General features: G+C 54.2%; 53 protein-coding genes and 1 pseudogene (2 of these 54 cut by a window edge). 29 read left to right on the forward strand and 25 right to left on the reverse strand.

The genetic code is table 11. The features are described 5' to 3' along the window. The 3 genes from AADJ11_RS17040 to AADJ11_RS17050 form a co-directional block, all read right to left on the reverse strand. Nucleotides 1–1,903, reverse strand: the 5' portion of a protein-coding gene (locus AADJ11_RS17040) for an NEW3 domain-containing protein (protein ID WP_341235636.1). The gene continues 737 nt to the left of window position 1, outside the view; 1,903 of the gene's 2,640 nt are visible here — the first part of the coding sequence; it begins with the start codon at nt 1,901–1,903; its stop codon lies off the left edge, out of view. A 53-nt stretch (nt 1,904–1,956) separates the two neighbouring features. Further along, on the reverse strand, nt 1,957–2,469 hold the full coding sequence (locus tag AADJ11_RS17045) for a hypothetical protein (protein ID WP_341235637.1): 513 nt from the start codon (nt 2,467–2,469) through the stop codon (nt 1,957–1,959). Nucleotides 2,470–3,017: 548 nt separating this feature from the next. Further along, the gene (locus tag AADJ11_RS17050) at nt 3,018–3,632 is read right to left on the reverse strand and encodes a response regulator transcription factor (RefSeq protein ID WP_341235638.1); all 615 of its coding nucleotides are present in this window, start codon (nt 3,630–3,632) and stop codon (nt 3,018–3,020) included. Nucleotides 3,633–3,852: 220 nt separating this feature from the next. On the opposite strand from AADJ11_RS17050, the gene AADJ11_RS17055 reads away from it, so the two are divergent. Both AADJ11_RS17055 and AADJ11_RS17060 read left to right on the forward strand, forming a co-directional pair. Next, complete coding sequence (locus tag AADJ11_RS17055) at nt 3,853–4,272, forward strand: Hpt domain-containing protein (protein ID WP_341235639.1); 420 nt, start codon at nt 3,853–3,855, stop codon at nt 4,270–4,272. A gap of 594 nt (nt 4,273–4,866) precedes the next feature. Beyond that, nucleotides 4,867–10,740, forward strand: coding sequence for a GEVED domain-containing protein (locus AADJ11_RS17060; protein WP_341235640.1), 5,874 nt, complete (start codon nt 4,867–4,869; stop codon nt 10,738–10,740). Nucleotides 10,741–10,823: 83 nt separating this feature from the next. Here AADJ11_RS17060 and rlmF read toward each other — a convergent pair whose 3' ends face one another. After that, on the reverse strand, nt 10,824–11,753 hold the full coding sequence (gene rlmF / locus AADJ11_RS17065; RefSeq protein WP_341235641.1) for a 23S rRNA (adenine(1618)-N(6))-methyltransferase RlmF: 930 nt from the start codon (nt 11,751–11,753) through the stop codon (nt 10,824–10,826). Nucleotides 11,754–12,179: 426 nt separating this feature from the next. Here rlmF and AADJ11_RS17070 point away from each other — a divergent pair, with 426 nt between their 5' ends. The 5 genes from AADJ11_RS17070 to AADJ11_RS17090 all read left to right on the forward strand — a co-directional run bounded on the left by AADJ11_RS17070 (nt 12,180) and on the right by AADJ11_RS17090 (nt 16,983). After that, nucleotides 12,180–13,292, forward strand: coding sequence for a PQQ-dependent sugar dehydrogenase (locus AADJ11_RS17070; RefSeq protein ID WP_341235642.1), 1,113 nt, complete (start codon nt 12,180–12,182; stop codon nt 13,290–13,292). After that, nucleotides 13,282–13,611, forward strand: a complete 330-nt coding sequence (locus AADJ11_RS17075) for a cytochrome c (RefSeq protein ID WP_341235643.1) — start codon at nt 13,282–13,284, stop codon at nt 13,609–13,611. Before AADJ11_RS17070 ends, AADJ11_RS17075 begins: the two co-directional genes overlap by 11 nt. 247 nt (nt 13,612–13,858) lie before the next feature. Beyond that, complete coding sequence (locus tag AADJ11_RS17080) at nt 13,859–14,053, forward strand: hypothetical protein (RefSeq protein WP_341235644.1); 195 nt, start codon at nt 13,859–13,861, stop codon at nt 14,051–14,053. Nucleotides 14,054–14,474: 421 nt separating this feature from the next. Further along, a complete protein-coding gene (locus tag AADJ11_RS17085; RefSeq protein WP_341235645.1) occupies nt 14,475–15,203 on the forward strand; it encodes a FadR/GntR family transcriptional regulator in 729 nt (242 codons plus the stop codon). Between the two features lie 1,228 nt (nt 15,204–16,431). Then, complete coding sequence (locus AADJ11_RS17090; RefSeq protein WP_341235646.1) at nt 16,432–16,983, forward strand: YaeQ family protein; 552 nt, start codon at nt 16,432–16,434, stop codon at nt 16,981–16,983. A 136-nt stretch (nt 16,984–17,119) separates the two neighbouring features. Here AADJ11_RS17090 and AADJ11_RS17095 read toward each other — a convergent pair whose 3' ends face one another. The 3 genes from AADJ11_RS17095 to AADJ11_RS17105 are packed head-to-tail and all read right to left on the reverse strand — an operon-like array spanning nt 17,120 to nt 19,680. Then, a complete protein-coding gene (locus AADJ11_RS17095; protein ID WP_341235647.1) occupies nt 17,120–17,971 on the reverse strand; it encodes an alpha/beta hydrolase in 852 nt (283 codons plus the stop codon). Between the two features lie 28 nt (nt 17,972–17,999). Further along, on the reverse strand, nt 18,000–19,151 hold the full coding sequence (locus AADJ11_RS17100) for an MFS transporter (protein WP_341235648.1): 1,152 nt from the start codon (nt 19,149–19,151) through the stop codon (nt 18,000–18,002). 4 nt (nt 19,152–19,155) lie between these two features. Then, nucleotides 19,156–19,680, reverse strand: a complete 525-nt coding sequence (locus AADJ11_RS17105; protein ID WP_341235649.1) for a PaaI family thioesterase — start codon at nt 19,678–19,680, stop codon at nt 19,156–19,158. A 208-nt stretch (nt 19,681–19,888) separates the two neighbouring features. On the opposite strand from AADJ11_RS17105, the gene AADJ11_RS17110 reads away from it, so the two are divergent. Next, nucleotides 19,889–20,458 (forward strand): TetR/AcrR family transcriptional regulator, encoded by a 570-nt coding sequence (locus tag AADJ11_RS17110; protein ID WP_341235650.1) that lies wholly within the window; start codon nt 19,889–19,891, stop codon nt 20,456–20,458. 100 nt (nt 20,459–20,558) lie between these two features. On the opposite strand, the gene AADJ11_RS17115 is transcribed toward AADJ11_RS17110, so the two are convergent. The 3 genes from AADJ11_RS17115 to AADJ11_RS17125 are packed head-to-tail and all read right to left on the reverse strand — an operon-like array spanning nt 20,559 to nt 23,587. Continuing rightward, nucleotides 20,559–21,329, reverse strand: a complete 771-nt coding sequence (locus AADJ11_RS17115) for an ABC transporter ATP-binding protein (RefSeq protein ID WP_341235651.1) — start codon at nt 21,327–21,329, stop codon at nt 20,559–20,561. Then, nucleotides 21,323–22,390 carry an iron ABC transporter permease gene (locus AADJ11_RS17120; protein ID WP_341235652.1) on the reverse strand — a complete coding sequence of 356 codons (1,068 nt, stop codon included), beginning with the start codon at nt 22,388–22,390 and terminating at the stop codon, nt 21,323–21,325. Before AADJ11_RS17120 ends, AADJ11_RS17115 begins: the two co-directional genes overlap by 7 nt. A gap of 60 nt (nt 22,391–22,450) precedes the next feature. Next, nucleotides 22,451–23,587 carry an ABC transporter substrate-binding protein gene (locus AADJ11_RS17125; RefSeq protein WP_341235653.1) on the reverse strand — a complete coding sequence of 379 codons (1,137 nt, stop codon included), beginning with the start codon at nt 23,585–23,587 and terminating at the stop codon, nt 22,451–22,453. A 122-nt stretch (nt 23,588–23,709) separates the two neighbouring features. On the opposite strand from AADJ11_RS17125, the gene AADJ11_RS17130 reads away from it, so the two are divergent. Continuing rightward, a complete protein-coding gene (locus tag AADJ11_RS17130) occupies nt 23,710–24,477 on the forward strand; it encodes a methyltransferase domain-containing protein (RefSeq protein ID WP_341235654.1) in 768 nt (255 codons plus the stop codon). 267 nt (nt 24,478–24,744) lie between these two features. Here the strand turns inward: AADJ11_RS17130 and AADJ11_RS17135 are convergent, their stop codons facing one another. Beyond that, a complete protein-coding gene (locus AADJ11_RS17135; protein ID WP_341235655.1) occupies nt 24,745–25,065 on the reverse strand; it encodes a helix-turn-helix domain-containing protein in 321 nt (106 codons plus the stop codon). 109 nt (nt 25,066–25,174) lie between these two features. Here AADJ11_RS17135 and AADJ11_RS17140 point away from each other — a divergent pair, with 109 nt between their 5' ends. Then, nucleotides 25,175–25,645: an SRPBCC domain-containing protein gene (locus AADJ11_RS17140; RefSeq protein ID WP_341235656.1), complete on the forward strand. Its 471-nt coding sequence runs from the start codon at nt 25,175–25,177 to the stop codon at nt 25,643–25,645. Between the two features lie 41 nt (nt 25,646–25,686). On the opposite strand, the pseudogene AADJ11_RS17145 reads toward AADJ11_RS17140, so the two are convergent. The 3 genes and pseudogenes from AADJ11_RS17145 to AADJ11_RS17155 all read right to left on the reverse strand — a co-directional run. Beyond that, nucleotides 25,687–26,319, reverse strand: a pseudogene (locus AADJ11_RS17145) (deiodinase-like protein); the annotation flags it as partial. A gap of 77 nt (nt 26,320–26,396) precedes the next feature. Further along, nucleotides 26,397–26,630 carry a hypothetical protein gene (locus tag AADJ11_RS17150; RefSeq protein WP_341235657.1) on the reverse strand — a complete coding sequence of 78 codons (234 nt, stop codon included), beginning with the start codon at nt 26,628–26,630 and terminating at the stop codon, nt 26,397–26,399. 49 nt (nt 26,631–26,679) lie between these two features. Continuing rightward, nucleotides 26,680–27,621 carry a LysR family transcriptional regulator gene (locus AADJ11_RS17155; RefSeq protein ID WP_341235658.1) on the reverse strand — a complete coding sequence of 314 codons (942 nt, stop codon included), beginning with the start codon at nt 27,619–27,621 and terminating at the stop codon, nt 26,680–26,682. A 108-nt stretch (nt 27,622–27,729) separates the two neighbouring features. Between AADJ11_RS17155 and AADJ11_RS17160 the strand changes: the two genes are divergently transcribed. From AADJ11_RS17160 to rpsU, 6 genes are all read left to right on the forward strand, one after another. Then, nucleotides 27,730–28,740 (forward strand): zinc-binding alcohol dehydrogenase family protein, encoded by a 1,011-nt coding sequence (locus tag AADJ11_RS17160; RefSeq protein ID WP_341235659.1) that lies wholly within the window; start codon nt 27,730–27,732, stop codon nt 28,738–28,740. Nucleotides 28,741–28,763: 23 nt separating this feature from the next. After that, nucleotides 28,764–29,066, forward strand: coding sequence for a DUF1330 domain-containing protein (locus AADJ11_RS17165; RefSeq protein ID WP_341235660.1), 303 nt, complete (start codon nt 28,764–28,766; stop codon nt 29,064–29,066). Nucleotides 29,067–29,118: 52 nt separating this feature from the next. Then, the gene (locus AADJ11_RS17170) at nt 29,119–30,081 is read left to right on the forward strand and encodes an LLM class oxidoreductase (protein ID WP_341235661.1); all 963 of its coding nucleotides are present in this window, start codon (nt 29,119–29,121) and stop codon (nt 30,079–30,081) included. A 10-nt stretch (nt 30,082–30,091) separates the two neighbouring features. After that, on the forward strand, nt 30,092–30,883 hold the full coding sequence (locus AADJ11_RS17175; protein WP_341235662.1) for an SDR family NAD(P)-dependent oxidoreductase: 792 nt from the start codon (nt 30,092–30,094) through the stop codon (nt 30,881–30,883). A gap of 318 nt (nt 30,884–31,201) precedes the next feature. Continuing rightward, a complete protein-coding gene (locus AADJ11_RS17180; protein ID WP_341235663.1) occupies nt 31,202–32,047 on the forward strand; it encodes an NAD(P)H-binding protein in 846 nt (281 codons plus the stop codon). Between the two features lie 304 nt (nt 32,048–32,351). Then, complete coding sequence (gene rpsU, locus AADJ11_RS17185; RefSeq protein WP_341235664.1) at nt 32,352–32,552, forward strand: 30S ribosomal protein S21; 201 nt, start codon at nt 32,352–32,354, stop codon at nt 32,550–32,552. A gap of 76 nt (nt 32,553–32,628) precedes the next feature. Here rpsU and AADJ11_RS17190 read toward each other — a convergent pair whose 3' ends face one another. The 3 genes from AADJ11_RS17190 to AADJ11_RS17200 all read right to left on the reverse strand — a co-directional run bounded on the left by AADJ11_RS17190 (nt 32,629) and on the right by AADJ11_RS17200 (nt 37,437). Continuing rightward, on the reverse strand, nt 32,629–34,371 hold the full coding sequence (locus tag AADJ11_RS17190; protein ID WP_341235665.1) for a sulfotransferase: 1,743 nt from the start codon (nt 34,369–34,371) through the stop codon (nt 32,629–32,631). A gap of 1,289 nt (nt 34,372–35,660) precedes the next feature. Then, entirely contained in the window at nt 35,661–36,746 is a 1,086-nt protein-coding gene (locus AADJ11_RS17195) for an SMP-30/gluconolactonase/LRE family protein (protein WP_341235666.1), read from the reverse strand. Between the two features lie 247 nt (nt 36,747–36,993). Continuing rightward, entirely contained in the window at nt 36,994–37,437 is a 444-nt protein-coding gene (locus AADJ11_RS17200; RefSeq protein ID WP_341235667.1) for a GFA family protein, read from the reverse strand. Between the two features lie 609 nt (nt 37,438–38,046). On the opposite strand from AADJ11_RS17200, the gene AADJ11_RS17205 reads away from it, so the two are divergent. From AADJ11_RS17205 to AADJ11_RS17230, 6 genes are all read left to right on the forward strand, one after another. Continuing rightward, complete coding sequence (locus AADJ11_RS17205) at nt 38,047–38,940, forward strand: LysR family transcriptional regulator (RefSeq protein WP_341235668.1); 894 nt, start codon at nt 38,047–38,049, stop codon at nt 38,938–38,940. A 40-nt stretch (nt 38,941–38,980) separates the two neighbouring features. After that, on the forward strand, nt 38,981–39,166 hold the full coding sequence (locus tag AADJ11_RS17210) for a hypothetical protein (protein ID WP_341235669.1): 186 nt from the start codon (nt 38,981–38,983) through the stop codon (nt 39,164–39,166). Between the two features lie 63 nt (nt 39,167–39,229). After that, nucleotides 39,230–39,814: a class I SAM-dependent methyltransferase gene (locus AADJ11_RS17215; RefSeq protein ID WP_341235670.1), complete on the forward strand. Its 585-nt coding sequence runs from the start codon at nt 39,230–39,232 to the stop codon at nt 39,812–39,814. A 630-nt stretch (nt 39,815–40,444) separates the two neighbouring features. Continuing rightward, entirely contained in the window at nt 40,445–41,395 is a 951-nt protein-coding gene (locus AADJ11_RS17220; RefSeq protein WP_341235730.1) for an aminotransferase class V-fold PLP-dependent enzyme, read from the forward strand. A 233-nt stretch (nt 41,396–41,628) separates the two neighbouring features. Beyond that, complete coding sequence (locus AADJ11_RS17225; RefSeq protein WP_341235671.1) at nt 41,629–42,450, forward strand: phosphocholine cytidylyltransferase family protein; 822 nt, start codon at nt 41,629–41,631, stop codon at nt 42,448–42,450. A 107-nt stretch (nt 42,451–42,557) separates the two neighbouring features. Continuing rightward, a complete protein-coding gene (locus tag AADJ11_RS17230; protein WP_341235672.1) occupies nt 42,558–42,686 on the forward strand; it encodes a hypothetical protein in 129 nt (42 codons plus the stop codon). 230 nt (nt 42,687–42,916) lie between these two features. Here the strand turns inward: AADJ11_RS17230 and AADJ11_RS17235 are convergent, their stop codons facing one another. Then, on the reverse strand, nt 42,917–43,813 hold the full coding sequence (locus AADJ11_RS17235; RefSeq protein WP_341235673.1) for a LysR family transcriptional regulator: 897 nt from the start codon (nt 43,811–43,813) through the stop codon (nt 42,917–42,919). A gap of 82 nt (nt 43,814–43,895) precedes the next feature. Between AADJ11_RS17235 and AADJ11_RS17240 the strand changes: the two genes are divergently transcribed. After that, the gene (locus tag AADJ11_RS17240) at nt 43,896–45,077 is read left to right on the forward strand and encodes an MFS transporter (RefSeq protein WP_341235674.1); all 1,182 of its coding nucleotides are present in this window, start codon (nt 43,896–43,898) and stop codon (nt 45,075–45,077) included. 112 nt (nt 45,078–45,189) lie between these two features. Here the strand turns inward: AADJ11_RS17240 and AADJ11_RS17245 are convergent, their stop codons facing one another. The 6 genes from AADJ11_RS17245 to AADJ11_RS17270 all read right to left on the reverse strand — a co-directional run bounded on the left by AADJ11_RS17245 (nt 45,190) and on the right by AADJ11_RS17270 (nt 52,288). Continuing rightward, entirely contained in the window at nt 45,190–46,779 is a 1,590-nt protein-coding gene (locus AADJ11_RS17245; protein WP_341235675.1) for a gamma-glutamyltransferase family protein, read from the reverse strand. A 77-nt stretch (nt 46,780–46,856) separates the two neighbouring features. Continuing rightward, on the reverse strand, nt 46,857–47,870 hold the full coding sequence (locus AADJ11_RS17250; protein WP_341235676.1) for an ABC transporter ATP-binding protein: 1,014 nt from the start codon (nt 47,868–47,870) through the stop codon (nt 46,857–46,859). Next, nucleotides 47,867–48,841 (reverse strand): ABC transporter ATP-binding protein, encoded by a 975-nt coding sequence (locus AADJ11_RS17255; protein ID WP_341235677.1) that lies wholly within the window; start codon nt 48,839–48,841, stop codon nt 47,867–47,869. The genes AADJ11_RS17250 and AADJ11_RS17255 overlap by 4 nt, the downstream gene beginning before the upstream one ends. Further along, nucleotides 48,838–49,737, reverse strand: a complete 900-nt coding sequence (locus AADJ11_RS17260) for an ABC transporter permease (RefSeq protein ID WP_341235678.1) — start codon at nt 49,735–49,737, stop codon at nt 48,838–48,840. The genes AADJ11_RS17255 and AADJ11_RS17260 overlap by 4 nt, the downstream gene beginning before the upstream one ends. Next, nucleotides 49,734–50,684, reverse strand: coding sequence for an ABC transporter permease (locus tag AADJ11_RS17265; protein ID WP_341235679.1), 951 nt, complete (start codon nt 50,682–50,684; stop codon nt 49,734–49,736). Before AADJ11_RS17265 ends, AADJ11_RS17260 begins: the two co-directional genes overlap by 4 nt. Beyond that, nucleotides 50,684–52,288: an ABC transporter substrate-binding protein gene (locus tag AADJ11_RS17270; RefSeq protein ID WP_341235680.1), complete on the reverse strand. Its 1,605-nt coding sequence runs from the start codon at nt 52,286–52,288 to the stop codon at nt 50,684–50,686. Before AADJ11_RS17270 ends, AADJ11_RS17265 begins: the two co-directional genes overlap by 1 nt. A 216-nt stretch (nt 52,289–52,504) precedes the next feature. Here AADJ11_RS17270 and AADJ11_RS17275 point away from each other — a divergent pair, with 216 nt between their 5' ends. Together AADJ11_RS17275 and AADJ11_RS17280 are read left to right on the forward strand one after the other, a co-directional pair. Further along, nucleotides 52,505–53,146: a GntR family transcriptional regulator gene (locus AADJ11_RS17275; RefSeq protein WP_341235681.1), complete on the forward strand. Its 642-nt coding sequence runs from the start codon at nt 52,505–52,507 to the stop codon at nt 53,144–53,146. Between the two features lie 103 nt (nt 53,147–53,249). Further along, on the forward strand, nt 53,250–53,396 hold the full coding sequence (locus AADJ11_RS17280) for a hypothetical protein (protein WP_341235682.1): 147 nt from the start codon (nt 53,250–53,252) through the stop codon (nt 53,394–53,396). Between the two features lie 81 nt (nt 53,397–53,477). Here the strand turns inward: AADJ11_RS17280 and AADJ11_RS17285 are convergent, their stop codons facing one another. After that, entirely contained in the window at nt 53,478–53,873 is a 396-nt protein-coding gene (locus tag AADJ11_RS17285) for a RidA family protein (protein WP_341235683.1), read from the reverse strand. Nucleotides 53,874–54,123: 250 nt separating this feature from the next. Between AADJ11_RS17285 and AADJ11_RS17290 the strand changes: the two genes are divergently transcribed. From AADJ11_RS17290 to AADJ11_RS17305, 4 genes are all read left to right on the forward strand, one after another. Further along, entirely contained in the window at nt 54,124–55,119 is a 996-nt protein-coding gene (locus AADJ11_RS17290; RefSeq protein ID WP_341235684.1) for an ABC transporter substrate-binding protein, read from the forward strand. Nucleotides 55,120–55,185: 66 nt separating this feature from the next. Next, on the forward strand, nt 55,186–55,992 hold the full coding sequence (locus AADJ11_RS17295; protein ID WP_341235685.1) for an ABC transporter ATP-binding protein: 807 nt from the start codon (nt 55,186–55,188) through the stop codon (nt 55,990–55,992). Continuing rightward, entirely contained in the window at nt 55,989–56,840 is an 852-nt protein-coding gene (locus tag AADJ11_RS17300) for an ABC transporter permease (protein ID WP_341235686.1), read from the forward strand. Before AADJ11_RS17295 ends, AADJ11_RS17300 begins: the two co-directional genes overlap by 4 nt. Next, nucleotides 56,840–57,671, forward strand: the 5' portion of a protein-coding gene (locus AADJ11_RS17305; protein ID WP_341235687.1) for a cytosine deaminase. 449 nt of this gene lie beyond the right edge of the window; only the first 832 of its 1,281 coding nucleotides appear in the window; the start codon lies at nt 56,840–56,842; its stop codon lies beyond the right edge, outside the window. The genes AADJ11_RS17300 and AADJ11_RS17305 overlap by 1 nt, the downstream gene beginning before the upstream one ends.

Genomic DNA, 57,671 nt, shown 5'->3' on the forward strand with positions numbered 1-57,671 from the left:
GATCATCAATGATCCTAACGTCGTAAATTTCGTTGACGGCCACCTGATTGACGATACGGTCGCCCTGTCCTGAAACCGAGGAGACAAGTGCGATATCGACTAGCGTGTTACCTGGAAGCGCGTCCTCGGTAGGTGTCACGATGACTTGGAAGGTTGTGCTATCACCCGCCGGAATGGTGCCGGTGTTGGTTGCCACGCTGCCGTCGGCCGCGCGGAATTGGACTGTCCAGCCTGCAGGAAGCGGCTGCGCCAGCGACAAGTTGAAGCTGTCGGAGACCGGACCTTCGTTTTGAACCAGCATATCGAAGGTGACGGGCTGACCCGGGTCGGTTGGTTCGGTAATCCAAGCTGCACCGGCATTGGTCGGGGCCGCACCATCGCCTTCGACGCCAACTACTGCGTTTTCAAGATCGACCGAAGCTGCAAGAATAGCGCCTGTGAACTCGGCAGTAGACACATCCGAGACGCCAGAGCCATCCGAAGTGGTGGTAATTGTCGCAGTATAGTTTGTGGTGGTCGTGGGTGTCAGAGCAGTTGGCAAGGTCGCAACTAGGATTACTTTTGCGCTGTCGCCGATGGCCAGCGGGCCAACAGAGCCAACAATTGGGGTTACACCATCAGCACCGACAAAGCGAAAGGTCGTACCATCAGGGAAGTCGACGTTATCGACCTGCAAAGATAAGCTGTCCGCTTTATTGGACCGGTTAGTCAGGACGAATTCTTGCTTGATCACGCCACCTTGATAGACATCGCCGGATTCGGTGACGACGTCGTCGTTTGCCGCATCATCGTCGGTTGCTGAAGCGATTGCGGTGTTTGGGGAACCGTCTGCGTTGATGGCCGTGTCGGCGATGGAAATAGCGTATTTGTTGTCAACAACGATGGAAGCAGTGTTCGACGGTGGGAAGGCAGTGCCATCTACCTCCTGCGAGGCCACGTTGGTAATAGTCCCAGCATTGGCTGTGTCAGCGACAACCGCTTGGAAGGTTACGCTGCCTGACCGGCCTGAACCGACCGATGACAAGTTGAAGTTTATTGTTTGGGCATCGTCGTAGTCCCAAGCGATGGTTTCGCCCGATCCATTTGTGCCATCAGTCAATGTCGAAGCGTTGTCGTCATCAAGCGGAGCAGTTGCGTCTGACCAGCGTGCCGAACCCGGCACATAAGACAGATTGTTGTCCAAAACATCCTGTACCACATAGTTATTTGCGGCGGCGAGTCCGGTGCTCGAGTAAGTTAATGTGATCGTGACAGTGTCACCAGCATCGACGATGTTTGGATTGCCGGCCGAAGCTGCGTCAGCAACCATCGATTTGACCAATTCCACAATGGCATCGTTCGATATGGTCAGCGTGTCGGTGTTTGTGCTTAGCTCGGATCCGTCTAGCGCTGAAACCGCAGTAACGGTGATCGTGTCGGAACCAGCAGCATTTGATGGAACGGAGGCTTCGATTACAACGCCAAACTGTTCGCCTGGTGCCAAGACTGGGGTTTCCGTCAAAGGTGTCGCGCTGTCGGCAACGCCATCCATGTTAGCATCCGGGTAAAAAACCAACTGTGAGGTATTCAGTGTACCAGAATCGTCCTCAACGGCAGTCAGCAAGAAATTATCTGAACCGTTGCCTTCGTTGGTGATGATGTGTGGCAGGAAGGCTTTGCCACCTGGTGCGATGGTCTCGGTGTTATCAGAGGTCAATGTGACACCAGCCACCTGCTGAACGATTGTTTCGACTGTGTTGGAGGTGACGGTGATCGTATCACCGGCCGAGTTTGTATAGGTTGCCACGGCTTGGTTGCCGATGACCGAACCTGCTTCGGGGGTTGCGCCGAAAGCACCGGAGCCGAGGACGGAGCATAAGGCCGCCGCACTTGCTGAGCGCATAAAACGAGAATGATAGGCCACTTTTAAAGTTCCTTGATATGATTGATGTAAGAGTAAGGGGTAGGGGTGACTGATCAGTCGACCCGGACGCGGTAGGTGTTAAGGGCAGTTTCACCGGCCTTTAACGGTTCTGAGAATGTCCAGCGAACCGAGGCGATCTCAGTTTCGGGCAGGGGCTCTTTGTCCAGGGTGCCATCAGCGTTAGCGACCAAACGCATCGCGGGCAGTGTGGACCACTCAAGACCTTCTTGCTCTGGATCGAGTTCAGCTTGGACTTCGAATACCGCTGCGATCGAGGCGGTTTCGCCGCCCAGCGTGAGCGACACGCCCTCGGGCACAGGAGCCGCGATCACGATGCCTGCCATTGCGTCGGCAGAAGTATTTTCGTGCCGCAGCTGGTATTGGATAATTTCACCCGGCCGGACACTGGTGCGCTCGACAAGTTTTTGCTGACCGTCGTCGTTCGTTTCAACTACGAGGAAGGAGAAGCTACTAGATAGGGCTTCTGCGGCGGCTGGAAGAACCATCATCGACAGGGCCATTCCGGTGACGATCGCTCTTGGTATATTGGGGAGATAAATATGCATTTGGGTTTCCCATTCAGGCCAAATCGAAATCCGGCTGTTACAATCAACGGACCCACAAAGAGCGCCGTAGTTGTTATATTTCCGGAACGGGATTCAAATGCATCTGAGCAAAAAGGTAGAAACAAGCACCTTTAGATTTCGAGCTATACTTTCGAATATGGATGACCACCAAACGTGCCAACTTTCGTGGGTTTATGTTTGAAATTGCGCTCGGTTGGAAAATTTTCGGGTGTTCAACACATCAGAAACAAACAAATTTCGACGCCAGCATGATGGAGTTTTGAAGCCATTATCCATCAGTTTTGACTTTTGAAATTCTGAAGCGATTGAGTGCGTGTTCGTCCAAATTTAAATTTGGGAGCAGTGAACGAAGTGGTGTGGTATGCCGGGGTGTGAGCCTTATCCACCTATTGATCCTGCCGGTGTGCGGGCAATGGTTGAACTTGGCCCTTCCACATTCGCAGGAGATCGCGATCTCCTGCGTGGTGATGCTGATGCTACTTTATGGGCGGCAAATAAAAATGCCCGCCAGCAGCCATCAATGTCGTTCAGATAAATCCGGCGCTTCGAGCAATCATTGCGGCATCCGTGCGGTTTCTTGCATCCAGTTTTTTGCACAATGTCTTAACATGCAATTTGATGGTCACTTCTTGAAGGTCTAGCTCACGGGCAATTTCCTTATTGGATCTTGCGTTCATCAAACCTCGTAGAACTTGCCTTTCACGTTCCGAAAGCGCTTTTTCAAAATCGGTCTCTTCAGGGTCGTCCTTGCCTGACATGAAATTAACCGGCGCGTAGATTTCTCCGGCAACCATGAAACGTACAGCATTGACCAATGATTTCGCCGGAAGCGTCTTCGGCAGGAAACCAATCGCTCCCATAGCTAGCGCCTGCTCGGCGATCAGACGTGTCGCTGTGCCGGAAATAAGCCCGACAGGTTTTCCGTCATTAGCATCCAGCACCGTCTGTAGACCGTCCAGCCCGTTCATTCCGGGCATGGTGTAGTCAAGTAGAACGAGATCAAACGGGCCTTCTGATTTAACTTTTGCAAGGGCTTCTTGCAGATTTGATGCGGCGGTTGTTTCAGACGTGCCATCTGCATCAAGAAACATGGCGATAGTCTCACGAACCATGTCGTGATCATCGGCGATCAGAATTTTCATAGTGAAAAAAAGCCCTCCTCCTAGCCACCACCAGTTAAATCACGAACACCTATACTGCAAAACGTCCGTCAATAACACAGGGTATTGTTCGTTGAAGCAAACCGTTCCCATGGTTTGGTAGACCAACAAATAAGTGTCTAGGATACACAAAAGTGGTTTGGGGCTAAATAGTCAATGCCGCTTTGGTGTTGAGTTGCAACGCGCCGTTTGACATGATGAAGTGGCTTTAGAGACCGTTTATACCGAAACCGCCAACCAACAAATAGGTACTGAAACAATAGAAGACGCTGAGATTTCCAATAACTCCGTTCTGCACGGCCCCAAGTACTCAGACCTGCTTGAATTGCTTGGCCACGATAGGCTGTCGGAACGGGTTGTGGCGCTAATTCAACGTATTGAGGCAGATTTGCCTGCACTGTTAGCGGCATCGACGGTTTCGGATCTACAGACGCGGGCGCATGCCATGGCGGGACTGTGCGGTATATTCGGCATAGATCGCCTGTACGCTTTGCTTGGCGAAGTTGAATCCGCCTGCAAGGATGACGATTGGCTAAAAGCGCAAGATATTGTCGAGCTTCTTCCGAGAATTTGGCAGCAGACCCGCACTGCTTTGCGTCAGAAAATTGCTGGCCCAGCGTAGGGCCACTTCCAGCAGCTGGCCTTCGGCCCTGATAAACGGCGCACTCTGCAGATTAGCTGCACTCCTTGCCCTGCGGCGCACGTATGGGAACTATGCTTCAGGATAGTCAAATTATACACAAGTACGGGCGCGCGCTTGTTCAGGGTAAGCTATCATTAATGCACGCCCTCCGCGACTGAGTGTCAGACGCAAGAGAACGGAACATACCGACCTAGCGCTACGGCCACGGGTCAAAGCGCCGATTGAAAGGGTCTCGTGAGACTTGAGACCTGTCTTTATCTTGCAACCTGACATGCCGCTCCCCATGCCCCCCAGGGGGGCGGCATTTTCTTTTGTAAAAATACTCTTGTCGTATTCGCCTCCGCTGGGGGTCCGACATCGGCGAATGATCGATCCCACGCAAATTCTTGAATTTTCTACCCCAAAGCATAGCCAGCTATGCGCCTTGGTATGGGAGTTGGCCGTCTGATCCTTAGCCTTAAACCCTGCAAGCTGCGACATAGGGCAACATAAGAGGATCATGGCAAAATTTCGTAGCGGGGGCCTCATGCGCGAGCCCTAAGTTCGCCGAATGCCGTGATCCGCAAGTACTGAATGTATGTCAAACTTAAGGTGGATGAAGTGTTTAAGGCCGTGACTAACCGATTTATGAACGTACTGTTTAGCAGCACAGCTGCTATTACAGCACTGTCGGCACCAGTGTTCGCTGAAACCTGTTCTGTGTCTCCTGACTTTGTCAACTGGGTTACATCTGGCACAGTACAGGGTCAAAACATAAACCAATCGGCCAGCCTGCAGTGGGGCTCAGCCTCTACTGACATTTCCATTTCCGGGCCGTTGTTTATTTTCGGGTCCGAGACATCAGTTACCCGCATTTCTGAATATGCTGATTCACGTGGTACATATTCGGTAACGTTCAATTCGCCTGTTGTGCATGACCTCAACATCTTTTTGGGTAGTGTCGGGCGGAACGGTTTGCAGCCTCTTGAGTCCGGTATCATTGGCGATTTCAATATGCAGCTTTCCGGGGGCGGAACTGCCAGCAACTTGTTTGGGTCGGTCACGCCGCTCGACAATCAGGGGTATTTCCAGACTTTCGGGTCTGACACAGAAGGCATCGCGCCCACGGCGTTGACAGGGAACGGTGCCGACGGATTGCCGTTGGATGGCCGGTTCTGGGTGCATGACCCGAATCTTGCTGTCGGCGACCCAAGCAATGGTGGCGAAGATCAGGCCTATGGTATGATCGATCTCGCATATTCTACCCCAACTGCGGTATCTGGAAGCTCCGATACAATTTCACAACTGACCATGCGACAGGTGGGAACCGGCGTTGGGCCTACTGTAACCTTGGGGGTGCAGGCGCGCTTGCGGACATGCATCAACGCATCAGATGATGACTTTTCGGCCACCCCAATTGATAGCGCTTCCGGAGGTACCACTGGTAGCGTTCTGACAGGTGACGCGCTGAACGGTGGTGCCGTGGATACAACTCCGATACTTGGTAACGTTGACCTAGCAGTGATTTCCGTACCAACGCCTACGGCGGGCGCAATTACTCTTGCGCCTGATACAGGCGACATCACAGTCGCGGCGGGCACGACGCCCGGTACATACTTTGTTGAATACAGCCTGACTGATCGACCAGCGGACGGGGCCCCGGCAAATACCGATACCGCAACAGCAACTGTTGTTGTGACGGGGGAGCCACCAGTGGCGGAACCGCTCGTATGCACACCTGTGTCGGTTTTTGACCAGCCGAGCACTCAGCTGGCCGGATCAGGATCGGCGACGTCATTGACACCGTCCGATATATTTCTGTTCGAAGATGTCACAACCGATATAACTGGCGCGCCTATTGACGTGGTGTTTCAGTTAGAGAGTGTCTCCAATGCGACCGCTATCGCGCTCTCTACACAGATTGAGGCGCGGATGACGCCGACCGACAACGGGTATCTGACTTACCGCTTACGGTTGGTAGAAGACGGCACCGCAACAACCACAAATCCGCAGGGGGTAGCCATTGACCAGCGTAGGATCAAGGGAGTTGTGGTACAGCAGGTTGATGTCGACAGCAGGGGGACTGCGGACGATTCCTCGGATGTTGTAGGTCCGGTGGATCCAGTCAACGACATCTCATATTTCAACACAGCGCCTTTGTCTGGTTTCCCCGCGGCGGGCACTGTCATTGCGATGGACCCGGCCAAAGTCGGTGACCCGAACAACTGGCTAGACGAACCGAACGAAACGAATTTTGACAACTACGTAACATATGATTTCGACACCTTTGTCGAGGCGCGTTTCATCCATGGCTATACTGGATCGTCGACGCGAGCTGCTACGCGGGGATCCGCGATTCTTCTTTGTGCCAACGCAGAAGGCTCGGCCAATGTGGTCGCCGAGGACGACGACTATACCTCTACCCCAGTTAACGCCCTTTTCGGGGGCAGTGCGGGTGAAGTGCTTACGAATGATACCTTCGAAGGCCTGCCAGCCCTATTGCCCGGTGTTACACTCGAGGTTTTGACAGAGGCTGTTCCTGCAAATGCAGGTGATCCTGTTCCATATCTGGTCACCAGCGGCGTTGATGCAGGGCGTGTTGTCGTGCCAACAGGCGTACCCGCCGGAGTTTATACAATCGACTATATATTGTGTGATGGGGTCAATACGACCGATTGTGACAGCGCACGTGTTACACTAGCGGTGTTCGAAGGCGCTGGATTGGATTTCGGCGACGCGCCACTCAGCTATCTTGTTCCGTCACATACAATCCCCTCGACACCGACAGTTTATCTTGGTTCGGTTGCACCCGATCCCGAGTTGATCGCACAGTCTGATGCTACTGCTACGGCGGACGACCTTACTGCAACAGATGATGAAGACGGTGTCACTTTCCCGGTCCTTACTCAGGGCGTTGTCAGCACTCTAGACGTTGAAGTTACCGGCAGCGGTTATCTTCAGGCCTGGCTAGATTTTAATGGTGACGGTATTTTCGAAGCCCCGCTTGGAGAAAATATCGCAACCAATTTGCGTGACGACGGCACTGTATTTGACGATATCGCGGGCGATGGGGTGATACAGGTAGATGTCTCGGTACCCGCTGAAGCTACTACAACGCTAACATTTGCTCGTTTTCGTTACGGAAGCGAACCGGATCTTGGCATTACAAGCTTAGCTCTTGATGGTGAGGTCGAAGATTATTCCCTTGTCATCACCGCTGCCGACCTTGTTGACCGTGGCGATGCGCCCGCCAGCTACGGCGACCCGCGCCATGTTGTGGTACCAGAAATTTATCTTGGTGCGGCACTTCCCGATACCGAAGTCACAACACAACATAGTATCGGGGCTGACGGCGATGACCTTGGCGATCAGGATGACGAAGACGCTGTTGCAGGTTTTCCCACGCTCGTTGCGGGCACAACCATTCCCCTGACTGTCCGAACTCACGAGACTTTGAGCGTACAGTACGACCTTGGATTGCCAGTGCTAGTACCTGGCGTCACCAACCTACAAATCTGGATCGACTTTGATCAGAATGGCGTGTTTGATACTTCTGAACAAGTGGCCGTCAATTATCGTGATGGTGGAACCGGCGACACCGACGGCATCTTTAACAACCAGATTACCTTAAATATCCCTGTACCAGCCGATATAGGAAACGGCAGCACTTATGCCCGCTTGCGCTGGTCTACCAGCAGTGCTGTCACCTCCGATCCGTTCGACGGCGTAAATCTGGATGGTGAGGTAGAGGATTATTTTGTGACGCTGTCTAACCCGAACGGACCGCTGACGTGTTCATCAGACTTTTTCATGATCGCGACCGAAACCGGAACGAATTTACCGTCTATGGAGAAGCTTTCTATCAGTGAAAGTGGCGGCACCTATACCCTTAGCCAAACGGGTTTGCCGCCTGACTATACCGGGAACTACCTTGTCACAGGCTGGGGTTATAACGAGTTGGACGGCTATATCTACGGTGTCGGTCAATCGCCCCGCAACCTATATCGGATCAGCGCATCCGGAGCAGTTAGGGCGGTCGCTGACATTTCAGGCCTGAGTCTTGAATCCCCAGATGCCACATCAGACATACTGCCCAACGGAATCTTGGTCTACAAGTCTGGCACTGACAATGGTCGCTATCAGCTGCTCGACATAACCGATCCGGCCAATCCAGTGGCGCTTGGCGTGCTCAATGCTGGTGCAGGCGCGCCGTATGGTCGGGACATAGCCTATAACCCCCGCGATGGACTGATGTATTTCTTTGATCCGTCCCTAAATCTCTATTCGATGGATCCCAAAAACGGGGTGCCCGGATCAACAACGGTCAACCTAGTGAGTAATGTGCCGCTGCCGTCGGGGAAATTCTCGATGGATATTGATTCAGTTTGGTTCGACGGCAGCGGTTTTATGTATGCCTTTGACAACCAGTCCCGGCAGGTATTCGCGATCGAAGTTGGTGCCGAGGGTAACCGCCCCGCAAGCTATCAGTTTATCGAAGTGCAAGGCAGCGTCGACAATATCACTTACCAAGGCAACGATGGTGCCTCCTGTCGCGCGCCGGGTCCATTCGTGTCGAGCATCTTTCAAGAAGGCGCTATCTCAGGCACGCTATATTATGATGAAAATGCCTCTGGTCTACGCGATGTTTCAGAACCTCCTGCGCCTGCGGGTATTACAGTCACCGTGTATGACGACAATGGAACGCCCGACGATCCGGGCGATGACAACTTGTCCTTCACGACAGAAACAGCCGCTGACGGCAGCTATGCATTCACTTCGATAAACTCCACTTTAACCTATCGGATCGAAGTCGATGTGAACGACCCCGAAATCCCTGCAGGCCGTAGTTTGTCTACCCCCAACCCATTGACTGGCGTTTCTGTTACAACCGGAGGCGAGACGACCGACCAGGATTTCGGTTTCGTAACCGCGCCTGAGGCCGCCGATCTGTCGTTAACCAAAAGCGTGGTCCGTACGTCGGACCGTCAAACGGCAACACAGGCAGTCGCTGGTGAGGAATTGGAGTTTATCCTGACGGTTACTAACGACGGGCCGGGGGCAGCTACTGGTGTTCGCGTCCAAGACTTGCTGCCCGATGGTTTTGCATACGCTTCTGATACTGCGAGCGCGCAGGGTGACAGCTATGACGTCGGCACAGGAATTTGGGAGCTCGGCAATGTGCCCTCGGGTAGTAGCCACGTTCTGAACATTATCGTTACAATGCTGGACCGCGGACAACACACCAATACCGCCGAGATCATTGCCAGCTCTCTGCCCGATCCGGACAGTGATCCGACCGTTGGTGCGCTCGTCGATGACTTGGGCGACGGTTTGGCGGATGATGACGAGGCCAGCGTGACTGTGACCTTTACAGGTACAGGGGCGACACTCTCAGGTGTAGTATTCTTGGATAACGGAGCTGGCGGGAGCAGTGCTTTCGATGCCCAGCAATCAGGTGACGAACCCATTTCAGATAAAGCCATGATCGAGGTTTTGGACAGCGCAGGGGTATTGCTTAGCACGTCTGCGGTAGCTGCCGACGGTACTTGGACGCTGACGCTTCCCAATGACTACGCCGATGAAATTACCCTTTCCGTACTGCCTGAAAATGGCCTGCGTACCGTGTCAGAAGCCACATCGTCTCTGCCCGGCTTAACAAACTCTAACGCACGCGACGGGTCGTTTTCCTTTACGCCGGTCGCAGGCACATCCTATGAAGAATTGAACTTTGGCCTTATCGAAGAAGCTAGGTTGAACCTTGATCAGCAAACGGCAATCCAACCTAGTCAGGTCGTTTCCTTGCGCCATGAATATGTGGCGCATGCGACAGGTACAGTGACTTTTGACGTTGAAGCTTTAGCGAGTGCAAGTGCCGCGGCTTTCTCAAGCGGGCTATTTCTGGATGGGGACTGCGACGGTGATGCCGATACCCCCATCACTGATCCTATTGCCATTCAGGCTAACACGACCCTCTGCGTGATCGTGCGGGTCTCGGCATCTTCAGCGGTCGCCCCATCTTCATCGTATAGTTTTGATCTCATTAGCCAGACAGTCTATGGTATTTCGGGCCTGACTGAAGAAGACCGAAACACCGATCGCGTGGTGGTTGCATCATCGCAAGGCGCTTTAAAGCTCACAAAAACAGTACGTAATATCAGCCAAGGTACAGCCGAAGGGATTTCCAATAATGCGGCTGCCGGCGACGTGTTGGAATATCGAATTTATCTTGAAAATATTGGAGAACTCCCGTCAGCCGATATTGTTATTTATGACAGGACACCGCCTTACACGGTTCTTTCGGAAGGGGTCCCAAGTCCCATCATGCTTGGTAATGACGTCACCTGTAGCAGCACCGCACCCGGGTCAGACAGCTCCGGTTATCAAGGTACTCTTCGGTGGGATTGCACCGGGCTTTACGAACCGGGACAAAGCGCATTCGTGACATTCCAAGTTAAGATCGCTCCTTGATTGGCGCGCGGCGGCATTGAAAATTGCGCCTTCCAATTGTACGGGGATTTAGTGTTGATCGTACCTGCTCCCCAATGGAGTTGCTACGTTGGCTTAGTCTCTTTCAGGAACAAAGATCGTTGGCTTTTCTTAATGTAAGTCCAAGCAATGAAACGGCTCGTTTTTTGGCCTTGTGCCATTTCGACTACTTTAAAATCAGCGACTTTGGCTTTCCTTAAAATTCTGTGAAGTGGTTGAAGGTTGTCCTTTTTCGAAACCAACGAGCTAAACCAAAGGCACTGGTCGGCGAACTCCATGCTCTGTTCAACCATGCGGGCGATAAACTTGATCTCGCCACCCGGGCACCAAAGCTCGGCATTCTGTCCACCAAAATTAAGCTTTTTTGAATTCCCTTTGCCGAGGTTGCTCCACTTACGTTGGGTGCCTTTATTGGCTTTTTCGAGGGAGGCATGGAAGGGCGGGTTGCACAGGGTGATGTGAAAAACATCGTCGGGTTTGATCACGCCTCTGAAGATATCCTCGCGGTTGTTTTGTTGTCTTAGGGCGATGTTCAACTTGTTGGATTGGCAAATTTGCTGCGCCGATTTGAGAGCGGCCGGATCAATATCGACGCCAGTGAAGTGCCAGCCGTATTCGCTCTGGCCTGTAAGGGGGTATACCAAGCTCGCACCTGTGCCGATGTCGAGCGCTTTGATATTAGGTCCGCGCGGGATTTCTTGGTTGTTGCTGGAGGCAAGCAGGTCCGCCAGATAATGGATGTAGTCGACACGACCGGGAATAGGAGGGCATAGATAATTGGCAGGAATATCCCAATAATTAATGCTGTAATACGTCTTTAGCAGCGCCCGATTAAGCATACGCACCGCCCCCGCGTCCTGAAAATCAATTGTCGTCTGACCGACAGGGTTACTGACCGTAAAAGCCTCAAGTTCAGGTGAATCCGCCACCAACCGCGCAAAATCGTAGCCGTCCCTGTGTCGGTTGCGAGGGTGCAGCTTGGTTTTATTGGCCATGGGAAAGCCTTTGTTAAAGTTGGTTGAGGTGCCTTGCCAGACCGCGTGTTGAATTTAAACCCTTATCTATAAATAGCAAAAGTAATAGGGTGACAGGGAAAGCCGACCTTCGATGCAGTCGTAAAGAGATGTCTGTGGGGTCGAACCGATATGCCGCGTGGGACAGGTTGCCCTCTCGACTTGCTATGCCACTGGCCATGCCCTCATCGTGAGGGTTCTGGATATTGCGCTGGAAAGGCCCGGCTATGCGTCAGTAACCTCGACAGTCTTGCCGCGCTGAGTGGTCGTCGGCTTTCCGGAGCATATCGCGACAATGTGCTGGGGGCACCTCATGTAACTTGATGCACGAATAAGTTGCAAAAAACCTCAACTCCGATAGCCTTTTGCTCCTGCCTGTCCAACGGGCGAGATATCTGGGAGGATAATATGACAAAGACTGCATGCGCCGCGATTGCTTTGGCCGTTGCTGGAGTTCCGGCTTTTGCCGAAACAGACTTTTCAGGGGTTCTGGAGAAGATTAATCTGCCTGACGGCTTCAAGATCGAAGTTTTCGCTGAAATGCCCAAAGCCCGTTCCATTGTGGTGGGCAAGCCGAACGGTGTTGTTTACGTCGGATCACGGCATGGGAACATCTATTCGATGGTGGATTCCAACCGCGACGGTGTGGCCGATGAAGTCAGCGAACGTGTCACCGGCTTGAATGTACCCAACGGCGTTGCGATGCAGGACGGGATGCTTTTTGTTGGTATGCAGGACCGCATCGCCATGTGGCCAATTCCAGCAGAGTTTGACACCGCTTTGCCGCTTGATCCACTGGTGAGTGTCTATGAGGGTATCGATTCCGGCTTCCTGCACGGCTGGCGCTATATCAAATTCGGGCCGGACCGGAAGCTCTATGTCTCCCTTGGCGCGCCTTGCAATATCTGCGATTTGGCCGATAATACCGGCAAAATCATTCGCATGAACGCCGATGGTTCGGACGTTGAGGTTGTTGCGGACGGCGTGCGCAATTCCGTAGGCTTTGACTGGCATCCCGTCACGGGCGAGTTGTGGTTCACTGACAATGGCGCGGACGGCATGGGCGATGACACGCCCCCGGATGAGTTGAACCGCGTGACTACCGTGGGCGCGCATTTCGGCTTTCCGTATTTTGGCGGCAAGGACACCAAGCTCACGGGCTATGAAGACAAGGAGCCCAGCATGGCGGTCACTCCTGCCGTGATTGAATTTCAGGCGCATTCTGCCAATCTTGGGATTGAGTTCTACAACGGCTCCATGTTCCCGTCCGAGTACCAGAACGATGCCTTTGTCGCCCAGCACGGATCGTGGAATCGCACGTCACCTGTCGGCTATCAGATCATGCGGATCAAGTTCGATGAAGCAGGGAACGCGGTGGGCAAAGAAGTTTTTGCCGACGACTGGTTACAAGGCGAAAGCGCCGTGGGCCGTGTGACGGACATCGCGGAAATGGCAGATGGATCATTGCTGGTCTCCGACGATTTTGCGAATGTCGTCTACCGGATCAGCTATGATCGCTAAGTGGTACCTTGCAGGCGGGCTGATGCTCGCCTCAACCGCTCCGACTTTGGCGCAGGATGCCAAAGTAGGGCGGGACAAAGCGCAGCAATGCAGCCTGTGCCACGGTGAGTTGGGGATCGCGAACGTGCCCAATGCGCCAAACCTCGCAGGTGAAAATGCGTCTTATATAGCGGCCCAGCTCAAGGCGTTCCGGGGCGGCAAACGGGAACATCATCAGATGACGATCATCGCGTCCGGATTGACGGACGAGGACATTGCGGATCTCTCGGCATGGTTCGCCAAAATTAAGGTCGAGGTAACGGCACCGGAATTGGACTGAGATTTGTTCTTGGTCCGGGCCATCGCCTACCTGCCGCTTGCGTGGGCAATGGCCGGCCCTAGCTGAGAGCTCTGGTTATGGTCTCTTAGCGGCTCCCTGCCGCTGAATGCTTAGGTCGAAACCACGTGTCACGCTGGTGTCCGAAACTCGGTATTCATTCTTGCGTTCAATTATCGCCCTGCAAGCGGTCGGAACCCAGTGTCGTTTCGGCACCGTTGTATCTTGGAAAGAACCAAACCTTTCACTAATGTGTAGAAAAGCGGGGTCCCATAATGGCCGAAATCTTGGCGCTTGCCAGCGCGAACCTTTTGTCGCCGATCATCTTGTCATTAGGCTTGAACGATTGGATGCGCTTTTGGAATCTGCCTTTGCGGTCGTTGAACGGCATATTGGTGTCGTCTCTGTCAGCGATACGCTTGTCCTTCGGGCAGAACGTTTCTGACGATCTTCGTGCCTAAGCTGCTCGTGTCTTTCTCGTCATTCGCTCCTTTTTTGGCTACATTGAACAACGAACACCTTCTTAGACAATGTCTTTGGTTAGGTTCATTCGCGTTGATGCCAGACATCTGAAGCAGTGCAACCATAGGTGTATCAATCCAACCGAATCTCGAGCGCCCTGATGTTCCGCTGATGGTGTTGCGGTTTAGCCGAGGGGGCGGGAGCTGTGCACCAGAGCCTAATGTTTGAGGTATCTGGTTTTATAGAGCTTTGTTCTATTAGGACTTTTCCTAGTATATTGTTGGTTAAATAAGGGGATATCCTCTTAATTACCTAGATAAACTGGACTATTGACTCATATTTGTTGGTCAAATAGCGTGCCTTTAACAGATCCACACTCAGGACCTGCTCACAAGGGAAGCCTAATGAACACGTCGTCCTTAGATGTTGAAGAGCAAGAGCCACGTTCCGTTGTTGATGACGTTGTGGCGCAGATGCGCGAGCTGATCAGTGAACGTGGTTTGACCGTCGGCGATCAATTGCCCACTGAAAAAGAACTGTGCGAGGCGTTCGGTGCATCACGAAATACCGTCCGCGAGGCAATGCGTATTTTAAAGGCATACGGCGTCGTTAAGGTGCGCCAGAAAGTTGGTGCAACCATTGTCGACAACAGAATGTCTTCGGCGATGGAGATGTTCTCGTTCAACGTCATGGAGATCTCCCGCGACACCTTTTCAGACATTCAGGGCTTTCGCTGCCTGCTTGAGGTTTCATCGGTTGAAGAGCTTTTCGACAAAATCACGGACGAAGACATTGGAGACCTGCGCGACATCAACGCCAAGCTTTTAACGACCGAAGGAGTCGAATTCGCAGCGGAGCAAGATTTCCTGTTTCATACCAGATTGATACAGGTCCTGCGCAACAAGGCTATTTTAGATGTCTACGGCTTGATGAAGCCGGTGATCCTTAGGATTATTCAAAAGGGCAAGACGCGGCGCACTTTTGAAAATGACACCTACCGCGAACATGAGGAGGTTATTGACGCCATCGCTGCGCGTGACCGCATCGCCTACCAATACCTGATGAAGACCCACCTCGAAGCGGGCTACGCGCATTTCAACGTCACTGATCCGTTCCCAGAAAAACCAAAATAACAAAGAGAGGTCCAGAAGCGTCCAATGCACGGTTGGCAAAACCGGCCGGCACTACACACCAACGTCTAAGGGAGAGAAGAATGACATATAGAATGACACTTATGGCAGCAACGGCGGGTACGCTTTTTGCAGCTTCCACCGCCTTTGCTGGACCAGAGATCGTGCAGGGGCCGGCGTCAATCCGGCCTGTTTTGCTCCATGGGATGACAGTACAAAACACATGCAATGGGATGCGCGCGAAGGGCCGTTTCGTGTCGCCGTGGTGAATGGCTTGTCGGTAATACATGGCGTATTCAGATGATCAAAACAGCCAAAGCATTTGCCCAAGACCCAACCAATGCATCCGCTATCTGCAGCCGTTAATTTAAGAGCGTAATTTGGTCCCATCGGGTTCATGGTTCTCTCCGAGGTCGGCGATGCCGCCTCATAATGGCATCGGGGACTGGTGCCTCAAAAAGGTCCGCTGCGAGGTCACCTGAGTTTAGGCGCATCGACATTGGTAGGCGAGGTCATCCGGCCACCGTCCCGATGGGACGTCTTTACACCCAGACGGGCGTATTCGGTTTTGGATTATTTCATGCAGGCAGCACCTCTTTGGTCCAGGCGAAGGTCGTGCCGTCACGCCAGATGCGGGTCATGATGACAGCCAATTTTCGCGCAGTCGCGGCGGGGGTTTTTCTCATTCCCCGTCGCGCGACCAGCCGCATGGCCCACGCCTTGAGCGGTGAGAAGCGGGACACGCGTTGGATTAGGATGTTGGCTGCCTCATAAAGGCACCATCACTGCGTTTCGAGATACGCCCCGGCCAATCTGTGCCGCTGGATTGGTGCCGTCTCAGGGTCGGTCCCAAATACGCACCTACATCTGTTGCTCTGCCACATCGTCGACTTCAGGAGCAATGGTACGAACAATTTCATCAGGATCAGTTGCACACGAGCCTTCAAAAAGGTCGTGCCAGCATCATCCACAATGCAAAGGGCGCATTGCTCTTGGGCGACATCAATTCCAACGCAGCGTTTCATTGTCGTTCTCCTCTCGCTTTAGGGGGGTCACCATCGACAATAGCGATGTTTGAAACCTCACAAGCCGGATTCGCCGCAGATACGCCATGTCAGCTATGTGCCGATCTAGCGCACGCGCTATGTAGATAGACGGTACTTTTGTATCAGCTTTCCAAAGGTCGCCAGACGGAGTAGGCATTCCAATCTTTGAAAGATTGGGAAACACCATGGCGCAGAATGCCACCATTTACAAAATTGAACTCTCAGTCTCCGACATGGATCGTCATTATTACGAGGTTCATAAACTGACCGTGGCCAAGCATCCTTCCGAGACGGATGAGCGGCTGATGGTCCGCATTGTTGCCTTTGCGCTGAATGCCCACGAACATTTGGAAATGACCAAGGGCCTTTCAACGGATGACGAGCCTGACATTTGGCAAAAGAGCCTGAGTGGAGAGCTTGATGTGTGGGTGGCTCTCGGACTTCCAAGCGAGAAGGTGGTGCGGCAATCTTGTGGTAAAGCCGGCAAGGTGGTGGTCTATTCTTACGGCGGCAGGACCGCCGAGATGTGGTGGGATAAGATCAAAAACAGCACCACCCGTTTTGACAATCTTCAAGTGATAAACTTTTCCGAGACCGATACAGGCGCACTGGCAAAACTGGCGAGCCGCGCAATGAAGCTGCAGGTGAATATTCAGGACGGCGACGTGATGGTGAGTGTCGATGACAGCGTTGTCTACGTCACCCCCGTAAAATGGAAGGGTGGCGACCAAAACTAGCGTTGGACTGTTCTGCCACGGACTAGAGAATAATCACCTCTGTTGCTTAACCCGTCATTGGCGTTGACTGCTCAGAGATATCCCACACAATGGTGCACCCACCTTAAAAAGCGAATGCACCACGCTTAGAGATAATTTAGATCTCAGATAGAAACTGCGTCACGTCCTGCGCAAACTGATCGGCGTGCTGAAAAAGGAACGCGTGTCCTGCATCAGGATAGATGGCCAGCCGCGCGTTAGGTAGTGCGCGCACCAGTGCAACCGAGTTCTCGACTGCGAATGCCCTGTCCTGATCGCCATTTGCCACAAGAACCGGGACGTTAATTTTGCCCAACTGTTTGAATGCGCCGTCCTCTCCGAAAAAGAATTTGCGCGTGGCGGCCCCCTGCGCGGCAACAGTTTGCATCGTCGTTTTGGACGCTGCGCCTGCGGCTGCATCCCCTTGGCCGATACGCGCAAGCGATGACAGGCCAGCGCTGCGGCTGGTTTCGCTATCGGCATAAAACAAAAACTGCATGTCTTCGGGTGTGTTTACCTCCTTTGTCGCAGTCGCAAGCCATTCCTGAGCCGTTGGCACCGTGCCTTCCAATGCAAAGCTCGGTGTGGTTCCAGCGAGGATAAGGCCGCCGATCTGGTCGCCGTATTTGGCGGCGAGGATCTGGGCAATCATGCCGCCCATGGACCAGCCCAGCACATGTGGCCTGTCCAGCCCAATGGCTTGCGCTAATCCAATCGCGATATCTGCAGCGCCTTCCAGCGTATCTGGAACATTGCCCTCGCTTGCGGCGACACCGGCACTGTCAAAGGTGATGACTTGGTATGTGCGCGCCAAAGCGGAAATTAACTGCGGATCCCAGTCGTCTGTGGCTGCGCGAAAGCGGTTGAGCATCAGTAAAGGCTGACCTTGGCCCGTGCTGCGCCACGCAATTTGTACATCGTCGACCTGCGCAAAATTTGTTTCATTCGACTTATTTATGTCCAGTGACATAGGATTTCCTTTCGGTTGAAGTGGAGTTTCAAGAGGCGTGTGTCCGAGTAGCGCGGTGCATTCCGAGAGACAGGACAAGGCCAAGAAGAGCAAAAAATGCGCCCGTCACCGGGGCTGCAGCCAGCCCCCATTGCGCGATGGCAAAGGCACCGCAGGCCACGCCAAGCCCCTGGCCGAGGTAGACCATGGACCCGTTCATCGCGAGCGCGAAGGTTGCGGCTGGTCCCGCTGCGTGGGCGAGGCGGCTTTGGACAATAGGGGCTGTACCAAACTGGGAGGTGGGCGCGATCAGGATGCTCAACACCATTGCCACAAGCCCGTAAACGGACGCCGTCCCGATCGAGAGCGGGTAGACGAGAATTGCCAAACCCAAAGCGATGCCGGCAAAGAGCAGCGGTAGTCCTCTCTGCGTGGGATGTGTGGCAAGGGTGGCCCCAATGCGCAGCCCGACGACGCCCGACAGACCAATCAGAACCTGTAGACCGGCGATCCCATAGGCACCAAAACCTGTAAGCGCAGAAATTACCGGCCCGATGAAACCAACCATGGAAAACATGGCGGTGAAGGCCAGCAATGTGACAGCAAGATATCCGTAAGACCGTGCAGGCATAGCGCTGGCACCTTTTGGTACCACATTGGCAGCCAAGTTTGGGACATGGATGGCAACCAGTACAAGGGAAACGGCGCAGAATGTGGATGTCATCCACAGGCTGGCCCGCCAGTCGAATAGCCCGCCAATCACCGATCCAGCAGGAATGCCGATCATCAGCGCCAACACAACACCTGCATAGATTGCAGCGATGGTCTTTGCGCGTTTCTCCGCTGGGGCGGCGGCAACGCCCATTGCAACGGCCAGCGGCACCGCAAGCGCACCCAGGCCGCCGATCAATATGCGCGTTCCCATCAAAGTGGCATAGTCTGGCGCAATGGCCGACCATCCGTTCACCACTGCCAAAAAGGCCAAGGTCGCCAGCAGCAAAGGTTTCTTACGCCAATTGCGGGTCACGTGAGCGATAAGCGGTCCGCATATCGCACAAGCAAATGCATACCCTGCTTGAAGCGTGGCGGCCTTCGCAATTGAGACGCCAAGCGATGCTGCCATCGGCTCAAGCAAACCGACAAAGACGAACCCACCTAAAGTAAAGACAAAAGGCACGGTCATAAGGGCGAGGACGGGCATCACACTAACCCTTTTTGATGATGCTTAGAAAACATGTGGTTGTGCCTGTTGCCAGAATTCGGCCCGATTGGTCCTCGACGCGTGCTTCGGCTGAGGCGGTCTGCCGTGTGCGGTCAATCACTGTGCCGATGGCGCGGACCTGTCCCATTTTTGCTGTGATGGGGCGTAGAAATTTGACCTCGGTGCCAAGCGACACATAGATTTCGCCCGCGTCCAGAATGGTTTGCACCGCACAGCCCATTGCGCTGTCCAGCAACGCCATAGTCCAGCCGCCGTGCACAAGGCCCATGGGGTTCAGGTACTCTTGCGATGGATTGCCGCGAAACTCTGCGCGGCCTTTTTCAGCGGTCTCGATCCACTGCTGCAAGGTCCGTGCCATCGGGGGCGCAGGCAAAGCACCTGTTGGGATTGAACGAATGGCCTCGAGTCCTGAAAGCCCGATTACCTGTTCAGGGCGGGCGATTCCGAAGGGGACGTCGGGCATCATACTTGGGGTGAATTTCGGATCGGCGTTTTTAACATCTTGCATGGCTTGGTCCTCGGTAAGGCAAAGGTTGAGCCTCCGGTGGGAGGGCGTGCATTAAGCGTGCGATCATAATCTAAGTGAGTCAATAATAGAGTTTGATTGTAATCTATGTTACGTCACGTTAGATGTCGTTCGATATCTTATCGCGCCGAACCGGCCGGCCAATCCCGCTGCGGGGGCAGGGGTCACGTTAACAAAAGGGGCAAATCAGATGAGAGTGAGCCGCGAGACTGCAAAGAAGAACCGACAAAACGTTGTGCGTACGGCCAGTGAGCAGTTTCGCACGCACGGCTATGATGGCATCGGCATCGCAAGCCTGATGAAAGCTGCGGGGATGACCCAAGGTGGTTTTTATAAACAGTTCGAGAATAAGGAGGCGCTTGAATGTGAAGCGACCGAGCTGGCCTTGAATGATAACTTCGAACTCTGGGCCAAGACGACAGCAGGGGAGAGCGACCCGGTGGCCGCACTTAAGGAGTGGTATTTGTCGCCTCAACATCTTTCTGCGGTCGGGCAGGGCTGTGCCTATGCCACGCTGGCTGCTGAAGCAAACCGCCAGCGTCCAGCATTGCAGAAAATTTTCAATGCCGCCGTCGCGCAGCAGATCGAATTTTTAGCCCAAGCACTTGGCGACAAACCTGACAGTCGGGCAGAGGCCATTCAAACAATGTCGCAGATGATTGGCGCATTGATTTTGGCCCGCTCAATCGACGACGAAGACTTGCAGCAAGAGATCCTGACGGCGGGAAAATTACCCGCGGCCCAGAACCATAGTGAATAGAGAACGGTTTTTGCAGGAAACGGATTTGGTCAAAAATGCTGGTTCGCGCTAGATTGACCAGCTTCGAAAAGGCGTGTGATTGAATGTGGGCGGCTCGAACCTACCGTGCGCCGTGCATGTCATGCGCAGCAGGTCCGTCCACGATCATAACAGGGTTCCCGCGTGAGCAACGTTCGACCCGGCTTTCAATACCATAAAGGCGACGGATCAGGGCAGGGGTCAAAACGTCGAGGGTGGGACCGCAGGCAAGGGTGCGCCCTTCGGCCAGTGCTATGGTCGTAGAGCAGCAGCGCATCACCTGGTTCAAATCGTGCATAGCCAAGATCAACACCGCTTGCGTTTCCTCGGCATAAAGACGCAGTGACTCTAACACTTCATACTGGCGGTTGAGGTCCAGCGCTGAGGTTGGCTCGTCCATGAGAACGACTTTTGGACGGCTCACGAGCGTCTGTGCAATTGAAACCGCCTGCCGCTGCCCGCCGGAAAGCTCCGACAGTTGTTGATCCACCAAGTGCGTGATGTTGAAGCGGTGCACGGTTTCGTCAACGGCGCGCAGTTCTTCAGTGCTCAACCGCCAGCCACCGCCGCCCTGTTTCAGGGATAGTATGATTGATTCATAGACCGTTAGCGCGGCCGTCATGCCTGTATCTTGGGGCATATACCGCAGGTCATGGGTATGGGCCCCTTCTAATCGAACGGCACCCGCACCACGTAAATGTCCGGCGATGCGGCGAAATAGGGTGGATTTTCCGGCCGCATTCGCCCCCACTAATGCCGTCAACATACCGCCTTGCAAACTTGCTGAGGCATCAAAAAGGATTTGGCGCCGGCCATAGCGCGCGCCAACCTTGTCTAAGGTCAGGCTTACCATGATTTGCGTCCCTTCGTCAGGATCAATGCCGCAAAGAACGGCACCCCTACAAGGGCGGTGATAATTCCGATAGGAAGCACGGCGCCCGGCAGGATTGCCTTGGACAGAACTGACGTGGCCGAAAGGATTACTGCGCCGGACAGCATCGAACCGGGCAGGAAAAACCGCTGGTCTTCGCCCAAAAGCAGCCGCGCCACATGGGGCCCGACGATGCCGATGAATCCGATCGTGCCGACAAAGCTTATCGGCACCGCGGCAAGAACCGAGACCAACACCAAGGCCTCAAGCCGCAGTCGTTTCACGGGCACCCCCATAGCCGAGGCCCGAACTTCGCCAAGCCGTATTGCGGTTAGCGCCCAAGCGCGTCGGGCAAACAGCGGCGTGCAGATTGCCAAAATGATCGCTGTGACTGCGACCTTGCCCCATGTGGCCTTGGACAGGCTTCCCATGGTCCAGAAAACGACTGCCGAAAGTGCTTGCTCGGAGGCAAAATATTGAAGCAAGGCCAGCGCTGCATTAAAGGAAAACACCAACGCGATGCCCAATAATACGATCGTTTCCACCGTCACGCCCCTAAGCGTCGACAGGCCAAAAATCAAAAGTGAAGCCGCCATAGCCATGGCAAAAGCATTGATTGGTACCATCAAAGAAATGGCGCCGGGAAACAAAGAAACGCCCAGTACCATCGCCAAGGCCGCCCCGAAACTTGCAGCCGCCGAAAGGCCCAAGGTAAAGGGACTCGCCAGCGGGTTTGCCAAAATCGTCTGCATCTGCGCGCCGGCCAGCGACAGGCTTGCCCCAACTGTAACAGCAAGCAATGCCATCGGCATCCGAATGTCCCAGACAACGACCCGTATCTGCAAGTCTGCGGCACCCGGCGCAAAAAGTGTTTTCAGTACGTCCCACACGGCATAGCGCGCAGGCCCCAGTGATACGTCCACCGCCACCGACAACACCAGCGCCACGGTCAATCCGCCAAGGATCGCGATGCGGCGGGCCACCAGCCCGCGGTAACTTTGTACGCTTGCGGATTCTGATGGATCTAATTCGGCGGTTGTCATCGTGTATCCAATGGTATTCGGCGGCCCATTACGGGCCGCCCAGTTTAGATGAAAACAGACTTAGTTGTTGGCTGTGTCACCAAGAGAAACCCAATAGCCTGGGCTGTAATCCACTGGCAAAAAGCGGGAATGCAGCTCTTTCAGCGTCGCTTCGGGGTCGAGATCAGGGAACAGGTCGGGGTGAAGCCATGTTGCCAACCTTTGCACCGCGATGAAGCTGTAGGGCGAGTTGTAAAATTGGTGCCAAATGCCGTGTACTTGACCGTTATTTACTGCTTTCACGCCTGTATAAGCGGGCCGCTCCATCAGGGCTGCAAGTTTCCGATCTGCTTCGGCCATGTCCGAGCCGGGCCCCATGCCAATCCATGCGCCGCCGGGTACATAAGCGTCCCAATTGCCGCCCGTAACCACGATTTGATCCGGGTCCGACGCGATGACTTGTTCGGCGTTCACCGTGCCAAAGGTGCCGGGAATAAATTCCGACCCCATGTTGGTGCCCCCAGCAAGTTCGACGAAACGGCCAAAGTTGCCGTTACCAAAGGACATGCAGCAATCCTCGGAATAGCCACCGGCGCGCTCGACGAAGACCAGCGGACGCTGCAGATCTTTTTGCGATGCGATAACATCGGTGACGCGCGCAAGCTGTTCTTCGTAGAAGGCCTGGAATTCAGCGGCTTTATCGTCCTCGCCAAAGAGCTTGCCGACGATATTCATCGACTGTGTGGTGTTCTCGAACGGCTTTTCACGAAAATCTACATATACGATGGGGATGCCGACCTTGGCCAACTTGGCCTCGTATCCTGCTTCGTCCGTCGCGGCCTTTGATTCAAGGTTCATGATCAATACATCGGGGTTCAACGACACCGCTTGCTCGATATCAAAAGACCCGTCCTTGAACCCGCCAAAGGTCTCGATATCCTTCAGTTGCGGAAATTTCTCGGCGTAAATATCATAGCTTTCCGGCGAGGCTTGGCGGAGATCGTCGCGCCAGCCAACTACGCGGTTGAAGGGGTTTTCGTTATCCAAAACGGCGGTAAAGAAGACCTGCCGACCCTCGCCCAGAATAACGCGCTCGACCGGTGCATCGACCGTAACCTCGCGACCGGCGATGTCGGTCAGGGTGATGGGATCGGCTTGCACAAGGCTGGCTGCGAAAAGACTCAGCGCACTGGCGCAGAGAAGAGGACGAAGGGTCATGTAAAGCTCCTGAAGAATAATCTCTTCAAACCGCCTAGTATTCCCGACTGTTCTAGTCAATTAACAAGTTGACTGTTTTACTCGACTAAATGAAACAGCGATAACACCATCAGAGTAACATCATGACATCAACCAACCGAGATTTGCGCGACGATATCCGCGACTATTGGTCAGATCGCGCGGCCACGTTTGACGATGACCCTGGCCATCGCATTGATGACGGTGCCGAAATGGCGGCATGGGAGGTTCTGTTTCGGCGTCACCTTGGCGATGGGGACGGGCGCGCGCTCCTTGATCTTGCATCAGGCACAGGGGAAATCTCGCGCTTGTGCCAGCGGCTGGGTTTTGCTGTCACGGGCCTTGATTGGGCGGAACCGATGCTGGAGCGCGCGCGCGTAAAACTGCCGGGCGTGACATTAATACAGGCCGATGCAGAGCGCACAACGCTGCCCCCGGCAAGCATGGATGTAATCGTAACACGCCATCTGGTCTGGACCTTGGTGGACCCGATGGCCGCCTTTGCCGAATGGTTTCGCGTGCTCAAGCCGGAAGGAAAATTGCTGATTGTGGATGGCGATTTTGTGTCCCGTAGTCTGCTGGGCCGGATATTTCAGCGGATGGTGCCAACTGGATCGCACAGTGCAATGTCCGATAACAATGCCGAGCGCCACAAGGATATCCTCGCCAGGGTGCATTTCAGCGGTGGCGCACGGGCCGATCAAGTGGCTGCATTGCTATCTTCCAGTGGATACGACGAGATAACTATCGATAAACGGCTTGCACCGATCCATCGCGCACAGGCCCCACATTTCGACTGGCGAAAATCACTTCTGCGGCGATCCGAACATCGCTATGCAATTTGCGCGACCAAGCCTAGAATGCCTGAATAGAACATCAAAAGCAGCACGCTACGCATATCACCGCATCCACGAGCCCGACCAAGATGGACACGCTGAAAACGCTCGGGGCCGATGCGGCGATGGACCGAAACGATGCAATTCCTAAAGACACCTTTGACATTGTGCTGGACCTGGTAGGCGGGCCGCGCTGGCCAGAACTGCCATTTAGAATGGCTTCGGCAAGATCTGCTTTCGGTAGGTTTCTTCAATCTCTGACCATATTTCGCAGCGATACCGCTGTATTTTTGGAACCTTTGATTAACGCTCTCGTGTTTCCCACCATGAGTGCATTTCCTTGAATGCGGGCATCAGCCCAACCCCGTCTTCAGTGGCGCTGTATTCAACTTTTGGCGGCACCTCGGCATAGACCACTCTTTCAACAAGACCGTCGCGCTCAAGATCGCGTAGTTGCTTTGTCAGCATCGTCTGTGTGATTTCAGGGATCGCTTTCCGAAGCTCTCCAAACCTCTTTGTCCCATTAAAGATGAGTATCTGCAGTATCGACAGCTTCCATTTTCCACCGATCATCGCGAATACAAGTGGTGCGGGACAAAGGTTCGAACTGGATTTGTCGTGCAATTGAAGCTCCTTTAGTATCGTTTTGATACTTAAGTATCAAAATACTGCCTACTTTTCAAACCGACTGCATTGAGTAAGTCTAGATCAACCCAGCAAAATGGAGACTAGCGTGGTCGAACCGTCAAAAAACTATGAAGAAGTCATTCAAGTTTCTGCACCTCAAGAGGCGTGTTTCCAAGCTGTTGCGAAACAGATGGACAAGTGGTGGACCCGATCTGTCGAAGGTGGCCTAGGCGGGGTTGGTGACAAAGTGACTGCGCGTTTCCCGCCCGACTATGGGTTTTGGACGTTCGAGGCCACATCTTTCGAAAGTCCCAACCGTATCGAGATGATGTGCACTGACGCGCACCACAAAGTCGAAGGCCAACCCAAGGAGATCGATCAAGAATGGCTAGGAACAAAGATCATTTGGGAGTTCAAAACGGTTGGAGACAGGACCGAGATCAAGATGACCCATGATGGATTGACGCCGACGCTGAACTGTTGGGAGATTTGCCTTGATGGCTGGAACCATTTCTTCAAGAACAGTCTGAAGGCGTTCTTGTGTGGCGACGAACCAAGCCCGCATGTCTCAACCTAGCGGACAGTCGAGCGAAGCGCAGCATCATGCAGATTGGGCGCTTAGCAGGTTGTGCGCCCTGAACCGGTTTTAGCGCGACCAAAGAGCAATCTCAGATTTCGCTTGATGATGTTCGTCCAAATCAAAAACGGTAACCCTTTGAAAAAGTCAGCGGCAGACCCTTTGCCAGCGTTGCCCAGTGTCCTCAAAACTGTCGTGGGAAGTGCTGGCCGAAAGTAAGGCTTTGCAGTGACAGCGTGCCCAGCAAGCAGGGCGATCAACGCCTTGCGCGTCGCCGACGGGTTGTTCCATTCAGCGCGATATACGACGCATCCGTTTTTATTGATGATAAAGACAGCGTTCGGCATGCTGCCATAGGCCGCGTGCGCTTTGCCTTCCAGCCCGTCAACAAAAACGGTTCTGCTCTCGCCGTCTTCGGTGGTCAGGCGCGTGGCACAGGCCTTTTTGTCTTCAAAACTCTTATGGCTTTGGATGTTGGCTCTGGGATGGGCTTCTCTTACATAAAGCACGGCAGAGCTGGCTCCGTCTATGTGGGTCAGTGTCTCCATGATGCCGCGCCTGCTTTGGTATAAAGGGCATGTGATGCTTCCCATTTCCAGCACCAAGAATGCGCCCGAAAAATCAAGCAGGTTCTTGGTTTCGCCGCTTGCTGTTGTCAGTGCAAAGTCAGGGGCTTTGTCGCCAACATCAGGGCCGAACGCCGTATCGAAATCATAGTCTCCGGTCGAGAACTCGTCTTAGTTATAGTCGGTCATTTGCTGTTTTCCTTTTCCTTCAAAGCACTTTGCGGCGCGACGGATAGGTTCTCTGTCATGATCCGTAAGGTGCGTGTTGTGATTTCGATGTCTGCGGGGGAAATCCCGTGTAGCGCTTGCTTGATAAGCTTTTGGGCAGTTGGCACCAACTTGGCTTCGAGGTTTGAACCAAGCGCGCTAAGGGTGACCACATCCCGCCGCCCCCGACTGAACCCCAGGTTGGCGGACATCCTCCGGGTCAACACTGCGATTTTTTTGTTGGGAAACACAACAACCTGTTCAAGACTTGTCAGGTTTTTGCAGTAGCCGAAGGCGTAGCCTCTGCATAAGTTGACCTTCCGACAATCGTTCGACAAGAAAATCCATAAAGCACCTGACTTTCGGGGTCAGAACGTTGGATTTCGGATAGATGAGCCACAGCACTGATTGATCGTTCAGGCACCATTCGGGAAGGATTTGCATTAACGTTCCTACTTCGAGGTCATGGGCGACGCTCCAAAGTGAGTTTATCGAAATGCCCAACCCCGCAAGCGTTGCGAGGCGTTGCGATGTGCCGTCATCAAGCACCGTTCGGCAAGTCATTTTTTCAGGATCGAGGATCGCCCTTTGACCGTCTCGGCGCACAATCTCGCGTGGGGCCATGTCCGACCACGCTAAAAACCGGTGGTCCTTCAAATCTTCTGGGGATACGGGCGCACCAAACCGATCCAGATAGGCGGGAGACGCGCAAAGCACACGAATGTCGTCAGACAGCTTTCGGCCCAAAAGGCTACTGTCTTTCAACGGCGCATTCCGCAGGGCAAGATCAAAACTCCCGTCAATAATATCGAAGCGTTTGTCAGAGAGCCGTAGATCCAGTGTAATATCCGGGTAGCGGTTCTGAAAGTCAGGTAACAGCGGAATGATATGGAGTTGTGCAAAGCTGCTGGGGGCTGCAAACCGCAGAATGCCACTGGGGCTGAGCGTATCTTCCCCAATTGCGGCACGGCCTGCCTCTGCCTGCGCGATTATTTCGCGTGCATAAGGGAGGAATGCCGCACCATCTTGGCTCAGCGACACCTTACGTGTTGTTCTATGGAGCAGTTCGACCCCCAACTCCTTTTCAAGCTTTGCCAGGCGGTTGCTGGACATGGCAGGCGCGAGGCCAAGGTCGCGGCCTGCTGCGGTGATATTGAGCCGCTCGGCAGCGGCGACAAAAAGGCGAAGAGTGTCTGTGTCCATGGCCCTTCATTATATCGAAAATCAGAATTATGAAACCAAATATCCGCTGTTTCTATAATTTTTGGTGATGGTATTTAGCTTACTGAAACCGCACATAGGAGCAGAACGATGAAAGCAATCGGATATACGCAAGCTGGCCCAATCGATGGCAATGGCGTGTTGCAAATGATGGATGTTGCCAAGCCGCAAGTCGGCCCGCACGACCTTTTGGTTGCGGTCAAAGGCATCTCGATGAACCCCGTTGACGTAAAACTGCGCGAAGGCCGCCCGCCTGAAGGTCCCACGAGCATGTTGGGATATGACGCCGCAGGAACTGTTGTCGAAATCGGGTCTGACGTGACGGACTACGCGGTTGGCGATGATGTATTTTATGCAGGCGATGTGACACGTGCCGGCACAAACGCAGAACTGCACGCGGTTGACGAACGTATCGTTGGGAAGAAACCAGCGACGCTCGACTTCACAGAAAGTGCGGGTCTTCCCCTAACGTCCATCACTGCTTGGGAAATGCTATTCGATGCCTTCCGTGTGACTGAAGGCGGCGGCGCGGGTCAAAGCATATTGGTTATTGGCGGTGCTGGTGGTGTGGGCTCAATGCTGATCCAACTGGCAAAAACGCTAACCAATCTGACCGTCATCGCGACCGCCTCCCGTCCTGAGACCCAAGACTGGGTACGCAAGATGGGCGCAGATCATGTGATTGATCACCGTGGCGACTTGGCGGCTCAGCTTAATGACCTTGAGCAGACGCCGACTTATGTTGCAGCTTTGACAGCTACTGATCAGCACTGGTTTGCGATCATGAACCTGATTGCCCCACGTGGACACATCGCGTTGATTGATGACCCGCAGAGCATAAACATCACGGATGCAAAGCCAAAGGCCCTGACGATTTCTTGGGAATTCATGTTCACACGGTCGATGTTCAACACCGCTGACATCGCTGTCCAACGTGATCTGCTGAACCGCGTGTCCGCTATGGTCGACGCGGGAACGCTGCAATCCACCGTTACGGAACGCACCGATGTGCTGACTGTCGAAACGCTGACTGACGCGCACAAACGCCAAGAAAGTGGTCGCGTGATCGGCAAGCAGGTTCTTCCTGGTTTGTCCGCGTAACTTTGAAAAAAAAGGAAGTAATTATGACTTACTACTCGGTACTTGATGTGACCCCCACCAGCGAAGACTGGATTCCTGACTACCTGCCGGCGGCGAATGCCCGTGTCGCGGCCCACGGCGGGCGCTACATCGCCCGCACAGCCAGCCACGAACAAGTCGAAGGCTCACCCCAAGAGGCCGGACTGCGTATCATCATCGAATGGCCATCCAAAGACGCCGCAGAGGCCTTTATGGCGGACGACAAATATGCGCCGCACCTCGCGGAACGGACCAAAGGCTCTGTCAGCCATCACTACCTGATCGCGGGCAAAGACGACCTTGCCTAATACTGCTGCGTCGCCCCGTCAAAGGGGCGGCGCACATCACGGGAGACCTCAAGTGCGCGACGAGACCAATACCGCCTTTTCGCAAATCAATCGCGGCTTTGATGCGACGTTTCAGAACGGCCAACTCAGCCTCGGTCTGGTCGTGCCGATCGCACAATACGGGCGCAGCCCCGTGCCGGATATGTCTGACCACCTGCGCCGAGTAAAACAAGCCGAGACGCTTGGCTTCAAGGCTGTCTGGTTGCGCGACGTACCGTTTAACGTACCCAGCTTTGGGGACGCGGGGCAGCTCTTTGATCCATTCACCTATCTGGGATTTTTGGCCGGCCAAACTTCGGAGATTGCCTTGGGCGTTGCCAGCATCGTCCTGCCCCTGCGCCACCCCGCGCACGTGGCCAAATCCGCCGCGACCGCCGATGTGCTGTCAGGCGGGCGGGTGATCCTCGGCGTGGCCTCTGGTGATCGCCCCGAAGAATATCCGGCCATGAACAAAGATTTCAATGCACGCGGCGATGCATTCCGTGAGAGCTTTGAATACATCCGCGCCATGGGGCAAACGGCACCGCAGGTCAGCAACGGCTTTGGCTCGGTAAACGCGCCCGTCGATATGCTACCAAAACCTGCTGGAACAAAACTGCCGCTTTTGATCACAGGATCAAGCCGCCAATCCCCCGACTGGATTGCAAAGAATGGCGATGGCTGGATGACTTACCCACGCCCCGGCGTGGCGCAAGACCGCGTTCTGCAAGACTGGCGCGAAACCTTGTTACGACTTGGGCAGCCACCGAAGCCGGTATTGCAACCATTATATATCGATCTGGCCGAAGACCCTGATGAGATCCCAAGCCCGATCCATCTCGGCTTTCGCTCCGGCCATCGCCCACTAACGCGCTACTTAAAGCAACTCAAAGAGATCGGCGTAAACCACGTCGCTCTGAACCTGCGGTTTAGTACCGGCCCCATTGAAGATACGCTCGAACAACTTGCCGAGCATGTTTTGCCAACTTTCAGTTAAGGAAACTAAAATGACAAAAACCATCCTGATCACCGGCGCAACCGACGGAATTGGCCGTGCCACCGCTTTGGCCCTTGCAGCCCAAGGGCACCGCATGATCGTTCACGGGCGCAGTGCTGAGAAACTGAATGCTTTGGCGCAAGAGATTGGCGGCGATGTCACGACTGTTCAGGCCGATATGTCCGATCTATCGCAGGTCGCTGAAATGGCGCGCGACCTCAAGAACAGCAACGACAGGATCGACGTTGTGATCAACAACGCGGGCGTGTTCAAAGTGCCCGAACCACTTACGCGTGATGGTTTGGATGTCCGATTTGTAGTGAACACATATGCGCCTGCGCTCCTCTCTGACCTCTTGCTGTCCATCATGCCGAACGACGGGCGATTGGTGCATCTATCGTCAGCCGCGCAAGCCCCCGTCGACGTTGATGCAATGCAGGGCAAGCGACGCCTGAACGACATGGAGGCCTATGCGCAAAGCAAACTGGCGCTGACAATGTCGAGCCAGGATTTCGCGGCACAGCATCCCGACGGGCCGCTGTCGGTGGCCGTAAATCCGGGGTCTCTACTGGCCACGAAGATGGTGCGTGAGGGCTTTGGCACCGCCGGAAATGATCTGAACATCGGCGTTGATATCCTGACCCGTGCGGCGCTTTCGGATGAATTTTCAGATGCGTCGGGTCGGTATTATGACAATGACTCTGGTGCATTTGCCGCGCCACATGTCGATGCGTCTGATGCGGGCAAAGTCGCAAAGGTTGTTGCCGCGATTGATGGACAGATTAAAAGCGCGCTTACGTAGCGGCGGCTACAACATCAAATCAGAACGATGCGCAATGATGTGATCAATCAGTCGTCGGGTGAGCGCTTTTTGCGTTCCAGCGTCATCATGGATGGAATTTGTGTTACCGCGATGCAGTCATGAGCATCGACATCCACGAGTGGGAAGACGGTGTCATCGCTCGGACCTACCACGTCGAAGACTGGGCGGGCGCGTTGCAACAGCTTACAGGTCAATAAATCGACAGGTAGCGGCCCAGAGAAATCTGGGCCAACACCCTTTTGGGGGTACCGTGGGGCATTCGTGACGCCCGCCCCCATCCATTCGAGGAGTTCAACCATGACCATCGCGATTACAGCCGTATCAGGCCAACTTGGCGGAGCAATTGCCCGCAATGTGCTCACATCCGCGGGCGGTGAAACGATCATCGGCCTTGCCCGCACCCCGGCGAACGCACAAGATCTTGGAATTGAAATTCGCCCTGGCGATTACGGACAACCGGAGCAATTACGAGCGTCCTTAGCGGGCGCTGATACAGTGTTGTTGGTGTCCGGCATGGACGCCCCCGACGCCCGTGTTCAACAGCACCGCAATGTGATTGAGGCCGCCAAAGCCGCAGGTGTGAGGAAGATTGTCTACACAAGCATTCAAGGAGTCGAAGAAGGCACAGCCTTTTCCCCTGTCGTACAAAGCAACCGCCAGACCGAGGCCGATGTGCGCGACAGCGGGCTTGCCTATGCTATCGGGCGCAACGGCATCTATATCGAGCCGGACGTGGAGTATATCGACAGCTACAAGGCCAGAGGCGAGATCGCCAATAGCGCCGGTTCGGGCAAATGCGGCTACACAACCCGCGACGAACTGGCCCATGCCTACACGCGCCTATTGACCGATGACAGTTTCAACGGCCAGACGTTTAACCTATGGGGCACGCCCATCAGTCAAACCGAGCTGACCGGTTACCTGAACGATGCCTTCGCCACATCGCTGACCTATCGCGAAATGACGCCACAAGAGTATGTCGCGGATCGCACGGCCGAGTTGGGCGATTTCATAGGCCCAATCATCGGCGGCATATATGAGGGTATTCGTCTGGGCATTTACGATGTGCCCAGCGATTTTGAAGCTGTTGCGGCCAGAGCGCACCAAAGCTGGGCCGATTATTTCGGATCACTCACAGGCTGAAGGCTTCGACCACAAAGGAGCCGGAATGATCGCGCCGGGCTTCTTCGTCATCTCGATCTCCTAATCGATAAGATGAACCAGAAATCCTCCCTTATTCAAATCCTTAAATCTGCCCCAAGGGTCCTGACGGCAGGCAAATGTTCACTGGACCGCATTATGATCTGTCAGCTGAGGAATATGCTGAGCAAAGCGCATAGCGGGACATGACAGCCTAATTTTCACTGAAAATGTTTTATTGTTTGATACTGCCAATATATGCTGGCAAGTCATATTTGATAATGTTTTGTAAAACAGCGGAATTAAAATGCAAGTAAGTGTTCGTGATAACAACGTGGATCAAGCGCTTCGGGCGCTCAAGAAAAAGCTACAGCGTGAAGGTGTATTCCGCGAAATGAGGCTCAAAGAACATTTCGAGAAGCCATCAGTTCGGAAAGCGCGCGAGAAAAAAGAATCCATTAGCCGTCAGCGTAAACTGGCACGTAAAAAAGCTGAACGTGAAGGCTGAGGCCAACATATAAAAACCATGCATGGTATCGATCGGGCAGATCTTAAATAAACCGACAAATCTCGAGTGGACTAGCTTACTCTGTTTCGACCTCAGGCCAAAGCGCGTGATCCAGGCCCTGCAGAAAAGGGGCCAGTAGCTTTCGGCGATCCTGCCACTTTCCAATAGATTGCTTGTGAATAGGCGTGCGCAACTGGTTGGCGCTCATTGTCAGGACCTGGGACGTCGTTTGATCCGGCGATGCCATTTGAGAGTTCCATTCGATCCCGCAATGCTCGGCAAGCTTGCGACCTTCGCCTTCAACGTCCTCAACCAAAGCCTCATAGCGAATATCGTAGATTTGCCCTGGGAATACCCGATGCCAATGTTGCATCATGCGAGCGTATAGATTGAAGTAATCGGACATGGCCTTCCGATCATAGGTATAATTCAGCGCTGAGCTTGAGAAATGGGCCTGGAACATCGAAAGGGCGATGTCGCGCGGATCCCGCCGGACGTTCACAATTTTAGACTCGGGATATATTGATTTGAGGAAACCAACTATCCGGAAGTTTGCAGGCATTTTATCGACATAGGCCTGTGCATCAATAGGCAGTTCAGGGAGCAACCTGACGTCCTCGGCCCTCAGCCCTTCGATCTCGTGCGCAGTAAATGGCAGGCCGCGATGGATTGTCTCTTCGAGAAGAAAACCGATCGTGCCGCGTTCACCCAAGGGAACGACCTTGTCGTGGCGTCCAAGCATCGCCTCCACCAGAGTAGTACCCGATCTTGGCAGGCCTAAAACAAAGATCGGCGTCGGCGCAGTGCAGGTTTCCTGTTTCGGTGGCAGAACATTGGGGAAACGTTTCAGTATACCCTCAGCGGCCTCGCGTTCGGCTTTTGCATTATAGCGGCTGCGGTTGGCGAAGAATTTATTTGCTTGGATAATATCTCGATCTGCCTGTTCACGCGCGCCCTTATCCGAAAGGATATGAAAACGAGCGAAAAGCAGAAAGGCTTCGTCTTCCGAACCTTTGTCAACGCGGGATAGCGCGTCGGCAACCTGTAGCTCCAATTCAGCCAAGTCTTCGCCCTTCAGCATTTCACTTAAAGCTTTCAACGCGCTGGCCTGAGAGGATTCCAAGCTCAACACATGCCTATACCGGGCAATTGATTGCTCCGTTTTCCCCATCTCTGAAAATTGCGCCGCGAGGCGCAGCTGCGCGCTTATGTTGCCGGGATCAATCTCCACAGCGCGCAGGGCTGTGTTCAAAGCATCATCGAACCTCAGATGGCGCGCCAGCGGCAAACTCATGCGCGTCAGCGTCTCCGCATCCTGCGGATCGATTGAAATTACTTTTTCGTAGTCTTCCAATGCATCAGCGATCAACCCAAACTGAAGCCTAATGAATGCCCTAAGCTTGTAGCCTGTTTTGTCCTCTTGATTGCCTGCAATGTATTGCGTTGCTGTCGCCAGAGCGTCCTGCTTTCTATTCAGAGCCGCCAGACCCTGTGCTTTCAAATATAGGACATCAGGTGTTTCAGGCACGGCATGCAGGGCGAGAAGCGCATTCTCGTACTGTCCCATAAGCAAGTAGGTTTGAGCCAAGTTCTTTCGGGCTTCTGCATAGCTGGGGTCCAAGAGAATGGCCCGCTTGAAACTGTTGACCGCTTCGCCGGGGCGCGACATTGCGCTGAGTGCTATGCCGGCCAGATTATCGGGGACAGGGGACCGCGGCGCTTCCTTTTGCGCCTTGCGCGTATATTTTAGAACGTTCTTGAATCGGCGTTGCGCGAGCTCCTGTTGGGCCAGCACAATATTCGATACGGCTGATAGCAAAAAGGTCGCTCCTTAATTACAGTTCTGGCAAGACCTTTTGCACAAGTCGCTACCGCAATTGCCCTGTAGCAAATCCGCTAGGGTACGTGCGGCTGGCAATCCATCTGTGCGTGAAAGATATTAGAAATAATACCATGGGGAATACTGACATTCAAATGGTATTGCTGAACGGCGTTTCCATCCGCACTATAAACTTTTGTGAACGCCGCAGAAGTGGGCAATTCCCTGCTGGTCGTGGATGGCTGCGGCTGACAGCGGCAGCGGAAATTCGTTAGGACCACGTCTAAAGTCGGCTTCCGGCGGGATGGTGGTCCTTCGCTACAAGCGAGATATGGAACGTAAGTATCCCGCACAACAGACCTCGGTACAAAACGCAGTGAACGACCGCGTATATTAGCGTCGCTGGGCTGCAGCGCCCCGAAAGCGGACGTAGGCATGAGACCGCAGTAATACGGCGGTAATAAGGGCGGCTTTGCTGGACAAAGTGTGAATTCGCTTCCCTTCCGCCAAGGGCGGTTTTCGGTCTGAGCACCAGCAGCTTTCGTTAATGCGAGATGTTGTTTGCGTCGGTTCACCACTACTACTTTGGCAAAAACGGCGTCATTTACTTGCTTCATTCGCAAATATTATCTGAGGACGCCCTAAGCGAGAACCGTTTTAGCCCCCCGATGTTTCCAGTGCACTTAGGTGTCCCATCGATCTCACGGCATAGCGCAACTGGATTGAGGATTACACCGATAGGATTGGTGGTTGCTTCTCTCGCGCGCAACAACATGTAACTCGCGCCGCCAGCATGATCAGACCTACCATCTAAGAAAAGCATCGGGCCAGACTGATCCGCAAAGATGCGAGGCGCAGGCCCTTGCCCACCACCAAATGTTAAGTCCCCATCAATGACTTCAATGCGCGTTTCCCAGCAAGGTCCTGCGCCGATTTGCAAGTACGCCGGCGTCTCTTGATCCATTGATCTGGCTATAATCGAAATCAAATTCTCGGTTGCGGTGGAATTTTCAGCTTCCGCGCTTGTGGCACCAAACATTAGGAAGAGAATTAGAACAGATCGCATTGCGGACGCCTTTCGCACAGTTTCGCGACCTAGGTTTGGGTGGCTAATGAGGTTCGACATTAGCCGAAATTGAATGAGGTGTATACGCCAGAGTAGGGCAGGGCCGGGTGCGCGACGTCGATGTAGCCAGCGACGGTTCGGTCGTGATCCTCACTGATGCAGAAAACGGCGCATTAATCCGAGTGACGCCTGCGCAGTAGAGCACTCCAACCGTCCTGTGTCGTCAATCACCCGAGGTATACTGGAGTAAGCCTAAAACCGGTTCGGTTAATGATGTCACTGCAATACGTCCATCTGGAAGCGTGACGGCACCGGTCGTGAGCGCGTAGCTTCCGGTGGGGTCCTGAAGCGTCTCTAGCACCCGGCCGTCGGCATCTATTCGCAGAATGAAGCCATAGCGCGTCGGCGCGGGTTTCATCGTATCCGGCAGACGCATGATAAGGCGCCTTAGGAATGGATTGCCGGACAGTTTGTCCATGATCGCATTTCTCGGACTGACAAGGCCCACCCAGAATGTGCCATCAGCTGCATTGTTGATGTTGTCTGGAAAGCCCGGCAAATTGTCCAAAATGACCTGTCCGGGACCGCCATCCATAGGGAAGCGCCAGACGCGATACGCGCCTGTCTCAATCACAAGCACCGCAGCGCGCACCTCGTCGACGGCAACGCCGTTGGCAAAATTTAGTCCATCGGCGAAAACCGTCGTCTTGCCCGAAGCAGGGTCATATTTCAAAATACGGCCGTTCGCGGAATGCTCAACAAGGTCCAAGACTGACGCAGGTAACGTCCCGCCATTTGTTTGGGCACCAAATCGGGTTGAGGCATCTGAAAAATAAACGGTGCCATCTGCGGCAACATCAACGTCGTCCGCATAGTGGATAGGGCTCCCATCCTCCGCTTGGTTGGTAAGCAAGCTGACCTGACCGGTCCCGTCGACTGCCAACAACCCGCGGTAGGCATCCGCCACGTAGAGCGTTCCGTCCGCAGCAAATTCAAGGCCAAGAGGGCGCCCTTGTGTCTGTGCAAAAGGTGAAACCGTGCCATCTTTCCCAATGCGCAAAATCTCTCCGTCGTGGGTCGCGACATAGATCAGGCCATCTGGCCCGATATCTGCGTCTTCGGGGCCCGTCCGCCCATCCAGTTCGATCAGCTCAAGCGCCTGCAGACGATTATTCGGTGTGAAAGCCCCAGTATAACCCGCATTTTCCGGCGCTTCCCAAGCGACAGGGCGCACCGACACAGGCCACAAAGCGAGATAGGCGATCAAGCAGGCGAACGCTAATCCTATAAACCAAAGGGTGTTTCTCACTTCCACGTCTCCTCGCATACGACAGCCCACAAGAGGCACGACCGGACCACAAGGTTGCCGATATGTTTACGCAGAGCAAGAGCATGCGTGGTGGGGGTTTGTCGGTTTGCTAGGCGTGCTGCATTATGCGGTACGTTATCTACGGCTTGCTGCGATAAATATAACATAAGATAGATTACAAGACATATTTAGCGCAGAAGGCCCATTCTATTTCGGGTTTCCCCCATGCCCCCAGCTCATACAGCCGTTAGCCATCTCCTTTAATGTGAGGGTTTTTGGCTTCATATTCGGCTCGTGTGGCACGGTTGTGATCGCCTTTCAGTCGTATCGAAGCCAGCGCGCGGTCAGTGTATATCTCTGAGCGCAGAGGCCAATCCGCTGCCTCATCGAACAAACCCGGCATCAAGTCGTAGCCTTGATCATCGCCCTTTAAGTTTCGCATCCAGATATGGGACCCGCAGGTCGCACAAAAGGCACGTTCAGCGAAATCCGTCGAGGCAAATCGCGTCACTGGGCCATCAATAGAAACGGCGTCTTTGGACGCATAAAAGCACAAGAAAATGCCACCTGACCATCGCTGGCACATGCGGCAGTGGCAGACACCTGGTCGGGGGTCGTGCAAACCATCAATGCGGATCCGTACATCGCCGCACAAACAGTGTCCTTCAAGACATCCTGTTACATCGCTCATGAACCTTCCTCCCCGGTCCTGAATAGCATTATATTTTGGAATAAGGCGGCTGGCTACCGTCACTTTTGTATATCCAAGCTTCAGCCCTAAAGGCATCAGATGTCTATCAATCTGGGAACACCTTACACCGAAAATATAACCTATAATTGCACAAATGCTTCGAATGCCACTTTCGAGACTTCCCTAGCGCGCGCAAAATTTCCTATTTGCAGTGGGAGTTTGCAAAATGGATCAGCACTGGGGTGTTCAGCTAAAAAAGGCAATTTCGAAACGAGGCTATCGAAGCGGTCGCTTTGCTGGCCCGCTGCTTGCGAGTACCATGGCAAATCCTAACCACTGGCACCGCACATTAATCGTCCCTCTCTTCGAGCAGATTGCGTAGATCGTTGCGCGTTAACCCTATGTCGTTCAGCCACCGGTCGTCCTTACGTCTCAGCATCCAGCCCATTGATTGCCGTTGGTGCCGCAGGGCATGCCAGCGCTTCAAAAATTTCCAAATCATACTCTGCCTGCCTTTCCAATCGGTAGGACAGGCATCGGCGATTAGTTGACATCAATCAAACCAATAGTAATTATATATGACATAAGAAATTGTGATATGAGGTCACCATGCTCCCGCCACTCGACAGTGATTTGATGCGCGGCTTTCTAGCTGTCGTCGATACGGGTTCCGTGACCCGAGCGGCCGATCAGTTGGGGCGTACACAGTCGGCTGTCTCCATGCAAATTCGCAAACTTGAGGAAAGCTTGGGCCAGAGTATTTTCGTCCGCGAACCACGGGGCGTTAGCCTGACCGAAAGAGGCAAGCAACTTTTGCCCTATGCGCAACGTGTTGTCGGCCTGCTGGATGAAGCCGCGACCGCCCTGCGGGAAAAGCCGTTGTCGGGGCCCGTCCGCGTCGGCATTCCCGATGAATATGTGCAAAGTATTCTGCCCTCCGCGCTTGCGTCGTTTGCGCAACGCCATCCCGACACACAAGTGACCATACGTTGCGATTTCAGCGCGCCGCAACTTGCTGCGCTGAATGCCGATAAAATCGATCTCGCGGTGGTTTACGAAGGCTACAGCGCGGACGAGGTTGAGGTGCTCGCTGTCGATCCAACCGTCTGGGTGACGTCCATCGCCCACGCCCAGCATTTACGCAAACCGCTGCCGATTTCGATCTATTTCAGTTCAGACTGGTGCCGCGACTATGCCTTGCATTCGCTGGATCAGATCGGGGTCTCGTATCACCCAGCATTTGAATGCGACACGTCTGCCAACATGCGCAGCGCGGTCATCAACGGAATTGCCATAGCGCCCTTGGCGCGAAGCTCCATCCCGCCGGGCTGTCGCGAACTGACGGATGAGGACGGGTTTATGCCCATCGACAATGCCCGCGTGGTGCTGCGTCGTAACCCAGCAGGATCGTCACCAGCGATCGAAGCTATGATTGCCACATTGCGCGATGCCTTCAGCCCGTTGACCAATAATGGACTGCTAGACGCCCCTGATACGAGATAATTCGAACCATCTTTTTGAAGCTCTAAAAGGGTGGGAAGCTTTGCTCAGCACCCGCAAAGCATTGCTGAACAAGACAATTGATTTCGCAAATGAAGTGCACGGACTGTTGAAGGTCTTCGGCCTCCGTCTTCCCAAGACAGTGCAGCATGGCTGCTGCGCCAAGCGCGTTGTTTTATCCCTTGATAATATGGGGCTGCGGTTCAACCAGAAAAGCTGTATTGCTTGAGCAACATGGGCATGGTGCTCATCCAGGATCGAAAATGAATAGAGTTTGAAGCGGGCTGCCGCAGTGTTACGCGTTGATTTTGTCGAAGGTTCAGTAGCGCATCGACTTCGGTTTGGTGGCGGTCGTGGCCAAGACTTAGCGAAGGCAATGGGCCTGCGTGCGGGCAAAACACCAATGATTATTGATGCGACAGCGGGGTTGGGGCGGGACTCATTTCTTTTGGCGTCTCTAGGTGCCCAAGTGACCATGATCGAGCGCTCGGAGGAAATGCATATGTTGTTGACCCAAGGGATGGAGCGCGCGGAAAGAGAGGGCGGTCATTTTCGCGAGATTATCGGCCGCATGACACTTTTGAAAGGAGACGCCAAGGATTTGATCCCTGATCTTCATGGCGAAGCAATTCTGATTGATCCAATGCATCCTGAACGAAAAAATTCAGCGCTGGTGAGGCAGGACTTGCGTCAGGTCCGCGCCATCGTCGGCACCGACGATGACGCCGGTGATCTGGTGCGATTGGCGATCAAACATGCAAGTAAGCGGGTGGTGCTTAAATGGCCTGCTAAGGCTGATCCGATTGAAGGTATTCAGAAATGCTCCCACCAAATCCGCGGGAAAACGACACGATATGATGTTTTTATGACGGGTTAAGAAGCATCTCGTCCCCGTTGGCGCCTAGTTAGATCCAATCGTAAACCACTTGCTGGTGATCAGACTTCGGCAATCTCATATCCAGCGCAAGTGATCGCAGACGCCAACAAGGTTCAGGTTCGAAGTATCCATCGGCTGATCAGGTTTTTCCATGAGACCTTGGTGCGTAGCCCCCTGTCGTCCATTGTTCAAGCTGTCCCTTACCAGCGGCGTTGCGCGCTGATACAATTGTTCAGCTGCCCGCCGCGAGGAGGCAAACCACGCTATAGCGCATGGTACGACTAGTGCGTATTGAATCCACGTCTTGCTATTCGAGGCGCTGTTCCATATGGATTTATCTTCGGGCGCTTCACACCTGCGCGCGACAGCTTTTCTAAGGTCAACCGTGGCTGATCAGGTTGTCTGAACCGTTCTCTGGAAATTTTCGGACAAAACCCAACGCCAGCCAGATCAATGTGCGTTGATCACTCTTTGCGACCTGAAAATTTGCTCGAACACACGCATTACCGATCAGATGCTGTTTTCAGCGCATGATGCACGTCTGATACCTCATAAATGGCGGGATCAGGCGTTCTTGGATCTAGCCTGCAAGCGTTCAATTTTCGGACGACGTACCAACAGCCACACGTGATGGCTGCTCTTTCGAACTCGATTTGTGCCCTCTCGATGTCCCTGCCCGGTTCCCGTGCACTGACGTATCATGGGCGTGCCGACCTCATGGTTTTCGCCATGGTGTCGTTGGAGCATGACCTAATCTTGGACAAATACCTGCTTTTCACCCCTGGCCCTGTGAATGTGGCCCAGACTTTGCGTGCCGCGATCAGCAAGGAAGATATCTGTCATCGTGAACCCGATTTTGATAACCTTCTTAGAAGCATCGAACATAAATTAATTTCACTGTTTCAGATCAGAAACCGGGCGCGGTATCGCGCCGTGGTGATCACAGGCTCTGGCACGGCAGCAAACGAGGCGATATTGTCTTCTGTCGTAGGTAAAGGCGCAATCTTGATCCTGTCGAACGGTGAATTTGGCGAGCGGTTGCACAAAACCTCTTTGATCCACAATAAGCGCACCCATTTCCTCGAAATGCCTTGGGGCACGCCCTTCGATGTGTCGAAAATCGAAACCTACATGTCAGCGCATAAAATTGATGTCGTCGCCATGGTCCATCACGAGACCTGCTCGGGCATGTTGAACCCGCTCGCCCAAATTGGCGCTTTGGCCAAAAAGACCGGCGCGTTGTTCGTAGTGGACGGTGTCAGTTCTGTTGGCGCAGAGGTCATCGACATGGAGGCCTGCCACATCGGCTTCGTGTCCAGCTCAAGCTCCAAGGCCATAGGCTCCTACCCGGGGTTGTCCTTTGTCGTTGGGCGCAAAAAGCACTTCAAACGACTGAAAAGGCATGCTGCGAAAACGACCTATCTGAACCTTGCGACCTTCTATGCTTTCTTGAGAAATCACAGCCAGACGCCCAATACCCCCGCTGTTCCATTGTTCTTTGGACTTGAACAGGCACTGACAGATATTTTGGTCGAAATCACTGCGGGTCTGGGCTTTTCTCTCCAGGAAAACTGGTCGTAGTTCCTGAGGGAGCAACGCAAAATACTCGTCTTTGATGAAGGCGTCTTCATCTTCATGCTCTCAGTCGGCCTGATATTTGATCAACTAGTCCCGATGCTTTTGGTCTTTGCGGCAAGCCAAGTTTTCTGGGGCACCTACAAGTCCTGGCTCAGGGGCAAAAACATTGGCGAAAGCCACAAACATCGCTTCGAAAAATAATCTTTCTCACCCCGGCACGAATAGGAAAACATCACATGAATCACGAAATTACCCGCCCCCCTATGGCCGTAATTCTGGCAGCTGGCATCGGTTCACGGCTTAGCCCTCTGACGGACAATTGCCCCAAAAGCCTGCTGTCCGTCGGCGGATCCGTCATTCTGGAACGAATGATCCGTCACTGCCTAAGCTGTGGTCTGTCGCAGTTTGTTCTGGTGCTTGGCCATCGGGCGGACGAAATCAAACAGTTCATCGACAAGACTTTTAGGGGCATCCGCGTCACCTATGTGATCAACGAACGGTACCGCGACACGAACACAGGCTACTCTTTGATGCTGGCCGCGCCCGCGATTGGCGCGGCCGAGTTTATCAAGTTCGATGCTGACGTCGTATTTGATGTCAAAATCCTGCGCCAGCTTGTTGATACTAATCAGCCAAACGTGCTGTGCATCGACCGGAACATCGCACTTGAGGATGAAGAAGTTAAAGTCATCACAGACGACGACCTGCAGGTCCTTGAAGTCGGGAAAACTGTAGATCCGAAGTTGGCATTGGGTGAATCCATCGGGATCGAAAAGATCAGCTCTCAGACCGGTCCACTTCTTTTTGCCGAGCTCGCAAAAATGATGGAAAACTACGCGAACCTACAAGAATATTACGAGGCAGCTTATGCACGTCTGGTAGGGCAAGGCGTGGTTTTCCGCGCCCTTGATATCACGGGCCTAAACTGGACCGAGATCGATACCGCCGAAGATTTCGCGGCGGCAAACGCAATGTTCGGATCCCCGGTCATAACCATTTCGCGTGGCCAGCAAAGGGCGATAGACGAAGCGCCCAAAAAAGCGGTTAAGCTAACGTAGGCCTGTCAGATCAAGACCACTTTTGCCCAAGACAGGCAAAGGTATACGACCGCAGCAATGCCCCTGCCATTCCGGCACCGGATCGCTGCATACCGGAAGGACATCCCATGGCTAAAGGCAAGAACAGTAAGAAAGAGGTCAAGAAACCAAAGCAAGAAAAGGCCAAGGTTTTAGCGACGGCAAATTCTCTGACGGGTAAGCCGACGGTAAGGATTGGCGGGAAAAAGGTGAAGTAACCGCCGATACTGCTCCCCTAATTATCAGGCTAATCATACGCCCTAGTTGCGCGATCCATTCAACTAGGGCGCATGCTGACAGGGGCGAAAATAATGAGGCGAGCAGCTGCGGTGCAACATCGTGAAGCGGACCTCGGTTAAGTAGCGAGGATACTTACTTAGACGGGTGGGGAACATCTTAGGAGTACGCGAGCTTTGCTTTGCACCGGTCGGGGGCCACCAAGAGGCACTCAGCCAGAACTTAACGTACCTAGCCAATCCAGAAACACGCCCAACCGGCGCAGGCCAGAGATGCGGGTCAGATAAAGGGCGGTAATATCGAGCGGCTCGGATTGCAGCTGACCCGGCAAGAGTTCGACCAGACGGCCTGCGGCAATATCATTAGCAATCATAAAATCGGAGAAGCGCGCAATGCCGAGGCCACCCAGCACCAGCTGACGTACCGCCTCGCCATTACCGGCTGTGATAGCGGCGGGTACGGCAATCGGTTCCGAATGGCCTACGAAACGCAACGTATTGATGTGTTCTGGCATCGCAAAACGCACTTGTTCCAGCCGCGCGAGATCTGCTGGCGTTTCGGGCCAGCCGTGGCGGTCCAGATACTCTGGTGTCGCCACCAGTTTCCACGGCGTCCGCCCCAGGGGGCGATGTAGCATCTCGCTGTCAGGAAGTCGGCCCAACCGAATGGCCACGTCGGCATGACTGCCAATCAAATCAACCAGCGTATCGGTCATGTCGATCGACAATTTAATGTCTGGATACTGCGCGTGGAATTCGGCCAAGCGAGGCGCGAGCACATGCAGCACAAATGGCACAGGCGCATTCACGCGCAAAGGTCCAGCGGGGGCCTGCCCGCTTGTCGCTATCTCTTGTAGGCTTTCGCTGCGGTCCAAAATCTCCCGCGCCTCGGCCAGAACTGCGGCACCTTCGGGCGTGATCTCGATTGAACGCGTGGTCCGGCGCAGCAATGTGACCTTCAGTTGCTCTTCGAGCCGTGTCACCGAACGGCTTAGCGTTGACGCGGACAGGCCCCTGCGCCGCGCGGATTCAGCAAAGCCCCCATCATCGACGATCCCGACAAAGGCAGCCAAATCCCCCATGCGAAGTAATTCGTGCAGTTTCTGCAATGATCCATTCCAAACATGTCTATTCTCGCAACAGATAGCCGCTGGCATATACGTCGTCGACATCTAATTAATGGAGATACCGATGCCACTTGCCCTTTGGGCGCTGACCATCAGCGCTTTCGCCGTCGGAACGACCGAGTTCGTTATCGTCGGCTTGCTTCCGACCATCGCCGCCGATCTTGGCGTGTCGATCCCCTCTGCTGGCCTGTTGGTCAGTCTTTACGCACTTGGCGTGACTATTGGCGCCCCAGTGTTGACAGCAATGGCCGACCGCGTGCCGCGCAAAACGCTGCTGCTGCTCTTGTTGGCGCTTTTCACGCTCGGCAATGCTTATGCCGCCTTTGCGCCGGATTACGGCAGCCTTGTCGCTGCGCGCTTTATCACGGGCCTCGCTCACGGCGTGTTCTTTGCAATCGCCTCGACTATCGCGACCGATCTTGTGGAGCCAGAAAAAGAAAGCTCAGCCATTGCGCTGGTGTTCCTTGGCCTGACCGTCGCGCTTGTGACGGGTGTTCCCTTGGGGACGTTCATCGGCCAAAACTTCGGCTGGCAGTCGACTTTCCTTGGCGTTGTCGCGCTTGGCGTGATCGGGTTCATCGCGTCTGCCATCTTGGTGCCTGCCAATCTGACCAAGACCGCGTCAGCGGGGGTCAAAGCCCAATTACAGGTGCTGACTTCGCCGCGCCTTCTGCTGGTCTATCTGATCACGGCTGTCGGCTATGGCGGAAACTTCATCGCCTTTACCTTCCTTGCGCCGATGTTGAACGAAGTCACGGGTCTGTCTGCGGGTGCGATCAGCCTCGTGCTACTGCTCTATGGTGCATCTGTCGCCGTGGGGAACATCGCCGGCGGCAAACTGGCTGACCGTATCGGTGCCGTACCTGCGTTGACAGTGATCTTTGCCGGGCTTGCAATTTCACTGGTCGCACTTGGTGCGACCCTTACCAGCCCGATTGCAGCCATCGCGGTTGCGGCATTTTGGGGCGGTTTTGCCTTCGCCAACGTGCCGCCCCTGCAATCCTATGTTGTGCAGATCGCACGCGAGGTATCACCGGGTGCCGTTGACGTAGCCTCTGGCCTGAATATCGGCGCGTTCAATCTGGGCATTGCCGGTGGTGCATGGGCCGGTGGGCTCGTTGTGGAAGGCATCGGTTTGGCCGCTGCGCCCTACATCGCCGCCGGAGTTGTAGCTGTCGGGATCGTTCTGGTGCGCCTGTCTGGTCGCTTGAACGCAACAGCACCCCAAACTGTTGCTGCTGAATAGCACCCTCCCGCCCTGCCCCATAATTGATGCGGCAGGGCGGGAGTTCGTTCCAGAAAAAATGCGAAGCTTATCAAGTGTCCAATTTGTCCAACGAAGTCCTGCTATTCAGCACTTAGAACCCCAACGCCATTCCGTCCTTTCTGGAATCGCTACCACCAGAGAGAAGCCCGCTTGCGGGACAGATGTGGATCGCCTGGCTTCCGCCGATTGGGCTCTTTTGCAGGGCCAGAACATGTCCTCTCGACGCCAGAACTGCCCGTGCTTCCTCGGACACGCCTGGCTCAATATCCAACACCCCGTCATGAGCAAAGCTGCGCGGTGCATCCATTGCTTCCTGAATTCCCATCCCCAAGTCTAAAACGCCAGACAAGAAGGCTGCGTGGCCTGCTGCCTGATAGTGCCCACCCATGACACCAAAAGGCATAACCGCGGTTCCATCTTTGCACAGCATCCCCGGAATGATCGTGTGCATGGGGCGTTTGCGCGGGGCGATGGCATTAGGATGCCCTTCGATCAGCCTGAAAGACGCACCACGAGAGTGGAAGAGAACGCCCGTTGTAGGGTCTAAACGTGTCGACCCGAAGCCATGAAAAATTGAGTTGATGAAGGACAGCGCGTTGCCCTGTTCATCTACGACACAAAGATAGATTGTGTCTTTATGCTCGGGTTCATCCCAAAGTGTGGGCGGTAAGGCGCGGCGCATGTCGATGCGCGCCGCCAGTGCGTCGACGACCTCGTCCGACAGCAGTGTTTCAACCACATCCGGGCAGGTTGCCGGATCGCTGATTAACGCATCGCGGTGATGGTATCCCAGTTTGGTCGCCTCCGCGTGCAGGTGAATTCGATCAGCTTCAGACAGGCCTTTTCCCATGTCAAAACGCGATAATATACGCAGGATTAGAAGAGCGGCCAAACCTTGGCCGTTCGGCGGGCATTCATATACATCATGATCGCCATAACGCGTCGCAATCGGATCCACCCAATGGGCCTGATCACGCCCTTCGTTGAAGTCGGCCTCGGTGTGCAAACCGCCAAGAGATTGCAAATGGGCCGCCATCTTGGCGGCAACCTCGCCTTCATAGAATCCTGCGGCACCCTTTGCTGCGATGTCACGCAGGCGCGCGGCCAACAGTGGTTGAGCATGTGTTTGACCGACAACAGGGGGCTTGCCATCTGGCAAGAAAAGCGCTGCCGCGTGCTTATCACCTGCAACGGTATCAGCGTTAGCTGCCCAATCCATTGCGACGCGCGGTGTCACTGGATAGCCGTTCTCGGCATAATCAATCGCACGCGCAAACAATTGCTCCATCGGTAGGGAGCCGTGGTCTTTGTGCAGGAGGCACCACCCCGAGATCGCACCAGGGATTGTAACTGCATGGGGGCTGGTTTGGGGGATTTCATCCGTTAGACCAGCCGCTTTTAATGCCTCAACTGTAGCCGCAGCCGGCGCACGCCCCGATCCATTAAGCGCCTTCACCTTTCCGCCTTTCGGAGCATAAAGGGCAAAACAATCCCCACCAATGCCCGTCATCAACGGATCGACTACGCATTGAACAGCAACGGCAGCAATCGCCGCGTCGACAGCATTGCCTCCCTTGGCAAGAATCTCATGACCGACTGAGGTTGAGAGCGGGTGAGAGGTCGCGATCATCGCTTTTGAAGCAAGAGTGCTGGGGCGGCGGGCAGAAAAGAAGTCAAACATATCGGTATTCCTGTGATTTAGACACTTGGGGCCGCGCGGCGGCAGTAAAGCGGCAAGAGGCGTTAGAGTTTTGCAGGTTAAATTTGGGTAAGTGGCTGCAGACAAGCAACTGCCCGTTGTGACCCGAATTTTCCCAGCTGCGGGTCTTTTAACTGACAATCCGCCTGTGCTTTTGGACAGCGTGTCGAAAATCGGCACCCTTTTGGCAAATCAAGCGGGCTTGGAATTTCGCCTGAAAGCGGCTCTGACAATGGTTCAAAGAATTGCGGAGCAGCCGCGCGTAGTGCTGCGGAGTACGGATGCGTCGGTGCGTTTAGCACGGCATCGGTGGGACCTGTTTCAACGATACGGCCCAAATACATGATCGCAATTTCTTCACAAAGGTAGCTGGCAACACCAAGATCATGCGTAATGAAGATTAACGTCAGCCCCATATCGCGCTGTAAGGATTGCAGCAAAATCAAAAGCTGAGCTTGCGTGGATACGTCAAGACCAGAGACAGCTTCATCCGCAACAAGAACTGAAGGTTCCGACGCTAAAGCGCGAGCAATAGCAACGCGGCGCACCTGCCCCCCGGACAGCCCCGAGGTAAAGCGGTTCGCCGCATCAGCAGGCAAGCCGACCCGGTCCAGCAATTGCGCAATGCGTGCAGCTTCTTCTTCACGCGGAACGATGTCGAAATGGCGTAAAGGTTCCGCGATGAGAGCGCCAATCGTCATGCGCGGATCCAGCGATCCGCGCGCGTCTTGGTAAACCATGGCCACATCGCGGGCGAAATCCGTCCCGCGCGAACGCGCCTCGAGGATAGGTTTGCTGTGATACAACGCCCGGCCGCCGCTGGGCCTGTCGAGACCAAGCAAAACACGCAGTAACGTCGATTTTCCTGAGCCACTCTCGCCGACAATCGCTAAGGACGTACCCTTGCTAATACTAAGGCGAACGCCGTCTAGCGCCCTAAGTCCCACGGTATCGCGACTGAACAGGCGTCGCCCGGGTTTTGGGACCTCAAAAACCTGCTCTACTTCAATCAGTTCAAAGATGGGTTGCTCGGAAATTTGTGCCGCGGCTTGGGGGAGAGCTTGCATCGTCATTCTGGATTCCAACACGCTATATGATGATCAAGCGGGCCAGACATGGCCTCGCGTGCAGGGATAAGTGGCGGCGCTTCATCCGTACAACGGGCCATGACGCGTGGACAGCGTGTGGAAAACCTGCAGCCTTTTGGCATCTGTCCGTGAGATGGCACCGTGCCTTCTGGGGCGGTCAAATCCTTTGTACCAATCTCTAACACACAGGATTTTAGCTGGTGCGTATAAGGATGGCGGTGGCGCTCCAACACATCATGCGCAGGGCCGCTTTCTACGACTTGGCCCGCATAAAGCACGACAACCCGGTCACAGGCCTGACTGGCGAGCGCAAGATCGTGCAGTACAAAAATACAACTTGCTCCGCGTTCGCGGGTCAACGTCAGGATCAGCCGAACAATCTGCGCTTGGATCGTAACATCAAGCGCCGAAGTCGGCTCATCTGCTAAAAGCAAATCAGGGCTACCTGCCAAGGCAATAGCAACCATAACACGCTGCTGCATCCCTCCTGATAATTGATGAGGAAAGGCCGACATCCTGCCTTCGGGATCGTTGATCCCGACCGAAGTAAACAGTTCTACTGCTTTCTGCCGCGCTTCGACTTTGGATAACCCTTGGGTACGGTACAACGTCGTGCTGAGCTGCCGCCCGACTGTGTAGGCCGGGTTCAGGGCCGCACCTGCATCTTGGAAAATCATAGAGAGGCGGCGGCCGCGAAGTTTAACCATCTGGCGCTCAGTAAGAGCCAGCAGATCCCCTTCGCCCGCCAGCTCGGCGCTGCCTGTAACTTTGGCGTTATCTAAAAGCCGCATAATTGCCGTGGCTATGGTTGATTTCCCCGCTCCACTTTCGCCGACCAAAGCCAGCGTTTCCCCCTGACCAAGGGAGAGCGTAACACGATCCAGAATTTTGGATGCTCCACGGAAGACTGTCAAATCCTTGATAGAGAGGACAGGTTTTAGGGCTGTATCTGTCATGAATCTCTCCGAAGTTTTGGGTCAAACTCCTCGCGAACGCCGTCTCCCACGATGGACAGCGCGATAAGCAAAAGCGCCAGTGCAAAGCCAGGCATGGCTGACATCCAAGGTGCAAAACTGACAAAGTCGCGGCCCTCGGCGATCATCAGTCCCCAATCGGGTGTGGGTGGTGTAACACCAATGCCCAGAAACGATAGCGATGAGGACACCAAGATTGCCTCGGACACTCGGATTGTCACTTGTACGGCCAGCGGAAAGATCACGTTCGGCAGGACGTGGCGCAAAACCACCCGCAGGTATGAAATAGACATGAGTTGCGCTGCCTCAATAAAGAGCTGGATACGCACTTGCATCACGTCACTACGCACAGTGCGTGCGAAGGGGCCGATCATCGACAGACCCACGGCAATCACCACTTTGTCGACGCCTTGACCTAGGATCGCGATGAAAGCTACGGCCAGTATAAGCGAAGGCAACGCGAGTATTGCGTCGATCAGGCGCATTAACGCCCATTCAGACCACCCACCAGACAGGCCGGCAGCAAGCCCGATAATGAGGCCACCTACAGCACCTATCAACACAGAGAAGATGCCGATAATCAGCGCATAACGCGCGCCAAAGATGACCCGTGACAGGATGTCTTGACCGTAGCTATCCGTGCCCATCAGATGCGTCGCGGACGGCGATTGCATCATGACATTAAAGTCCTGTTTCACTGGATCAAACGGCGCAACATAGGGGGCGAAGACGGCGGCCAGCACGTAACCTACTGCAACAATCAACGCGATTGTGAAGAATGGCCGCCGCGCAAAGACCGACCGACGGGCCTTTGCTTCGGCGGTGGGCGCGGCTGTGATTGGCACAGCGGCAATCCCTTGGGGCGCTTGAATACTCATTTACTGGACCTCAGCCGTGGATCGAGGAAGGGGTAGGACAAATCAACCAACAGGTTGACGCCGATAAACAGCACAGCTGTCATCATGACACCCGCCTGAACCACAAGGTATTCGCGCCCCAGAACCGCTGAAGTGAGCATCTGCCCAACACCTGGAAGGTTGAACACTGTTTCAGTCAAGACTGTTCCTTGCAAAAGCACGCCCAGTTGCAAGCCAAGGATCGTGACCAGGGGCATCGCGATGTTGCGCACCCCGTGCACCCAGACTACCCGCCAGTTCGGTTCACCGCGTGCACGCGCTGCGGCGATGTAGGGCTGCTCCAATACTTCGATCAACGTCGCACGGGTGAGGCGCGTGATCATGGCAATAAAATAGGTAGAAAGCGTCAGCCCGGGGAGGATCATATGGTAAACACCCAGCCGGAGATCCTCCCAAGGAGATACGTACCCCATGACGGGAAACAGCTGAAGCTTTACCGCGAAAAACCAGATGAGCAGAATTCCCAGTAAGAAGGACGGGAAAGCAGTGCCAGTGAGAGCCAGCACGGCGGAACCTGCGTCCAAGATCGTGTCTTTTTTAACGGCGGACAGCACACCAAGAGGTACGCCCACCAGAATTGCAAAGAGGAGGGAAAAGGAGGCGAGGGTCAACGTGACTGGTAACGCCTCCTTGAAGGCATAGGTGAAAATCTCGGCGCGGGCGACATAGGATGTTCCCCAGTCACCCTGCACAAACTGCACCGCCCAATCCGCGTATTGAACGAGGAATGGTTGATCCAGCCCAAGTTCGGCTTTCAGCGAGTCGTAGCTGGCTTGAGAGTACTCAGACCCAAGCATGATTTGGATTGGATCGCCGGGCGCCAGCTTCAGAAGTCCGAAGCTGGCCACAGAGACGAAGAACAAGACAACAAGTGTCTGCGCGATTTTCCCCAGTGCCTTTAAGAGCATTAGCCAATGCTCACTGTATGCAGGTTCACAAGATCGGCAGGGATGTATTGGAAGCCCTTAACCCTGTTTGAAAACACCTTGTAGATCGGCATGTGCGCCATAACCGCGATACCGGCTTCATCCATCAGCAGATCTTCGGCTTTGTTGTACAGAGCGCTACGTGCCGCGGGGTCCAGCTCGACCTGTGCTTGGGCGCAAAGATCATCGAAATCGGTGTTCACCCAACCGCCAAAGTTCCACGCCCCGTCAGATCTGAACTCGGGATAAAGCGTTTCATCGGGATCAAGGTCCGCTACCCATTCAAAATCATAAAGATCAAAATCGGAGCCATTGCGCCGTTTGACCCAAGTTGCAGGTTCGACCAGCTCCAGCTTTGCCTTGATGCCGATTTCCGCCAGCATTGGCGCAACAGTCTGCGCCACACGGGTGCCAACAGGGCCGCGTTCCGCCATCATATAGACCGCTTCGATTTCACCTTGGTTTGCAGCTTTGGCGCGGTATGCTTTTGCCTTTTCCAGATCGAACCACTGGCCACGACCGCTGGTCGCAATATCAGGGTCAAAGAAGTCGGTCATGGGGGGCGAAATTGGCGTGAATGCCTTTTGCGCGCGCCCGAAATACGCTTGCTTTACGAGGGTATCCCGATCAAGCGCCCAAGCTACGGCGCGGCGCAAGTTGATGTCATCAAAAGGCCCACGTTTGCAGTTCATGCCAACGAATGTGTAGTTGCCCTCAATCTCACCGTACAGGTTCGCATTGGGGAACGCTTCCACCTGATCGACCAGTTGCATCGGGCAATCCGTCATACCGTCGATTTGCCCTGCCAGCAACGCTGCAAGTGCGGTAGAGGCTTCGTTCATCAGCACGAATGTGGCACGTTCAAGCTTAGGCAATCCTGCTTCAAAATAGTCCGGGTTGGCCTCCAATTCGATGGCGTCGTTCTCTTTCCATGACACAAATTTAAACGGGCCAGTGCCAACAGGGTTACGGCCATAATCGGCACCGTATTTCTGCACGGCAGCCGGACTCACGATTGTACCCGCGCGGCCTGTTGAGCCGTTCAGGGCAACGGGCAAGAACGCGTAGGGTTGGGAAAAAGTAAGTTTCACGGTAAGCGGGTCGACGACGTCGATACTTTCCAAAAGCGCCAGTTTCCATGCGTGCGGAGATTTGGGTTCACCTTCTTTGACGCGCAGCAGTGAAAATTTGACTGCTTCGGCATCACAAGGGGTGCCATCGTGGAATTTCACGCCGTCGCGCAACTTGAACACGTGAACTTTGTCACCTTCAATATCCCAGCTCTCGGCCAGATCAGGCTCAAACGTTACGTTTTTGCCATCATAAACGATCTTGAGAAGGCCGTTGTGGATGTTGTTGATAATTTGAATGGAGGAAAGGAAGCCCGTAAAGTGGGGGTCCAATGTATCGATCACCTTGATCGATGCAATTTTAATGTGGCCGCTTTGTTGCGCCTTCACAAGTGACGGCGCGCCTGTCGTCGCTGCAGTCAAAATACCAGCACCGAGGCCTTTGAGAATAGTTCTACGCCCGAAGCGCGCCGAAAGGCGCTCTGCGAGAATTTTTTTGTGGTCGATCGTTGTCATCAGTTATCTCTCCTGTTCGCATTGTCTCCTCCCTGTTTTTTATCCAGCCGGTGCAAATTAGCGGTGGGTTTGCCCCAATTCGCTCGCCTCGGACCGGTTTCGAGGCATTTTTTGTCGAATCCTCCACTTCATTCGACAAGTTCGTGATTTCAGCTTGCAAGCACATGTATACAAATGAAAGCTAAAAGTGCACAAAGGCATTGGATTGGATGACAGATGATTATTCGTGCAGCAGATAGCATTTTTGAAAGCCTAATAGACGAGATCATGGTCGGTCGGATGGCACCCGGCGAGCCCCTGGTTGAACAAGCATTGGCCGAACAGTTTGGGGTATCACGAACACCCGTGAGAGAGGCGTTGCACCGGTTGGCGCAAGCAGGCCTTGCCGAGCGCGGCGCAAGAAGAGCTTACATCGTGCGAGCGATGGCCCCCGGTGACCTAGCAGAACTGTTTGAAGCAACGGGCGAAGTGGAAAGCACACTTGCTGCTCTCGCTGCAAATAGGATGAGCGAAATCGAACGGCGCCAACTAGTGGCAGTCGTGGATAGCGGCGATGCCTGTGACGATCCAGCGGCCTACAGCGAAATTAACAGTCGCTTCCATGAGATGATAAAGCTTGGTGCGCGAAATTCGATCCTCGCCTCTACCTTGGATGAATTGAGCATGCGAACACTTGCGTGGCGGGCTGCCAATTTTCGGGAAGACAATAGACGGCTGGCATCTTCGCGTATTGAGCACCGTAAGATTGCCGAAGCAATACTTGGTCTGGATGCAGACACAACGCGGCGACTGATGTGCAGTCATGTCGCGTCCTCCTACCTCGTGCTGTCCGACATTCTCGCGCGCCGCACGTCCTAATGATGTTCTGAGCGATCCTGACCTAACCGACACCCAGAAGATCGAGGTTCTTCGTCGTTCGGAATACGGCGCAAGCGAGGTTAGTGTCGCTGAAGAAGAAGGTATGGCCCATACTGATGGCATTACACTCTATCAGGTCTTGCAAACTCTGTACCAACTGGTCCCTGATATCGACTCGGATCGACGCCCACCCAGCAAACAAGGCGGGCTGGACCGTGGTGCGCTTGGATCTCGTCTCAAGAAGGCCTGATTAGGCCTTCGGCAGCTGACGAACGGCCTGCCAGTTGTTGTTTTATGGTCCGATAGTCACTTACGCGACGCCAATGCCAGATCAATCTCTCTTTATGGCCGTCGCCTCGATTTCGACCTTGAACTCTTCGCGGGTGAAACCGCTTACGATAAGCAGGGTGGAGGCAGGGCGGATCGCGACATCGGCCAGCCATTCATCACGCACAGCCATATAGTCGGCGAAAAATGCGCGGTCGGTGACAAAGGCGCTGAGCCGGACAATATCAGCGCGGCCACAGCCCGCCTCGTGCAGGATCGCGTCGATGTTGGCAAAGCACTGCTCAGCCTGCTTGCGCACGTCCGCTGAACAGCTTCCATCAGGGGCAAGCCCAAGCTGCCCTGAAGTGACGACGAAACCGGACACAGGGCCGCTTTTGATTCCGTGGCTATAATCGCCAAACGGCGGCGCGATGCTGGTCGGATTAAGGGCTGTGGTCATGGTGGGGAATGCCTTTTCGCGCCAATTTTGAGTCGTCACGTCATGCCATAAATGGCCAACACACGTATAGCGCGCGCCTAAAACAGAGCGGAGTTAAGTTGTTTTTGCCCATTACTTGGGCGGCTCGGCAAGCAACGCGTAAAATTTAACCCAAAAGGCTCACGACTTTATGAAACCTGTCGATCCCTCTGTGCTTCCCATGGGGGCAACACACTAACGTCGTCTTCGGAATTCACCCTAGGAGACTATTATGACCCTTAAGCAATCCGTTGCCTTCGCAACGCTGGCCGCCGTGACCGCAAGCACCGCGATGGCCCAAGACCTTACGCCTGTTTCATTCGGCACCAACTGGTTGGCGCAAGCCGAGCACGGCGGGTTTTATCAATCCGTAGCAGATGGCACCTATGCGGAATGCGGTCTGGACGTCACAATCGTGCCCGGTGGCCCGCAGGTGAATAACCGCGCGCTAATGCTGGCGGGGCGCATTGATTATCACATGGGTGGCGATCTGTTGCAGGCCTTTACGGCCGCCAAAGAAGGTATTCCTGTCGTGGCTGTTATGGCGACATTCCAGAAACACCCGCAGGTTATCATTTCCCATCCAGGTCAGGCGAAAACATTCGCAGACCTCAAGGATTTGACGTTGTTGATCGGCGACAACGGGTTTGCATCATACTACCAGTGGATGATGGCGGAATACGGTTTTACCGTTGAACAACGCCAACCCTATACTTTTAACCCCGCGCCATTCGTCGCCGACAAAGGGATGGGGATGCAGGGCTATCTGTCTTCCGAACCTTATGTGATCGAAAAGGAAGCCGGTTTCGTGCCCGACATCTTCTTGATCGCGGATGCCGGATACTCCACCTACGCGACGACGGTTGAAACGATGGCCGATACCATCGCCGAACACCCCGAACAGGTTGCGTGCTTTGTCGATGGGTCGATCAAGGGTTGGTACAATTACCTGTACAACGATCATTCCGCAGCCGACGCGATGATCACCGCCGCCAACCCTGACATGACACAGGACAAGATCGACTTCGCCATTTCAAAGATGCTTTCAGAAGGCATCGTCGACAGTGGGGACGCGCTTGAACTTGGGATCGGGGCGATGACGGACGAGAAGATCGGCGACTTCTACGGCAAGATGGTCGAGGCCGGCGTCATAGAAGGCGATCTGGATTATTCGTCCGCCTATAACACTCAATTCGTCAACGCGAAGGTTGGAATGGACCTTCGTTAACCCACGTCCGAATTGACTGACAGGGGCGACATCCTTCGCCCCTGTCACTGCTCAAGAAAGCATGAAATGTCCAATACCTCTTCAATTCCCCCCATGGGACAGCGTGACGAGCTGTTGCAGATGTCCAATGTCGACAAGGTTTTTAACGGCAATGTCGAGGCCCTCAAGGACCTGAACCTGACCGTAAACCAAGGAGATTTCATATCATTGCTTGGACCATCGGGTTGCGGGAAATCCACCGCTTTGCGTCTGATTGCGGGCTTGATGCGCCAGACGTCGGGGCAGATCACATGGAACGGCGGGTTGAACGAAGGAGATCTTGGCGTTGTGTTTCAAGAACCCACGCTGATGCCTTGGGCGACCGTTGAACAAAACGTTTGGCTGCCGCATCGCTTGCGCGGCAAATCCATGGACGATGTGCGCGGTGATATTATGTGGGCGCTTAAAATGGTAGGACTGGAGAACTTTCAGAAATCCTATCCCCGTGAATTATCGGGCGGTATGAAAATGCGGGTTTCGATTGCCCGCGCGCTGGTAACGCAACCGCGGCTGATCCTCATGGACGAGCCCTTTGCGGCACTTGATGAAATCACCCGTCACAAGCTCAACAATGATTTGCTGATGCTGCGCGACAAGCTCAAATGCACCGTCATTTTTGTCACCCACTCTGTGTTTGAATCGGTCTTCCTGTCGGATCGTATCGTCGTGATGGCAGCGCGGCCCGGTCGGGTGTCCGCCGAAGTCACCGTCGATGCGCCATACCCGCGCACCGAAGAATTCCGCACATCTGCTGATTATGCGGACCTGTGCCGCAAAGCATCCGGTGCGTTGCATGGCGCGATGAACCAACATGGCGAAAGGGCATCAGCATGAGCGTGTCAGATATGCAGACCCCCATCGTGGACCTTGAAGAACAGGAATATGCCCGGGCCAAACAGCGTGAAAAAATCGCAAAATGGGCCTTGCCCGCGATTATGCTGTTTCTGGCGATCTTTCTTTGGGACCGAATTGTCGTATGGAACGGCATTCCCCACTATATTCTGCCGCGCCCTGGTCTGGTGATGCAGACCCTCATCGAAGATTGGGCGATGTTGTCAGATGCACTTTGGGTGACGCTCAAAATCACGCTTATGGCGCTTGGCGTTGCTGTCGTTGGTGGTGTCGGGCTTGCGGTTATGTTCACGCAGTCGCGTTATTTCGAAATGGCGTTTTATCCCTTTGCGGTGATTTTGCAGGTTACGCCTGTCGTCGCGATTGCGCCGCTGATCTTTATCTACGTCGACAACCGCCTTGCCGGACTACTTTTGTGTGCGTGGATCGTGGCGTTCTTTCCGATCCTGTCCAACACGACACTTGGCCTTAATTCCACCGATCACAACCTGCGCGACCTTTATAAAATTTACGGTGCTACACGCTGGCAACGTCTGAGGTTTCTGCAATTGCCAACGGCCCTGCCTTACTTCCTTGGCGGTCTACGGATCGCGGGCGGGCTGTCGTTGATTGGTGCGGTTGTGGCAGAATATGTCGCCGGAACCGGCGGCATTGGTTCAGGCCTTGCGTTCCGCATCCTTGAAGCGGGGTACCGCCTAAATATTCCACGTATGTTCGCGGCGCTTTTGTTGATCGCCGTCACCGGGGTCGTGATTTTCACACTCGCCTCACTACTCAGCCACGCGCTTTTGCACAAATGGCATGAAAGCGCCATCAAACGGGAGAATTAATGAAATTTTGCGTTTTGCCCAGCGGCGTGAAGACACTTCGAAATGTCACCATACCGGCCTGTCTTATCGGTCAAAGCGGTGATCTCATAACCACTGACCTCACCATCAAAGATGGTATGATTACATCAACGGACGCTGGGCAACCGGCCGAAACTGTAATCGAAATGAACGGCGCAATGGCCTTGCCATGCTTTGTCGATATGCACACGCATCTGGACAAAGGGCATATCTGGCCGCGCGCGTCCAACCCTGACGGATCGTTCATGGGGGCGTTAACGACAGTACGCGAAGACCATGTGAACTGGACGGCGGCAGACGTAGAGGCACGAATGGATTTCGGCTTGCGGTGTGCCTATGCCCACGGCACCAAGGCCATTCGCACCCATATCGACAGCGCCGATGACCTTGCAGTGTCGTCCTTTGGCGTGGTGGCGAAACTACAGAAAAAATGGGCGGGCAAGGTCGCATTGCAGGCGTCCTGTCTGGTCGCCATTGACCGTGTGTTCCGCGACAAGGACATCTTTCCCGAGGTTGCCAAAATTGTCGCAGATACGGGCAATGTCCTAGGCGCCGTGACCTACCCGGTGCCCGACCTGCAAGACCGCCTCAACGACTTCTTCCACTTCGCGCAGAAATATGACCTCGACGTGGATTTTCACGTGGATGAAACCAACGACCCGACTTCAGACACGCTGCGCACAATCGCTGAAACGGTGCTTGGGCTTGGGTTCAAAAACAAGGTCACCGTGGGCCATTGCTGTTCAATTTCTGTGATGCCTGATGACGTCGCTGCCGAGATCATTGCGCTTGTCGCCAAGGCAGGGTTGCATG

This window comes from uncultured Sulfitobacter sp. (assembly GCF_964021855.1).
Classification (GTDB): Bacteria; Pseudomonadota; Alphaproteobacteria; order Rhodobacterales; family Rhodobacteraceae; genus Sulfitobacter.

Bases quoted from the DNA above. Each gene is read 5' to 3' on its own strand.
- AADJ11_RS17045 (WP_341235637.1), bottom strand. From the start codon at position 2,469: ATGCATATTTATCTCCCCAATATACCAAGAGCGATCGTCACCGGAATG.
- AADJ11_RS17050 (WP_341235638.1), bottom strand. From the start codon at position 3,632: ATGAAAATTCTGATCGCCGATGATCACGACATGGTTCGTGAGACTATC.
- AADJ11_RS17060 (WP_341235640.1), top strand. From the start codon at position 4,867: ATGTATGTCAAACTTAAGGTGGATGAAGTGTTTAAGGCCGTGACTAAC.
- rlmF (WP_341235641.1), bottom strand. From the start codon at position 11,753: ATGGCCAATAAAACCAAGCTGCACCCTCGCAACCGACACAGGGACGGC.
- AADJ11_RS17070 (WP_341235642.1), top strand. From the start codon at position 12,180: ATGACAAAGACTGCATGCGCCGCGATTGCTTTGGCCGTTGCTGGAGTT.
- AADJ11_RS17075 (WP_341235643.1), top strand. From the start codon at position 13,282: ATGATCGCTAAGTGGTACCTTGCAGGCGGGCTGATGCTCGCCTCAACC.
- AADJ11_RS17080 (WP_341235644.1), top strand. From the start codon at position 13,859: ATGTGTAGAAAAGCGGGGTCCCATAATGGCCGAAATCTTGGCGCTTGC.
- AADJ11_RS17085 (WP_341235645.1), top strand. From the start codon at position 14,475: ATGAACACGTCGTCCTTAGATGTTGAAGAGCAAGAGCCACGTTCCGTT.
- AADJ11_RS17090 (WP_341235646.1), top strand. From the start codon at position 16,432: ATGGCGCAGAATGCCACCATTTACAAAATTGAACTCTCAGTCTCCGAC.
- AADJ11_RS17095 (WP_341235647.1), bottom strand. From the start codon at position 17,971: ATGTCACTGGACATAAATAAGTCGAATGAAACAAATTTTGCGCAGGTC.
- AADJ11_RS17100 (WP_341235648.1), bottom strand. From the start codon at position 19,151: ATGCCCGTCCTCGCCCTTATGACCGTGCCTTTTGTCTTTACTTTAGGT.
- AADJ11_RS17105 (WP_341235649.1), bottom strand. From the start codon at position 19,680: ATGCAAGATGTTAAAAACGCCGATCCGAAATTCACCCCAAGTATGATG.
- AADJ11_RS17110 (WP_341235650.1), top strand. From the start codon at position 19,889: ATGAGAGTGAGCCGCGAGACTGCAAAGAAGAACCGACAAAACGTTGTG.
- AADJ11_RS17115 (WP_341235651.1), bottom strand. From the start codon at position 21,329: ATGGTAAGCCTGACCTTAGACAAGGTTGGCGCGCGCTATGGCCGGCGC.
- AADJ11_RS17120 (WP_341235652.1), bottom strand. From the start codon at position 22,390: ATGACAACCGCCGAATTAGATCCATCAGAATCCGCAAGCGTACAAAGT.
- AADJ11_RS17125 (WP_341235653.1), bottom strand. From the start codon at position 23,587: ATGACCCTTCGTCCTCTTCTCTGCGCCAGTGCGCTGAGTCTTTTCGCA.
- AADJ11_RS17130 (WP_341235654.1), top strand. From the start codon at position 23,710: ATGACATCAACCAACCGAGATTTGCGCGACGATATCCGCGACTATTGG.
- AADJ11_RS17150 (WP_341235657.1), bottom strand. From the start codon at position 26,630: ATGTCCGCCAACCTGGGGTTCAGTCGGGGGCGGCGGGATGTGGTCACC.
- AADJ11_RS17155 (WP_341235658.1), bottom strand. From the start codon at position 27,621: ATGGACACAGACACTCTTCGCCTTTTTGTCGCCGCTGCCGAGCGGCTC.
- AADJ11_RS17160 (WP_341235659.1), top strand. From the start codon at position 27,730: ATGAAAGCAATCGGATATACGCAAGCTGGCCCAATCGATGGCAATGGC.
- AADJ11_RS17165 (WP_341235660.1), top strand. From the start codon at position 28,764: ATGACTTACTACTCGGTACTTGATGTGACCCCCACCAGCGAAGACTGG.
- AADJ11_RS17175 (WP_341235662.1), top strand. From the start codon at position 30,092: ATGACAAAAACCATCCTGATCACCGGCGCAACCGACGGAATTGGCCGT.
- AADJ11_RS17180 (WP_341235663.1), top strand. From the start codon at position 31,202: ATGACCATCGCGATTACAGCCGTATCAGGCCAACTTGGCGGAGCAATT.
- rpsU (WP_341235664.1), top strand. From the start codon at position 32,352: ATGCAAGTAAGTGTTCGTGATAACAACGTGGATCAAGCGCTTCGGGCG.
- AADJ11_RS17200 (WP_341235667.1), bottom strand. From the start codon at position 37,437: ATGAGCGATGTAACAGGATGTCTTGAAGGACACTGTTTGTGCGGCGAT.
- AADJ11_RS17205 (WP_341235668.1), top strand. From the start codon at position 38,047: ATGCTCCCGCCACTCGACAGTGATTTGATGCGCGGCTTTCTAGCTGTC.
- AADJ11_RS17220 (WP_341235730.1), top strand. From the start codon at position 40,445: ATGGCTGCTCTTTCGAACTCGATTTGTGCCCTCTCGATGTCCCTGCCC.
- AADJ11_RS17225 (WP_341235671.1), top strand. From the start codon at position 41,629: ATGAATCACGAAATTACCCGCCCCCCTATGGCCGTAATTCTGGCAGCT.
- AADJ11_RS17230 (WP_341235672.1), top strand. From the start codon at position 42,558: ATGGCTAAAGGCAAGAACAGTAAGAAAGAGGTCAAGAAACCAAAGCAA.
- AADJ11_RS17240 (WP_341235674.1), top strand. From the start codon at position 43,896: ATGCCACTTGCCCTTTGGGCGCTGACCATCAGCGCTTTCGCCGTCGGA.
- AADJ11_RS17245 (WP_341235675.1), bottom strand. From the start codon at position 46,779: ATGTTTGACTTCTTTTCTGCCCGCCGCCCCAGCACTCTTGCTTCAAAA.
- AADJ11_RS17250 (WP_341235676.1), bottom strand. From the start codon at position 47,870: ATGACGATGCAAGCTCTCCCCCAAGCCGCGGCACAAATTTCCGAGCAA.
- AADJ11_RS17255 (WP_341235677.1), bottom strand. From the start codon at position 48,841: ATGACAGATACAGCCCTAAAACCTGTCCTCTCTATCAAGGATTTGACA.
- AADJ11_RS17260 (WP_341235678.1), bottom strand. From the start codon at position 49,737: ATGAGTATTCAAGCGCCCCAAGGGATTGCCGCTGTGCCAATCACAGCC.
- AADJ11_RS17265 (WP_341235679.1), bottom strand. From the start codon at position 50,684: ATGCTCTTAAAGGCACTGGGGAAAATCGCGCAGACACTTGTTGTCTTG.
- AADJ11_RS17270 (WP_341235680.1), bottom strand. From the start codon at position 52,288: ATGACAACGATCGACCACAAAAAAATTCTCGCAGAGCGCCTTTCGGCG.
- AADJ11_RS17275 (WP_341235681.1), top strand. From the start codon at position 52,505: ATGATTATTCGTGCAGCAGATAGCATTTTTGAAAGCCTAATAGACGAG.
- AADJ11_RS17280 (WP_341235682.1), top strand. From the start codon at position 53,250: ATGGCCCATACTGATGGCATTACACTCTATCAGGTCTTGCAAACTCTG.
- AADJ11_RS17285 (WP_341235683.1), bottom strand. From the start codon at position 53,873: ATGACCACAGCCCTTAATCCGACCAGCATCGCGCCGCCGTTTGGCGAT.
- AADJ11_RS17290 (WP_341235684.1), top strand. From the start codon at position 54,124: ATGACCCTTAAGCAATCCGTTGCCTTCGCAACGCTGGCCGCCGTGACC.
- AADJ11_RS17295 (WP_341235685.1), top strand. From the start codon at position 55,186: ATGTCCAATACCTCTTCAATTCCCCCCATGGGACAGCGTGACGAGCTG.
- AADJ11_RS17300 (WP_341235686.1), top strand. From the start codon at position 55,989: ATGAGCGTGTCAGATATGCAGACCCCCATCGTGGACCTTGAAGAACAG.